This window comes from Leifsonia sp. 10N434, assembly GCF_056394405.1.
In genome coordinates this window covers 394,598-450,187 of the sequence record NZ_JBFTHV010000004.1, presented here as the reverse complement: position 1 = coordinate 450,187, position 55,590 = coordinate 394,598, and the positions used below count along the sequence as shown (strand labels likewise).

At 69.2% G+C, this 55,590-nt stretch carries 54 protein-coding genes and 1 tRNA gene (2 of these 55 only partly in view); 30 read left to right on the top strand and 25 right to left on the bottom strand.

Going from position 1 to position 55,590, the window contains the following annotated elements; genetic code table 11:
* Both AC1DB1_RS13480 and AC1DB1_RS13475 read left to right on the top strand, forming a co-directional pair.
* Positions 1-357, top strand: the 3' portion of a protein-coding gene (locus tag AC1DB1_RS13480) for a phosphoglyceromutase (protein ID WP_477201137.1). The gene continues 393 nt to the left of window position 1, outside the view; the window shows 357 of its 750 coding nt (coding positions 394-750); the start codon falls outside the window, past its left edge; its stop codon occupies positions 355-357.
* 62 nt (positions 358-419) lie between these two features.
* Positions 420-1,115 (top strand): 2'-5' RNA ligase family protein, encoded by a 696-nt coding sequence (locus AC1DB1_RS13475; RefSeq protein WP_477201136.1) that lies wholly within the window; start codon positions 420-422, stop codon positions 1,113-1,115.
* A gap of 335 nt (positions 1,116-1,450) precedes the next feature.
* Here the strand turns inward: AC1DB1_RS13475 and AC1DB1_RS13470 are convergent, their stop codons facing one another.
* Positions 1,451-2,389, bottom strand: coding sequence for an RNA polymerase sigma-70 factor (locus AC1DB1_RS13470; protein WP_477201135.1), 939 nt, complete (start codon positions 2,387-2,389; stop codon positions 1,451-1,453).
* A gap of 168 nt (positions 2,390-2,557) precedes the next feature.
* Between AC1DB1_RS13470 and AC1DB1_RS13465 the strand changes: the two genes are divergently transcribed.
* Positions 2,558-3,898 carry an FAD-binding oxidoreductase gene (locus tag AC1DB1_RS13465; protein WP_477201134.1) on the top strand — a complete coding sequence of 447 codons (1,341 nt, stop codon included), beginning with the start codon at positions 2,558-2,560 and terminating at the stop codon, positions 3,896-3,898.
* A gap of 60 nt (positions 3,899-3,958) precedes the next feature.
* On the opposite strand, the gene phoU is transcribed toward AC1DB1_RS13465, so the two are convergent.
* Positions 3,959-4,615 (bottom strand): phosphate signaling complex protein PhoU, encoded by a 657-nt coding sequence (gene phoU, locus AC1DB1_RS13460; RefSeq protein ID WP_271175543.1) that lies wholly within the window; start codon positions 4,613-4,615, stop codon positions 3,959-3,961.
* Between the two features lie 191 nt (positions 4,616-4,806).
* Between phoU and AC1DB1_RS13455 the strand changes: the two genes are divergently transcribed.
* Both AC1DB1_RS13455 and AC1DB1_RS13450 read left to right on the top strand, forming a co-directional pair.
* Positions 4,807-5,961 (top strand): sensor histidine kinase, encoded by a 1,155-nt coding sequence (locus tag AC1DB1_RS13455; RefSeq protein ID WP_477201133.1) that lies wholly within the window; start codon positions 4,807-4,809, stop codon positions 5,959-5,961.
* Positions 5,958-6,641 (top strand): response regulator, encoded by a 684-nt coding sequence (locus tag AC1DB1_RS13450; RefSeq protein WP_477201132.1) that lies wholly within the window; start codon positions 5,958-5,960, stop codon positions 6,639-6,641. The genes AC1DB1_RS13455 and AC1DB1_RS13450 overlap by 4 nt, the downstream gene beginning before the upstream one ends.
* A gap of 84 nt (positions 6,642-6,725) precedes the next feature.
* Here the strand turns inward: AC1DB1_RS13450 and AC1DB1_RS13445 are convergent, their stop codons facing one another.
* The gene (locus tag AC1DB1_RS13445) at positions 6,726-7,214 is read right to left on the bottom strand and encodes a hypothetical protein (protein WP_477201131.1); all 489 of its coding nucleotides are present in this window, start codon (positions 7,212-7,214) and stop codon (positions 6,726-6,728) included.
* 177 nt (positions 7,215-7,391) lie between these two features.
* Between AC1DB1_RS13445 and AC1DB1_RS13440 the strand changes: the two genes are divergently transcribed.
* From AC1DB1_RS13440 to rlmB, 4 genes are read left to right on the top strand one after another with little or no spacing between them, the layout of a single operon-like run.
* On the top strand, positions 7,392-7,874 hold the full coding sequence (locus AC1DB1_RS13440) for a CarD family transcriptional regulator (RefSeq protein WP_021763858.1): 483 nt from the start codon (positions 7,392-7,394) through the stop codon (positions 7,872-7,874).
* An 11-nt stretch (positions 7,875-7,885) separates the two neighbouring features.
* Positions 7,886-9,046 (top strand): 2-C-methyl-D-erythritol 4-phosphate cytidylyltransferase, encoded by a 1,161-nt coding sequence (gene ispD, locus AC1DB1_RS13435; RefSeq protein ID WP_477201130.1) that lies wholly within the window; start codon positions 7,886-7,888, stop codon positions 9,044-9,046.
* Between the two features lie 42 nt (positions 9,047-9,088).
* Positions 9,089-10,522, top strand: coding sequence for a cysteine--tRNA ligase (cysS, locus tag AC1DB1_RS13430; protein ID WP_271175538.1), 1,434 nt, complete (start codon positions 9,089-9,091; stop codon positions 10,520-10,522).
* Positions 10,519-11,568 (top strand): 23S rRNA (guanosine(2251)-2'-O)-methyltransferase RlmB, encoded by a 1,050-nt coding sequence (gene rlmB, locus AC1DB1_RS13425; RefSeq protein WP_271175537.1) that lies wholly within the window; start codon positions 10,519-10,521, stop codon positions 11,566-11,568. The genes cysS and rlmB overlap by 4 nt, the downstream gene beginning before the upstream one ends.
* 36 nt (positions 11,569-11,604) lie before the next feature.
* On the opposite strand, the gene AC1DB1_RS13420 is transcribed toward rlmB, so the two are convergent.
* Positions 11,605-12,912 (bottom strand): DUF4032 domain-containing protein, encoded by a 1,308-nt coding sequence (locus AC1DB1_RS13420; protein ID WP_271175536.1) that lies wholly within the window; start codon positions 12,910-12,912, stop codon positions 11,605-11,607.
* A 115-nt stretch (positions 12,913-13,027) separates the two neighbouring features.
* Positions 13,028-14,122, bottom strand: a complete 1,095-nt coding sequence (locus AC1DB1_RS13415; RefSeq protein WP_271175535.1) for an ABC transporter ATP-binding protein — start codon at positions 14,120-14,122, stop codon at positions 13,028-13,030.
* A 298-nt stretch (positions 14,123-14,420) separates the two neighbouring features.
* Between AC1DB1_RS13415 and AC1DB1_RS13410 the strand changes: the two genes are divergently transcribed.
* Positions 14,421-15,353 (top strand): DsbA family protein, encoded by a 933-nt coding sequence (locus AC1DB1_RS13410; RefSeq protein ID WP_477201129.1) that lies wholly within the window; start codon positions 14,421-14,423, stop codon positions 15,351-15,353.
* 84 nt (positions 15,354-15,437) lie between these two features.
* Positions 15,438-15,510, top strand: a tRNA-Thr gene (locus tag AC1DB1_RS13405).
* A 31-nt stretch (positions 15,511-15,541) separates the two neighbouring features.
* On the opposite strand, the gene AC1DB1_RS13400 is transcribed toward AC1DB1_RS13405, so the two are convergent.
* The gene (locus AC1DB1_RS13400) at positions 15,542-15,958 is read right to left on the bottom strand and encodes a hypothetical protein (RefSeq protein ID WP_477201128.1); all 417 of its coding nucleotides are present in this window, start codon (positions 15,956-15,958) and stop codon (positions 15,542-15,544) included.
* Between the two features lie 243 nt (positions 15,959-16,201).
* On the opposite strand from AC1DB1_RS13400, the gene AC1DB1_RS13395 reads away from it, so the two are divergent.
* Complete coding sequence (locus tag AC1DB1_RS13395; RefSeq protein WP_477201127.1) at positions 16,202-16,534, top strand: hypothetical protein; 333 nt, start codon at positions 16,202-16,204, stop codon at positions 16,532-16,534.
* 16 nt (positions 16,535-16,550) lie between these two features.
* On the opposite strand, the gene AC1DB1_RS13390 is transcribed toward AC1DB1_RS13395, so the two are convergent.
* Positions 16,551-18,017 (bottom strand): amidase, encoded by a 1,467-nt coding sequence (locus AC1DB1_RS13390; RefSeq protein WP_477201126.1) that lies wholly within the window; start codon positions 18,015-18,017, stop codon positions 16,551-16,553.
* Positions 18,018-18,162: 145 nt separating this feature from the next.
* Here AC1DB1_RS13390 and AC1DB1_RS13385 point away from each other — a divergent pair, with 145 nt between their 5' ends.
* Positions 18,163-19,419: an MFS transporter gene (locus tag AC1DB1_RS13385; protein ID WP_477201125.1), complete on the top strand. Its 1,257-nt coding sequence runs from the start codon at positions 18,163-18,165 to the stop codon at positions 19,417-19,419.
* Between the two features lie 25 nt (positions 19,420-19,444).
* Here the strand turns inward: AC1DB1_RS13385 and AC1DB1_RS13380 are convergent, their stop codons facing one another.
* Complete coding sequence (locus AC1DB1_RS13380) at positions 19,445-20,116, bottom strand: alpha/beta fold hydrolase (RefSeq protein ID WP_477201124.1); 672 nt, start codon at positions 20,114-20,116, stop codon at positions 19,445-19,447.
* Positions 20,117-20,194: 78 nt separating this feature from the next.
* Here AC1DB1_RS13380 and AC1DB1_RS13375 point away from each other — a divergent pair, with 78 nt between their 5' ends.
* Complete coding sequence (locus AC1DB1_RS13375; protein WP_477201123.1) at positions 20,195-21,046, top strand: AraC family transcriptional regulator; 852 nt, start codon at positions 20,195-20,197, stop codon at positions 21,044-21,046.
* On the opposite strand, the gene AC1DB1_RS13370 is transcribed toward AC1DB1_RS13375, so the two are convergent.
* Positions 21,043-21,906, bottom strand: a complete 864-nt coding sequence (locus AC1DB1_RS13370) for an AraC family transcriptional regulator (RefSeq protein WP_477201122.1) — start codon at positions 21,904-21,906, stop codon at positions 21,043-21,045. The two genes, AC1DB1_RS13375 and AC1DB1_RS13370, sit on opposite strands and share 4 nt — an antisense overlap.
* Positions 21,907-22,140: 234 nt before the next feature.
* Between AC1DB1_RS13370 and AC1DB1_RS13365 the strand changes: the two genes are divergently transcribed.
* Positions 22,141-23,133, top strand: a complete 993-nt coding sequence (locus tag AC1DB1_RS13365) for a helix-turn-helix transcriptional regulator (RefSeq protein WP_477201121.1) — start codon at positions 22,141-22,143, stop codon at positions 23,131-23,133.
* Between the two features lie 15 nt (positions 23,134-23,148).
* On the opposite strand, the gene AC1DB1_RS13360 is transcribed toward AC1DB1_RS13365, so the two are convergent.
* The 3 genes from AC1DB1_RS13360 to AC1DB1_RS13350 all read right to left on the bottom strand — a co-directional run bounded on the left by AC1DB1_RS13360 (position 23,149) and on the right by AC1DB1_RS13350 (position 26,202).
* Complete coding sequence (locus tag AC1DB1_RS13360) at positions 23,149-24,171, bottom strand: redoxin family protein (protein WP_477201120.1); 1,023 nt, start codon at positions 24,169-24,171, stop codon at positions 23,149-23,151.
* Positions 24,168-25,388, bottom strand: a complete 1,221-nt coding sequence (locus AC1DB1_RS13355; protein WP_477201119.1) for an epoxide hydrolase family protein — start codon at positions 25,386-25,388, stop codon at positions 24,168-24,170. Before AC1DB1_RS13355 ends, AC1DB1_RS13360 begins: the two co-directional genes overlap by 4 nt.
* A gap of 352 nt (positions 25,389-25,740) precedes the next feature.
* Entirely contained in the window at positions 25,741-26,202 is a 462-nt protein-coding gene (locus AC1DB1_RS13350; RefSeq protein WP_477201118.1) for a GNAT family N-acetyltransferase, read from the bottom strand.
* A gap of 84 nt (positions 26,203-26,286) precedes the next feature.
* On the opposite strand from AC1DB1_RS13350, the gene AC1DB1_RS13345 reads away from it, so the two are divergent.
* The 4 genes from AC1DB1_RS13345 (at position 26,287) to AC1DB1_RS13330 (ending at position 29,495) form a co-directional block, all read left to right on the top strand.
* Positions 26,287-26,907 (top strand): DUF3887 domain-containing protein, encoded by a 621-nt coding sequence (locus tag AC1DB1_RS13345; RefSeq protein WP_477201117.1) that lies wholly within the window; start codon positions 26,287-26,289, stop codon positions 26,905-26,907.
* Positions 26,904-27,971: a lysostaphin resistance A-like protein gene (locus AC1DB1_RS13340; protein WP_477201116.1), complete on the top strand. Its 1,068-nt coding sequence runs from the start codon at positions 26,904-26,906 to the stop codon at positions 27,969-27,971. The genes AC1DB1_RS13345 and AC1DB1_RS13340 overlap by 4 nt, the downstream gene beginning before the upstream one ends.
* A 46-nt stretch (positions 27,972-28,017) precedes the next feature.
* Positions 28,018-29,091 (top strand): glutaminase A, encoded by a 1,074-nt coding sequence (gene glsA, locus AC1DB1_RS13335; RefSeq protein ID WP_477201115.1) that lies wholly within the window; start codon positions 28,018-28,020, stop codon positions 29,089-29,091.
* Positions 29,092-29,207: 116 nt separating this feature from the next.
* Entirely contained in the window at positions 29,208-29,495 is a 288-nt protein-coding gene (locus AC1DB1_RS13330; RefSeq protein WP_271175520.1) for a hypothetical protein, read from the top strand.
* A gap of 43 nt (positions 29,496-29,538) precedes the next feature.
* On the opposite strand, the gene AC1DB1_RS13325 is transcribed toward AC1DB1_RS13330, so the two are convergent.
* Positions 29,539-30,387, bottom strand: a complete 849-nt coding sequence (locus tag AC1DB1_RS13325) for an MIP/aquaporin family protein (protein ID WP_271175519.1) — start codon at positions 30,385-30,387, stop codon at positions 29,539-29,541.
* Between the two features lie 161 nt (positions 30,388-30,548).
* Here AC1DB1_RS13325 and AC1DB1_RS13320 point away from each other — a divergent pair, with 161 nt between their 5' ends.
* Together AC1DB1_RS13320 and AC1DB1_RS13315 are read left to right on the top strand one after the other, a co-directional pair.
* Positions 30,549-31,535, top strand: a complete 987-nt coding sequence (locus AC1DB1_RS13320) for an NADP-dependent oxidoreductase (protein ID WP_477201114.1) — start codon at positions 30,549-30,551, stop codon at positions 31,533-31,535.
* Positions 31,536-31,641: 106 nt separating this feature from the next.
* On the top strand, positions 31,642-33,294 hold the full coding sequence (locus AC1DB1_RS13315) for a stealth family protein (protein ID WP_477201113.1): 1,653 nt from the start codon (positions 31,642-31,644) through the stop codon (positions 33,292-33,294).
* Positions 33,295-33,309: 15 nt separating this feature from the next.
* On the opposite strand, the gene AC1DB1_RS13310 is transcribed toward AC1DB1_RS13315, so the two are convergent.
* From AC1DB1_RS13310 to AC1DB1_RS13300, 3 genes are all read right to left on the bottom strand, one after another.
* Positions 33,310-34,287 carry a phosphodiesterase gene (locus AC1DB1_RS13310; RefSeq protein ID WP_477201112.1) on the bottom strand — a complete coding sequence of 326 codons (978 nt, stop codon included), beginning with the start codon at positions 34,285-34,287 and terminating at the stop codon, positions 33,310-33,312.
* A 107-nt stretch (positions 34,288-34,394) separates the two neighbouring features.
* Positions 34,395-34,943, bottom strand: a complete 549-nt coding sequence (locus tag AC1DB1_RS13305; protein WP_477201111.1) for a cysteine hydrolase family protein — start codon at positions 34,941-34,943, stop codon at positions 34,395-34,397.
* An 8-nt stretch (positions 34,944-34,951) separates the two neighbouring features.
* Positions 34,952-35,194 (bottom strand): hypothetical protein, encoded by a 243-nt coding sequence (locus tag AC1DB1_RS13300; RefSeq protein ID WP_271175514.1) that lies wholly within the window; start codon positions 35,192-35,194, stop codon positions 34,952-34,954.
* Between the two features lie 152 nt (positions 35,195-35,346).
* On the opposite strand from AC1DB1_RS13300, the gene AC1DB1_RS13295 reads away from it, so the two are divergent.
* The 5 genes from AC1DB1_RS13295 (at position 35,347) to arfA (ending at position 41,406) form a co-directional block, all read left to right on the top strand.
* Entirely contained in the window at positions 35,347-36,366 is a 1,020-nt protein-coding gene (locus AC1DB1_RS13295; RefSeq protein ID WP_477201110.1) for a LacI family DNA-binding transcriptional regulator, read from the top strand.
* Between the two features lie 216 nt (positions 36,367-36,582).
* Positions 36,583-37,902: an ABC transporter substrate-binding protein gene (locus AC1DB1_RS13290; protein ID WP_477201109.1), complete on the top strand. Its 1,320-nt coding sequence runs from the start codon at positions 36,583-36,585 to the stop codon at positions 37,900-37,902.
* An 85-nt stretch (positions 37,903-37,987) separates the two neighbouring features.
* Positions 37,988-38,932: a carbohydrate ABC transporter permease gene (locus AC1DB1_RS13285; RefSeq protein ID WP_271175511.1), complete on the top strand. Its 945-nt coding sequence runs from the start codon at positions 37,988-37,990 to the stop codon at positions 38,930-38,932.
* A complete protein-coding gene (locus tag AC1DB1_RS13280) occupies positions 38,929-39,843 on the top strand; it encodes a carbohydrate ABC transporter permease (protein WP_477201108.1) in 915 nt (304 codons plus the stop codon). The genes AC1DB1_RS13285 and AC1DB1_RS13280 overlap by 4 nt, the downstream gene beginning before the upstream one ends.
* Positions 39,844-39,897: 54 nt before the next feature.
* Positions 39,898-41,406, top strand: a complete 1,509-nt coding sequence (gene arfA / locus AC1DB1_RS13275) for an arabinosylfuranosidase ArfA (protein ID WP_477201107.1) — start codon at positions 39,898-39,900, stop codon at positions 41,404-41,406.
* A 102-nt stretch (positions 41,407-41,508) separates the two neighbouring features.
* Here arfA and AC1DB1_RS13270 read toward each other — a convergent pair whose 3' ends face one another.
* Complete coding sequence (locus AC1DB1_RS13270) at positions 41,509-42,564, bottom strand: LacI family DNA-binding transcriptional regulator (protein WP_477201106.1); 1,056 nt, start codon at positions 42,562-42,564, stop codon at positions 41,509-41,511.
* Between the two features lie 143 nt (positions 42,565-42,707).
* Here AC1DB1_RS13270 and AC1DB1_RS13265 point away from each other — a divergent pair, with 143 nt between their 5' ends.
* The 4 genes from AC1DB1_RS13265 to AC1DB1_RS13250 all read left to right on the top strand — a co-directional run bounded on the left by AC1DB1_RS13265 (position 42,708) and on the right by AC1DB1_RS13250 (position 47,868).
* A complete protein-coding gene (locus tag AC1DB1_RS13265) occupies positions 42,708-43,625 on the top strand; it encodes a carbohydrate ABC transporter permease (RefSeq protein WP_477201105.1) in 918 nt (305 codons plus the stop codon).
* 62 nt (positions 43,626-43,687) lie between these two features.
* On the top strand, positions 43,688-44,557 hold the full coding sequence (locus tag AC1DB1_RS13260) for a carbohydrate ABC transporter permease (protein WP_477201164.1): 870 nt from the start codon (positions 43,688-43,690) through the stop codon (positions 44,555-44,557).
* A gap of 81 nt (positions 44,558-44,638) precedes the next feature.
* A complete protein-coding gene (locus tag AC1DB1_RS13255; RefSeq protein ID WP_271175506.1) occupies positions 44,639-45,991 on the top strand; it encodes an ABC transporter substrate-binding protein in 1,353 nt (450 codons plus the stop codon).
* 122 nt (positions 45,992-46,113) lie between these two features.
* On the top strand, positions 46,114-47,868 hold the full coding sequence (locus AC1DB1_RS13250) for a glycoside hydrolase family 35 protein (RefSeq protein WP_477201104.1): 1,755 nt from the start codon (positions 46,114-46,116) through the stop codon (positions 47,866-47,868).
* Between the two features lie 97 nt (positions 47,869-47,965).
* Here the strand turns inward: AC1DB1_RS13250 and araA are convergent, their stop codons facing one another.
* The 8 genes from araA to AC1DB1_RS13210 all read right to left on the bottom strand — a co-directional run.
* A complete protein-coding gene (gene araA / locus AC1DB1_RS13245) occupies positions 47,966-49,498 on the bottom strand; it encodes an L-arabinose isomerase (RefSeq protein WP_477201103.1) in 1,533 nt (510 codons plus the stop codon).
* Entirely contained in the window at positions 49,498-50,211 is a 714-nt protein-coding gene (locus AC1DB1_RS13240; RefSeq protein ID WP_477201102.1) for an L-ribulose-5-phosphate 4-epimerase, read from the bottom strand. Before AC1DB1_RS13240 ends, araA begins: the two co-directional genes overlap by 1 nt.
* Positions 50,208-51,866, bottom strand: coding sequence for a xylulokinase (locus AC1DB1_RS13235; RefSeq protein ID WP_477201101.1), 1,659 nt, complete (start codon positions 51,864-51,866; stop codon positions 50,208-50,210). The genes AC1DB1_RS13240 and AC1DB1_RS13235 overlap by 4 nt, the downstream gene beginning before the upstream one ends.
* Before the next feature lie 74 nt (positions 51,867-51,940).
* The gene (locus tag AC1DB1_RS13230; RefSeq protein ID WP_477201100.1) at positions 51,941-52,960 is read right to left on the bottom strand and encodes a LacI family DNA-binding transcriptional regulator; all 1,020 of its coding nucleotides are present in this window, start codon (positions 52,958-52,960) and stop codon (positions 51,941-51,943) included.
* A gap of 93 nt (positions 52,961-53,053) precedes the next feature.
* Positions 53,054-54,049, bottom strand: a complete 996-nt coding sequence (gene dhaK, locus AC1DB1_RS13225) for a dihydroxyacetone kinase subunit DhaK (RefSeq protein WP_477201099.1) — start codon at positions 54,047-54,049, stop codon at positions 53,054-53,056.
* 67 nt (positions 54,050-54,116) lie between these two features.
* On the bottom strand, positions 54,117-54,770 hold the full coding sequence (gene dhaL / locus AC1DB1_RS13220; RefSeq protein ID WP_477201098.1) for a dihydroxyacetone kinase subunit DhaL: 654 nt from the start codon (positions 54,768-54,770) through the stop codon (positions 54,117-54,119).
* Between the two features lie 40 nt (positions 54,771-54,810).
* The gene (locus AC1DB1_RS13215; RefSeq protein WP_477201097.1) at positions 54,811-55,587 is read right to left on the bottom strand and encodes an HAD-IA family hydrolase; all 777 of its coding nucleotides are present in this window, start codon (positions 55,585-55,587) and stop codon (positions 54,811-54,813) included.
* A gap of 2 nt (positions 55,588-55,589) precedes the next feature.
* Position 55,590, bottom strand: partial view of a class II fructose-bisphosphate aldolase gene (locus AC1DB1_RS13210; protein WP_477201096.1) — a 1-nt sliver only. Its footprint extends 860 nt past the window's final position; a 1-nt sliver of its 861-nt coding sequence is all that appears in the window; the start codon falls outside the window, past its right edge; only part of the stop codon is in view: it crosses the right edge, with 1 base visible at position 55,590.

Below are 55,590 nucleotides of genomic sequence, written 5' to 3'. Positions count from 1 at the left end.
GAGTGGTCGCAGGCGCACGACCCGCGCTACGCGGGCCTGGGCGACGACCTGCCGCGCACCGAGTGCCTCAAAGACGTGATCGAGCGGATGCTCCCCTACTGGGAGTCCGACATCACGGGTGACCTGGCGGCCGGCAAGACGGTGCTCGTCACCGCTCACGGCAACTCGCTGCGCGCCCTGGTGAAGCACCTCGACGGCATCTCCGACGACGACATCGCCGAGCTGAACATCCCGACGGGCATCCCGCTGGTCTACCGGCTCGATGAGAACTTCGCGCCGATCGCCCCCGGTGAGTACCTCGACCCCGAGGCCGCTGCCGCCGGCGCCGCGGCCGTCGCCGCGCAGGGCAAGAAGTAGCGGCAGCAGCCACGAATCACAGCTTCGTCGTCGTCGCGTTCCTCTCGGAGCGCGGCGACGACGTGTTTCCGGCCTCGGACTGGCCGCCGCATGTGACCGTCGTCCCGCCGTTCGAGACCGAGCTGTCGGCGGATGCGGTGGCCGGCCTGTTCCCGCCGGCGCGCCCGATCGCGGTGCGGGTCGGGGAGCCGGAGCTCTTCGGATCCCGGCGCACGGTGCCCGTGCTGCTGGTCGAGCCGTCGGACGCGCTGGCGGCGCTGCACGTCGCGCTCGTCGACGCTCTGGAGGCGTCCGGCGCGCGCATCGGCGACGTGCGGCACGTGCGCGACGGGTACCGGCCGCACATCACGGTGCGGCGTGCGGCGGCGGTGCGTGGTGCGGCGGGTGAGTCGGGCGGCGCGGCGGGTGAGTCGGGTGCAGCGTGGGAGTCGGGTGCGGCGGGGCAGTCGGGCGCAGCGGCGGAGTCGGGTGCGGCGGGGCGGTCGGGCGCGGCGGGCGAGTCGGGCTCGGCAGAGCAATCGGGGACGGCGGGCGAGTCGGGCACGGCAGAGCAATCGGGCACGGCAGAGCAATCGGGCGCGACGGGTGCGGCGAGCGAGGCCGGTGGGGCGGATGCCGCGAGCGAGGCCGGTGGGGCGGATGCCGCAGCCGTGCATCCCGGAGCGCAGTTCGTGCTCGGCGCCCTCGCGCTCGTCGATCGCGCGCCCGAGGGCCAGCGCGGCTCCCGTCGCGTCGTCGCGCGCGTACCGCTCGCCTGACGCTGACGGCCCGAATCGCGGAACTCTCTCCGACCCAACCCGACCCGATGCGTTGAGTGAAGGCGGTCCGAATCGAGTCGGGGCTTAATCACGCTCCCGGCCGAAATCGCGGGACTTTTCCCCGACTCGACCCGAGCCGAGCCGAGCGGAGCCGATGCGCTGGGCGAAGGTGGTCAGAATCGAGTCGGGGCTTAATCGCGTTCTCGGGCGGAAACGCGGGACTTTTCCCCGACTCGATGAGCAGGGTCGTTGAGCGGGGTCGTTGAGCAGGGTCGGGCGAGCGCAGCGGGGCGGGCGAGCGCAGCGGGGCGGGCGAGCGCAGCACGGCGGCGCGGTCAGCGGCGCAGGGCGGTCTCCCGCTGCATGTGCGACAGCTTCTCCGGGTTGCGCACGGTGTAGAGGCCGGCGATGCGCCCGTTCTCGATCCGCACCGTCAACACGCCCTCGAGCCCGTCGCCTGAACGGAGCACGAGGGCCGGCCGGCCGTTCACCTCGACCGCCCGCACCGACGTCGCTGCGCCGCCGATCCGCGTCAGCAGTGTGACCACGGCGTCGACACCCTCGATCGGCACCAGGCTGGCCTGCACGACGCCGCCGCCGTCGCCGAGCAGCACGACATCCGGCGCCAGGATGTCGAACAACCCCTGCACATCACCGCCCGAGACCGCCCGCTGGAACGCGTCGAGCACCGCCCGCGTCTCGGCGGCCGACACTGCCACACGCGGACGCCGGGCCGCAACGTGCTCCCGAGCCCGATGCGCGATCTGGCGCACAGCCGCGGGGGACTTGTCGACGGCGTGCGCGATCTCGTCGTAGTCGACGTCGAACACTTCGCGTAGCACGAACACGGCGCGCTCGGCCGGGGTGAGCGTCTCGAGCACCAGCAGCATCGCCGTCGAGACGCTCTCGGCGAGCTCGACGTCGTCGGCGACGTCCGGGCTGGTGAGAAGCGGCTCGGGCAGCCACGGCCCGACATACAGCTCCTTGCGGCGATCGAGGGCCCGGATGCGGGTGAGCGCCAGGCGCGTCGCGATCCGCACCAGGTAGGCGCGCTGATTCTCCACGATGTCCTGGTCCACCCCCGACCAGCGCAGCCAGGTCTCCTGCAGCACATCCTCGGCGTCGGCGGCGGACCCGAGCATCTCGTAGACGACCGTGAACAGCAGATTCCGATGGGCGACGAACGCGTCGAGGGCCGCATCCGGTCCGCTGTTCATCGCACCGGTCTCCTGTGTGTGCGCGACGCTTTCGCGCTCGGACGGCGTCCCCGCCATGTGCCACCCCATTTCACTGACCAACTGTGTCACTCATCAGACGCCGAACGCACCCGTTCTGTGACACGCGGTCCGCGACAGGCGCAAAGGGTGCCGGATGTCACAGCACGGCGGCGCCCGGCGTCCTATGGATGACCCGGAAAATCCCGTCAGCAGAAGGAGACATCCATGAGCTCAGTGCTCGAAACCATCGGTCGTGACTTCGGTGGCGACATCATCGAACCGGATGCGGCAGCCTACGAGTCGGCGCGTCGCACCGTCCTGGCGTCCGGAAGCCCGGCGTACGTGTTCCGGCCGGAGAGCGTCGCCGACGTGCAGGCGGCCGTGCGCTTCACCGCGCAAGCCGGCCTTGCGCTGTCGGTGCGCGGCGGCGGCCACGCCTTCGCGGGATTCGGCACGAACGACGGCGGAGTGGTGATCGACCTGGGCCGGCTCGCGGCCGTGGAGGTCATCGACGGCGAGCGTCACGTCGTGCGGATCGGCGGGGGAGCGACCTGGGGCCAGGTCGCCGACGCGCTCGCCCCGCTCGGTCTCGCCATCTCCTCCGGCGACACGAAGAGCGTCGGGGTCGGCGGGCTGACGCTGTCGGGCGGCATCGGCTGGAAGGTCAGAAGATACGGACTGGCCCTGGACAACGTGGTCTCCGCCGAGTTGGTCACGGCAGCGGGCGAGCTCGTGCGGGCGAGCGCCGACGAGAACGCCGACCTGTTCTGGGCGATCCGTGGTGGCGGCGGAAACCTCGGGATCGTCACTGCGTTCGAGTTCGCCGCGCATCCGACGACCGCGGTGTTCTCGGGCATGATCGCCTTCCCCGCCGCCGAAGCAGATGGCGTGCTCCAGGGCTGGGCGGAATACCTCCGCACGGCCCCGGAGGAGCTCACGTCGACAGCGGATCTCGCCAATCCCTTCGCCGGCGGCCCGGATGCCCCGGTGACGATCCACGTCGTGTTCGACGGTGACGACCCGGAGCTCGCGGCGGCAGCCCTCGACCCGATCCGCCGGCTCGGCACGGTGATCGCCGACGATGTCGCCCTGAAGCCATACGCCGAGATACTCGTCGAGGGCGCGACGCCGCCCGCTGGCATCCTGTTCATCACCCGGAGCGCGTTCGCGGATCCGGGGTCGGTGCCCGAGGTGCTGCGGACCCTCGTCGACATCGGGTCGACGGCAGGGTCGCCCTTCATCGCGGTGCGCAGCCTCGGCGGCGCCGTGTCACGTGTGCCCGAGGACGCGACCGCCTACGCCCATCGCCGGGCGGAACTGATGGTCGTGACGACCATCGCGGGACCGGCGCCGGTCGTCGACGCGGCGCGAGCGGGCTTCGACGCGGCCTGGACGAGGCTCGCTCCGCTGGTCGACGGCGCCTACGCGAACTTCCTCAGCTCGGCCACCGACGAGGATGTGCACGCGATCTACCCGCCGGCGACCTACCGACGGCTCGCCGAGGTCAAGCGGAAATACGACCCCGAGAACCTGTTCGCCGGCAACCACAACGTGCGACCGGCGTAACAGGAGGGACGGGACCAGCGGGAGCGGCAGACACCGCAGGAGCAGCGCCGGGGCGGGCGCTCAGGACGCGAGTTCGGGCGCCCAGTCCCCGGTGCCGAGGTACTGGACCTTCTTGGCGATCGAGACCGCGTGGTCGGCGAAACGCTCGTGGTAGCGGGAGGCCAGGGTGGCGTCGACCGTGTCGACGGCCTCGCCCTTCCAGGTCTCGCCGAGCACCTTGTCGAAGACGCTCACGTGCAGCTCGTCGATCTCGTCGTCTTCGTTGCGGATCTCGTCGGCGAGGGCCAGGTCCTGCGTGCGCAGCAGCTCGGCGAGCTTGGTCGCGATCAGCACGTCGAGACGGCCCATCTCGGCGAAGGTGCTGCGGAGGCTCTTCGGAACGACCTTGTCCGGGAAGCGGTAGCGCGCGAGCTGGGCGATGTGCTCGGCCATGTCGCCCATCCGCTCGAGCGAGGCGCTGATGCGCAGCGCGCTGACGACGATGCGGAGGTCGCGGGCGACAGGCTGCTGCCGCGCGAGGATCTGGATGGAGAGCTCGTCGAGCAGCACCGTGAGCTCGTCGATCTTGTTGTCGTTCGCGATGACCTCTTCGGCCAGGCTGACGTCGGACTTGTTGAAGGCCTGCGTCGCATTCTGGATGGAGATGACGACGAGTTCGGCGATCTCCACCAGACGATCCTGAACTTCTCGCAGCTCCTGCTGGAATACTTCGCGCATGGGGTGTGGTCCTTCCTGGCGTGCGTGCGCACGCAGAATGCGGGGCCTTCTGGCCCTGCTCAGCATGTTCCCTTCGTCAGGTTAACGAACGGTGCCGTACGCCTGAACACTGTCTAAAGTACCCGCGAAACTGCGGGCTTCGGTGCGGGATGCGTCGTTCGCGCCCGTTCGGGATGCGTACTCTTGGATTCATGGACTCCGCCTGGTTGGTGCTGCTGTCTCTGGCACTCGGCCTCGCAGTGGGCGCCGGATTCGTCTGGCTGCTGCACATCGCCGCGCGCCGGGGCGACCACGCCGTTCAGGTGGCGAGTCCGACAGTGCCGGATGGCGTGGATCAGGTGCTCGACGCGCTCGAGTCCGCGGGCGTCGTGCTCGACCCGTCGAACAATGTCATCAAGGCGTCGCCCGGAGCGCACTCGATCGGTCTGGTGTGGAACGGCGCGCTCGTGCATCCGCATCTCGTCGAGCTCGTCGATCAGGTGCGGCGCAACGGGGAGCCGGTCACCGAGGACTGCGAGCTCGCCCGCGGACCGTTCGGCGACGCGAGCATCTACCTGAGCGTGCGCGTGGCACGGCTCGGGACCCGGTACGTGCTGCTGCTGGCCGAGGACCGCACGGAGTCGTTCCGGCTCGAGACGGTGCGCCGCGACTTCGTGGCGAACATCAGCCACGAGCTCAAGACGCCGATCGGCGCGGTCGGCCTGCTCGCCGAAGCGCTCAACGACGCGTCCGACGATCCCGACCAGGTGCGCCGGTTCGCCCACCGCCTCACGGAGGAGTCGCACCGCCTGGCCCGGATCACGCAGGACATCATCGAACTCAGCCGGCTGCAGGCGGCCGACGCCTTCACCAACGCCGAGCGGGTGTCGGCGAACAAGGTGGTCTCGGCCGCGCTCGACCAGAACCGGGTGGCGGCGGAGGCCCGCGGCATCGAGCTGGCGGTCAAGGGCGACAAATCCGCCCAGGTCATCGGCGAGGAGGCCCTGCTGGTGACCGCGGTGCACAACCTCGTATCGAACGCCATCCAGTACTCGCCGGACGACTCGCGTGTCGGCATCGGCGTGCGCACCATCGACGGTGTCGTCGAGATCGCCGTGACCGACCAGGGCGAGGGCATCCCCGAGGACGACCTGGACCGCGTCTTCGAGCGGTTCTTCCGGGTCGACCAGGCGCGTTCGCGCCACACCGGAGGCACCGGCCTCGGCCTCGCGATCGTCAAGCACGCCGTTCAGAACCACGGCGGCGAGGTGCGCGTCTGGTCCCAGCCCGGCCGCGGGTCGACTTTCACCATCCGGCTTCCCGAAGCATCCAGCGTCGCTCGTCCCCCGATAGGAGAACCCACGTGACATCGATCCTGCTCGTCGAGGATGAGGCATCCCTCAGCGAACCGCTCGCCTACCTGCTCAAGCGCGAAGGCTTCGAGGTGACGGTGGCCGAGGACGGACCGACCGCCATCGCCGAGTTCGACAAGGGCGGCACCGACCTCATCCTGCTCGACCTGATGCTCCCCGGCATCCCGGGAACCGAGGTGTGCCGCGAGATCCGCACCCGGTCGTCCGTGCCGATCATCATGCTGACGGCCAAGGACTCCGAGGTCGACATCGTGGTCGGCCTCGAGCTCGGCGCCGACGACTACGTGACCAAGCCGTACTCGTCGCGCGAGCTGCTGGCGCGCATCCGGGCCGTGATGCGGCGCCGGGTGGAGTCGGAGGAGATGGAGGACGACAGCGTCCTCGAGGCCGGGTCCGTCAAGATGGACGTCGACCGCCACACGGTGGCCGTGAACGGCGCCGAGATCTCCATGCCGCTCAAGGAATTCGAGTTGCTCGAGCTGCTGCTGCGCAACGCCGGGCGCGTGCTGACCCGCGGTCAACTCATCGACCGGGTGTGGGGGAGCGACTACTTCGGCGACACCAAGACGCTCGATGTGCACATCAAGCGCATCCGCTCGCGCATCGAGGAGAGCCCGTCGGACCCGAGCATGCTGGTCACGGTACGTGGACTGGGGTACCGCTTCAACGCGTGACCTCCGGAACGCGTTACGAGTGACGCGGAACGCGAAAGGGCCGGGACCCCGCGGGGTACCGGCCCTTTCTGCTGTCTGTGGGGCTCAGCCCTGAGCGGGCAGGATCGCCGGGGGGACGAGAGCGGTGTACTCGGGGAGCTGCCCGTCGAGCACGGGCACCTTGAGCTGGACCCCGGTCTCGTCGGCGTACTGGAAGTACACCGGGTACAAGCTGCCCGGAATCGAGGTGAAGTTGCTGAGGAAGACGTTTCCGGTGGCGGCTTCCGGCTTGCTGCCCACCTGCTTGACCTCGCCCGGCTGCACGGTGACGTACACGGAGGCAGCGGAGGAGTCGCCGGCCTGGACGGCCACACGGTGGCTCTTGGTGTCGTTGTTGACCAGGGTCATGACGAGGTTGCCCACGTCGCCGCCCTTGGTGTCGGTGACGATGATGGCGTTGCGCACGTCGATCTGGCCGACGTTGCCGCTCACTCCGTCGCTGGCGTCGTAGTGCTTCGTGGTGGCCTGCGGAGCGATGAAACCACAACCTGCGGTTCCGAAGGCGACCGCCAGAGCGAGGACGACGGATGCCACGACACGAGCTTTCACTGATGACCCTCCAGATCGTTTCCGCCGGCCATGAGAAGGCCGTGAGAGAAGCGGAATGCGATTCGAGTTTACCGTATGCGTGCGGGCGCTCAGGCGCGTGAGGGCGAACATTAGCACGTGCCTCGTGTGGTATCCTAGTAGTTGCTGAAGGGACATCAATCTATGCTTTTCGAGGTTGGCGAAACCGTCGTTTACCCGCATCACGGGGCCGCAACGATCACCGAAGTCAAGAAACGAATCATCAAGGGTGAAGAGAAGCTCTACCTCAAGCTCAATGTGACGCAGGGAGACCTCACGATCGAGGTCCCTGCAGAGAACGTCGACCTGGTCGGCGTTCGCGATGTGATCGGCAAGGAGGGCCTCGACCGCGTGTTCGAGGTGCTGCGAGCTCCGTTCACCGAGGAACCCACCAACTGGTCGCGCCGCTACAAGGCGAACCTCGAGAAGCTCGCCTCCGGCGATGTGATCAAGGTCTCCGAGGTCGTCCGCGACCTCTGGCGCCGTGATCAGGACCGCGGGCTGTCGGCCGGCGAGAAGCGCATGCTCGCCAAGGCACGTCAGATCCTAATCTCCGAGCTCGCCCTGGCTGAGAAGACCGACGACGAGAAGGCCTCCAGCCTGCTCGACGAGGTTCTCGCCTCCTAGGCGTCGCGTCCGTGGCCCGGGTCGCGGTGGTGGTCGTCGCCGCCGGTAATGGAACGCGCCTCGGCGCGGAACTTCCGAAGGCGTTCGTCACCCTCGCCGGGTCCACGCTGCTCGAGCGCTCGCTGCATGCCGTCGCCGGTATGCGCGAGCGCCCCGAGGTGATCGTCGTCGCGCCCGCCGAACTGGTCGCCGAGGCGCGCAGTCTCGCCGACGCGTCGTTCGGCGCTGCGGTGACGGTCGTGCCCGGCGGTGCGACCCGCCAGCGCTCCGTCGCGGCGGGGCTCGCCGCGCTCAGCGCCACCGTCGAGGTGGTGCTCGTGCACGATGCGGCCCGCGCCCTCACGCCGTCGTCGCTGTTCGATGCGGTGGTGCGCGACGTCGACCATCACGGGCACGGGGTGATCCCCGGCCTGCCGGTGAGCGACACGATCAAGCGCGTCGGCTCCGACGGCGAGATCCACGAGACGGTTGACCGCTCGGTGCTCTCCGCGGTGCAGACCCCGCAGGCCTTCCCCCGCGCCGACCTCGACGCCGCGTATGCCGCCGCGACCTCCGACGAGACCGATGACGCTGCGCTGGTTGCCGCGGCCGGGCATCCGGTGTCGGTGGTACCGGGCGACGCCCTCGCCTTCAAGATCACTACCCCGTGGGACCTGCGGCGTGCGCAGGAGCTCCTCGACGCGCCATCGACCCCGCTACCGCGCATCGGCCTGGGGACCGACACGCACGGCTTCGACCCCTCCGCCGAGCTCTGGCTCGCCGGGCTGCACTGGCCGGGTGAGGTCGGGCTTGCGGGCCACAGCGACGGGGATGCCGTTTCGCACGCGATCACGGACGCCCTGCTCTCGGCCGCCGCGCTCGGCGACATCGGTGGCGTCTTCGGCACGAGCGATCCGCGGTTCGACGGGGCGCGGGGAGAAGTGTTCCTGAGCGAGACACGACGGCTCGTCGAGTCGGCCGGGTTCCGGATCGGGAACGTCTCCGTACAGCTGATCGGCAACAGCCCCCGGTTCTCGCCGCGTCGCGCGGAGGCGGAGGCCGTGCTCTCCGGTGTGCTCGGTGCGCCGGTGACGGTGAGCGCGACGACGACGGACGGCCTCGGCTTCACCGGCCGCGGCGAAGGCGTGACGGCCATCGCGACGGCCCTGCTGCTGCAGAGCCCCCGCGGCTGACCCGCCGTAACCGGCGGGTGGCGGTCCCGTAGGCTATGGGGCGTGACTGTGCGACTCTACGACACGAAGGCCGGCGCCCTTCGCGACTTCATCCCGATTCGCGACGGTGAAGTAGGCATCTACGTCTGCGGCCCGACCGTGCAGTCGTCCCCGCACATCGGGCACCTGCGTTCCGCACTGGTCTACGACCAGCTGAGGCGCTGGCTGAACTACCGCGGCTACGCCGTCACCCTCGTGCGCAACGTCACCGACATCGACGACAAAATTCTCGTGAACGCCGCGGCCGCCCAGGCCGAGGGCGGCTCCGAGGAGTGGTGGGCCCTCGCCTACCGGTTCGAACTCGAATTCACGGCCGGGTACACGGCACTCGGCGTGCAGCCGCCGACCTACGAGCCCCGCGCGACCGCGAGCATCCCGCAGATGCAGGAGATCATCGCGCGCCTCATCGACCGCGGGCACGCCTATGCCGCCGCCGACGGCTCCGGCGACGTGTACTTCGACGTGAAGAGCTGGCCGGCGTACGGTGAACTCACGCGTCAGAGCATCGACAATATGGAAGCGGCGGCCGACGCCGATCCACGCGACAAGCGCGACCCGCGCGACTTCGCCCTCTGGAAGGGCCGCAAGAACGACGAGCCGGCGTCCGCGTCGTTCCCGTCGCCCTGGGGCGACGGTCGTCCCGGCTGGCACATCGAGTGCTCCGCGATGTCGCGCCGTTATCTCGGCGCCGAGTTCGACATCCACGGCGGCGGGCTCGACCTGCGCTTCCCGCATCACGAGAACGAGATCGCCCAGTCGACCGCTGCCGGCGACGCGTTCGCGCGCTACTGGGTGCACAACGGACTCGTGAACGTCAACGGTCAGAAGATGAGCAAGTCGCTCGGCAACTCCGTGTACGCCGCCGACCTGCTCGGCGCCGCCCGGCCGCTCGTAGTGCGGTACTACCTGGGCTCTGCGCACTACCGGTCGACGATCGACTTCCACGACGGCTCGCTCCTCGAGGCCGAGGCGGCCCTCGACCGGATCGCCGGATTCTTCGAGCGCGTCGACCGGCGCCTCGCGTCGACCCGGTTCGCCGGGAGCGGTGTCGAGGTCGTGCCCGCCGCGTTCGCCGAGGCGATGGACGACGATCTGGCCATCCCGCAGGCCCTCGCGGTGCTGCACGACACCGTACGCACAGGAAACGCGGCGCTGGATGCGGAAGACTTGGAGGCTGCGGCCACGGCACGCGGGCAGGCGCTCGCGATGACGGAGGTCCTCGGCATCAATCCATTGTCACCGCAATGGAGTTCGGCGGGATCGTCCGCAGCCGACGCAGCCCTGGCACAATTGGTCGATCGGCTCCTCGCCGACCGGCAGGCCGCGAGGGCGAATCGCGACTTCGCCGCAGCAGACCGTATCCGCGACGAACTGACGAGCGCGGGAATCACCATCGAAGACACCCCCACGGGGTCGCATTGGAGCATTGAACAATGAAGAACTCGGGTGGAAAGCCCCGCGCCGGAGCGGTGCGCAAGAGCAGGAAGGGCCCGCAGGTCGGGTCCGGCGGTCAAGGTCGTCAGGCGCTGGAAGGCAAGAAGCCGACCCCGAAGGCCGAGGACCGCCCGTACCACCCCGCCGGCAAGGCGAAGGCGGCGCGCGAGCGCTACGCAGCGGCCGGCGGCCGGGGCAAGCCGGGTCAGTCCGGTCAGTCGCAGCGCGGCGGCCGCGGTGACACCGCTCCCCGTGGTGCGTCGGGTGCTGCCCGCCGGTCGAAGAGCGGCGACGAGAGCGAGATCGTGACCGGTCGCAACTCGGTGGTCGAGGCCCTGCGCGCGAACATCCCGAGCACGAACCTCTACATCGCGGCGCGCATCGAGACGGACGACCGGGTCAAGGAGATCCTGTCGATCGCGACCGGCAAGGGTATCCCGATCCTCGAGGTGATGCGGCCGGAACTCGACCGCCTCGCCGGCCGCGACGCGGTGCACCAGGGCGTGGCGTTGAAGGTGCCGCCGTACGAGTACGCGCACCCGACCGACCTGCTCGAGAAGACCCTGCGATCCGGCCAGACGCCGCTGTTCGTCGCGCTGGACGGCATCACCGACCCGCGCAACCTCGGGGCGATCATCCGGTCGACGGCGGCGTTCGGCGGTCAGGGTGTCATCGTGCCGCAGCGTCGCTCGGTCGGCATGACCGCATCGGCGTGGAAGACCTCCGCCGGTGCGGCTGCCCGCACCCCCGTAGCGATGGCGTCGAACCTCACTCAGACGCTCAAGGCGTTCAAGGAGGCCGGCGTCTTCGTGCTCGGTCTCGACGGCGGCGGCGACGTGTCGCTGCCGGGGCTCTCGTTCGCCGACCGGCCCGTGGTGGTCGTCGTCGGGAGCGAGGGCAAAGGCCTGTCTCGCCTGGTCACCGAGACCTGCGACGCCATCGTGTCGATCCCGATCACCGCGACCACCGAGTCGCTGAACGCCGGCATCGCCACGAGCGTCACGCTCTACGAGATCGCGAAACTGCGCGCGGAGGCGGCGCAGAAGTAGCGGGAAACGTCTGACCTGTCGCCCGCCGGCGGCGGGTCAGACCTTGGAGCGCCAGTCGTCGTCGTCTTCGTCGGTCGCGCCGGTGCCCGGCTCCGAGGCGAGCACCGGGATGCTGATGGTCTCGGTCGGGGGCTCGATCACCGTCGCCTCGTCGCGACGGTGGCGCAGGATGTCGTTGATGTACGAGGTGAGGGCCTCCGCGAGCGGCACGTCGCGACCCTCGGCCTGCGACATGAACCAGCGGTGCTCGAGCAGCTGGTGGAAGACCTCGGCCGGCTCGAGCTTTCCCTTGAGGTCGGTCGGGATGGCACGCACGACCGGCTCGAACACGCGCATCAGCCACTCGTGGGCGGCGGCTTCTTCGTCGAGACCCTGCTTGCCGAGGGTCGCCGAGTAGGAGTCGAGGTCGTTGAGCAGGCGTCTTGCCTGGTTCTCGCCGGTGTCCAGCCCCGTGAGACGCAGGAGGCGACGCTGGTGGTGACCCGCGTCCACGACCTTCGGCTGGATGCGCACCGTCGTGCCCTGGTCCGAGGTCTTGATCGCCAGTTCCTCGATGTCGAAGCCCAGGTCGTTGAGCCGGTCGACGCGCTGGCTGATCCGCCACCGCTCGGACGACGAGAAGGACTCGCTGCCGGTGAGCTCCTTCCAGAGCGAACGATAGGCGGCGACGATGCCGTTCGAGACCTTGATCGGGTCGAGCGCCTCATCGACGCGGCCGCCGGCCTCGAGGTCCATCAGCTCGCCGGCGATGTTGACGCGGGCGATCTCGAGGTCGTTCTCGCGCTGGCCGTTCGAGAGGCCGCCGTCGTAGAGCTGACCCGTCTCGGCATCCACGAGGTAGGCCGCGAAGGCGCCGGCGTCGCGGCGGAAGAGCGTGTTCGAGAGCGAGACGTCGCCCCAGAAGAAGCCGACGATGTGCAGCCGGACGAGCAGCACGGCCAGCGCGTCGACGAGGCGGGTCGCGGTGTCCGGTCGCAGGGTCTGTGAGAAGAGCGCGCGATAAGGGAGCGAGAATTTGAGGTGGCGCGTGACGAGGGCGGCCTTCAGCGGCGTGCCCTCTTCGTCTTCGCGGTTGTTGATGATCGCGACGGGGTCGACGCACGGGATGTCCATCCGCTGCAGGGTGCGCAGCATCTCGTACTCGCGTTTGGCCATCTCGGCCGTGGTCTCTTTGATGGCGATGACGTAGCCGGACATGTTGGCGAACCGCACCAGGTGGCGGGAGATGCCCTTGGGCAGGATCGCGATGTGCTCGTTCGACCACTCGTCGAGCGGGATGTTCCAGGGGAGGTCGAGGAGGGCGGGATCGACGGTCGCCGCGGTGATGTTCAGGGAGCCGGCCATGAGGAAAACCTATCGGATGCGGCGGCCGCCGGAATGAACGGGAGAACCGCCGGGGAGAAGCACAGTGCCGCAGCCCGGAAGGACTGCGGCACTGTGATGGAACGGATGTGCGACCTTAGTCGACGACGGCACCGCCGAGGCGCTCGCCGGACTCGGCGTGGAAAGCGTGGACGTGTCCCGGCTTCGGGGTGATGTACACCGTGTCGCCCGCGTTCGGGTGGATGCGACCGTCGACGCGGCCGACGATGTCGGTGCGCTTTCCGTCGATCTCCGAGTGGCCGTACAGGTAGCCGTCGGCGCCGAGCTCCTCGACGAGGTCGACCGTGACCTTGAGCCCGGTGTTCTCGGTGGCGGAGACCACGACGTCTTCCGGACGGACACCGATGGTGACCGACGGGCCGGCGTTCGCGATGATCTCGCGCTCGATCGGGACGATCGAGGTGCCGAACTTGACGCCGCCCTCGGTGACGTCGGCCGAGAACAGGTTCATGGCCGGGCTGCCGATGAAGCCGGCGACGAACACGTTGTTCGGCTGCGCGTACAGGTCGCGCGGGGTGCCGACCTGCTGCAGGACGCCGTCCTTGAGCACCGCGATGCGGTCGCCCATGGTGAGCGCCTCGGTCTGGTCGTGGGTGACGTAGACCGTGGTGACACCGAGACGACGCGTCAGCGACGCGATCTGGGTGCGGGTCTGGACGCGGAGCTTGGCGTCGAGGTTCGACAGCGGCTCGTCCATGAGGAACACCTGAGGGCTGCGGACGATCGCACGGCCCATCGCGACGCGCTGACGCTGACCACCCGAGAGGGCCTTCGGCTTGCGGCCGAGGTACGGCTCGAGGTCGAGGAGCTTGGCTGCCTCGAGAACGCGGGTGGCGCGCTCGTCCTTGTTGACGCCGGCGATCTTGAGCGCGAAGCCCATGTTCTCGGCGACGGTCATGTGCGGGTAGAGAGCGTAGTTCTGGAAGACCATCGCGATGTCGCGGTCCTTCGGCGGGACGTCGGTGACGTTGCGCTCGCCGATGAAGATGTTGCCGTCGTTGACCTCTTCGAGGCCGGCGAGCATGCGGAGCGACGTGGACTTACCGCAGCCGGAGGGGCCGACGAGGACGAGGAACTCGCCATCTGCGATGTCGAGGTCGAGCTGATCGACCGCGGGACGGTTGGAACCCGGGTACAGACGGGTTGCCTTGTCATAGGTGACTGACGCCATTGTTTTTCTTACTCCTTCACCGGCAGGTACGTGCCGGACGATCCGTTGTGAATGGGTAGGTGGAACTGTCGCCCTGGGGCGACGGTGCCACGACCCCATAGTATGTCATCGGCGAAGACGCCGTGACCAGTACGCGGGTCACGGCTCGGTAACCGCCCGGTGGCGTTCAGCCACCGTCTGGGTGATTCCCAGACTGCCGAAATACGATCGTCCGGTTGCGCCTGCACGAAGCTCCGTGCGCGACCACCGAGCCGCTTCCCCCCGCGGCGCCCACGAAATGACCCCCGGAGTGACATCCATGACCGACGGCCCCGAAGACAGCCGCCCAGCGAACGAACGGCGTGAAGCTGCGCGGGAGAAGGCTCTCCAGCTGCGCACGACGCAGCAGCGCAAAGACCGCAGGAACAGGGTCTTCGTGACCGGCGGCATCGTCGTCGGCGTGCTCGCCGTCGTCGCTGTCGTCGCGGTGATCATCGTGACCGCCATCCGGCCGTCGGTGCCCGGCCCCGCCAACATGGCGAGCGACGGCGTCGTCATCGGCTCCGGCCTCAAGGTGAAGCAGACCCCCTCCCTGGCCGCCGACGCGTCGCCGATCGCGTCGACGCCCGACCCCAGCGGCAGTGTCGTGAGCATCCGGGTGTACTCCGACTACCTCTGCGCCCTCTGCGGCGACTTCCAGCGCACGAACGGCGAGCAGCTCGAGCCGCTGATCAAGAACGGCGCGGTGACTGTCGAGCTCCACCCGATCGCCATCCTCACGAGCCACTCGGCCGGAACCAAGTACTCGCTCCGAGCGGCCAACGCCGCCGCGTGCGTGGCGAACTACGCGCCCGACAGTTTCTGGGCGTTCAACAACGCCCTCTTCGTCAAGCAGCCGGAGGAGGGGAGCGCCGGTCTGACCGACGCTCAGCTGAAGAAGCGCGTCGCCGACTCGGGAGCGACCTCGCTCTCGTCGATCGACAGCTGCATCGACGACGGCACGTACAAGAACTGGGTGACCTCGGCCAGCGACCGGGCTCTCACCGGGCCCATCCCGAACTCGTCGGTGAAGCAGCTCACGGTGGCGCCGCTGGTGCTGGTGAACGGCAAGCAGTACACCGGCTCGCTGAAGAGTTCGGACGACTTCCAGGCCTTCGTGCTGCAGGCGCAGGGCGACCAGTACTCGTCGACGCCGACGCCGTCGCCGGTGCCCGGAAAGACCTCGACGCCCACGCCGACGGTGAAGAAGTAGGCACCGTCCCGCGCGCGTCTTCGCGGATGTCGCGGCCCCGGCCGTCCTCTAGGATGGTCTCGCGAGTGGGCCGCGCCCGCTCCGGCCGGCCTGGCGCAATTGGTAGCGCACCGCTCTTGTAAAGCGGGGGTTACGGGTTCGAGTCCCGTGGCCGGCTCTCTGTGGGACCGCCCGCTCCGGCGTATCGCTCACTCCGGGGGTGCGTTGATCGTGCCGTCGCTGATGGTGCAGCGGGGCGTGTCTCCCTCGAATCGTGGATTCTTGAAGGTGACGTGCATTTCGGGCTCGTCCTCGGTCGGCGTCCAGTCGGTGGAGCAGCCGTCGACGATCGTGATCCGGGTCTTCACGTGCATCGGGACGGTGAAGGTCCTGTAGAAGCCGGCGCGCAGGGTGACCCGGATGGCCTTGTGATGCGCTGGCGCGATGATGAATTCGTTGGTGGCGGTGGAGTGCACGTCGGAGAAGCCCACCATCACCGCTCCGCTTGATGGCGACGGAGCACAGCCGGCCAAGGCGCCGAGAAGGACAGTACCGGCCAACGCCGCGACGATGCGTCGACGGACACCGGCGCCGTACCGGACTCGGGCCGCTGTTCGGGAGGTCATGGTCGCCACTCTCCCTCGCAGTCCACGATGCCGCCACCAGCCCTGGATGACGAACGGCGACGGTCCGGATCTGATCGTGCCAGTCGACGCGCGGCGGCGTCAATCCGGATCGCGGACCGATGCGGCACGTGCCCCCCGCGCGGCGAGCAGGTCGACCCATCTGGAGCCCGCCGTTGGTGCTTCCGCCGACGACTCCGCGGGCTGTACCCTTCGGAAAAAGGGGGTGTCGTGATGAGTGTTCACATGGCAGAGCTGGAGCGCGTGGCCGGTATCAGGAGGCGTGTGGGAACGCTGGTGACGCTGGCCGTGATCGCCGGTGTCGGCGCGTGGCTGGCCGGGCCGTTCGGGGTCGTGCTCCTGGTGGCCGGTGACGATGCCGGATGGCTGTTGGTGGGCGCGGGGACGCTGCTGCTCGCGGCGTGCGTGACCGCGATCGTGTTCGCGGCGCGCATCCGGCGCGCGATCGCCCAGCAGAGTCTCCCCGGCAAGGAGAACCCGCACTTCGACGAGCCGGTTCCCTCGCAGGACCCGCGACCCGGAATCGCATGGGCCGGATCGCAGCTCGGCTCGAGCTGACGGCCTACCCCGCTTCCTACTGAGGCCGCTGGAACTGCGGCCGCTCGAAGCCGCCGATCGTCTGCTCCAGCAGCTCCGCGAGCCGCAGCGTGGTGCGGTCCTCGAACATCGGGCCGATGAGCTGCACACCGACGGGCAGTCCTTCGGGGGACCGGCCGGCGGGGATCGCGGTGGCGGGCAGTCCGGGCATGGTGGAGAGGCCCGCCCACACGGACTGATCCGAGTAGGGGTGCTCGACGCCGTCGATGAGGATCTGCCTGTCCCCGCGGTCGGAGGTGTGGTCGTGCGGGAACGCGGGCGTCGACGTGACCGGGCAGACGACGGCGTCGAACTCCGCGAAGAACTCTCGCCAGCTCTGGCGGTGCAGTTCGCGGCGGCCATCCGCCTCGATGAAGTCGCGATGGCTGAGGACCATGCCGCGGACCCGGGCGGCACTGAGGCTCGTGTCCTCAGCTCTGAGGCTGCCGGCGAGGGTTCGCAGCTGCTCGTATCCCCTGGGCGGGATGCGTGCTCCGGTGTTCGAGAACATCAGCAGCGCGTAGAGCGTGGCGGCCTCGGCCAGATCGGGCAGGAGCGGGCTGTGACGCTCGACGCGGGCTCCGGCGTCCGCGAGCGCGGCAGCGACCCGGTTCACCCCGTCCCGCACCGCGGAACCGGTCGCAACGAGCGGATGCTCGTCGAGAACCAGAACGCGGAAGTCGGAGAGTCTCTCGTGGCGAGCGGGAGGCAGGTTCAGGTCGTAGGCAACGCCGAGCGTGAGCGGGTCCGGTCCCGCCATCACATCCAGCAGAAGGGTGAGGTCGCGGGCGGTGCGGGCCATCGGTCCGCAGACGCCGAGGTCCCCCTCGACCGGGAGTGCGGGGGCCGGCGGGGGCACCATCCCACGGGTCGCGACGAGTCCGAAGGTCGGCTTGTGCGCGTAGACGCCGCAGAAGTGGGCCGGGTTGCGCAGCGAGCCGGCGAGGTCGGAGCCGACCGAGAGCGCGCCGAATCCCGACGCCAGCGCTGCCGCCGAGCCGCCGGAGGATCCGCCCGGGGTGCGGCCGAGATCCCACGGGTTGTTGGTGGTGCCGTAGAGCTCATTGAAGCTCTGCCAGTCCTGCAGCATGTACGGCACATTCGTCTTGCCGAGGATCACGGCGCCCGCCGCCTTCAGGCGCGACACCACGACCGCGTCCTCGGTCGGCACATAGTCTGCGAAACGCGGCATCCCCCAGGTCGTCGGGAGGCCGGTGACGTTGTACGACTCTTTGACCGTCACCGGGAGGCCGAGCAGCGGTCGGTCCTCGCCGCGGGCCAGAGCTTCGTCGGCCCGGCGCGCGGCCGCACGTGCGCGGTCGAAGTCCGGCACGCAGATCGCGTTGATGGCTGTGTCATCCCGCTCGATACGGGAGATCGCGTCGTCGGTCAGCTCCACCGACGTCACCTCGCCGGCACGCAAGGCGGCCGTGAGTTCGTGCGCCGAAAGGAAACCCCACTCCACGGACCAATGCTAGCGATCGGCGGCATGCGCTGGCCGCACAGCCGACGTCCGGCGACCCGCACGCACCGCCGCATCCAGGACGCTCGATCAAGCGCGCGGGACGCTCGGTCAGGCGCACGCGTCGCGCGTGCGCGAGGCTGAGGTCATGTCCGTCGATACCGCCTCCCTGCACGCACTCGAGCGCGCGCCTGCGCGACGCTCCTCCTGGCTGGGCGTCGTCGCGCTCATGTTCGGGATCTTCGCCCTCGTTACGAGCGAGTTCCTGCCCGCGAGCCTGCTCTCGCCGATCGCGGCCGAGCTCGGCGTGTCCGACGGCACGGCCGGGCAGGCGGTGACCGCGACCGCGATCATCGGGATCGTCGCCGGACCCGGCGTCGGACTGCTCTTCCCTCGGCTGAACCGGCGCTACCTGATGGTGGGTCTGGCGCTGCTCGCCGCGGTGTCCAACCTGCTCGTGGCCGTCGCTCCGGAGTTCTGGATGCTCCTCGCGGCCCGGGTGCTGCTGGGCGTGGCGATCTCGGGGTACTGGTCGATGGCGCTCGCCGTGACGGCACGGCTGGTGCCGGCGGCGCACCTCGGACGGGCGATGATGATCGTGAACACCGGGGTCTCGATGGCGACGGTCGTCGCGGTGCCGCTCGGCGCCTTCCTGGGTGCGGTGTGGGGATGGCGCGCGGTGTTCCTGTCGGTGGCGATCGTTGCGCTGGTCGCCGCGGTGATCCTGTTCGTCTGCCTACCGCCGGTGGCAGCGGCGAAGGAGGCGGGATTCCGGTCGCTGGTCGACACGCTCCGGTCGCCGGTGATGATCGTGGGGCTGGTCGCCGTCATCCTCCTCGCGGGTGGACACTTCGCCGGCTTCACGTACATCCGGCTCGGTTCGGCGGAGATCCCGGACCTCACGGCGGGCGGACTCGCCCTGCTGCTGGCGATCTACGGGGCCGGCGGTTTCGTGGGCAACCTCGTGGCGGGAATCCTGGCCGATCGCCGGCTGAGGCTGGCGCTCGTGCTGATGCCGGCCATCCTCGGAGTGGCGGTCGCGACGTTCGCGATCCTGCCCGGGATCGTGCCGCTCGCGTTCGTCGCGGTCGGGCTCTGGGGCTTCGCGTTCGGCGGCGTGCCCACGCTGGTGCAGACCTGGTCGGCCCGCGTCGAGCCCGATCGGATGGAGGCAGCCGGCGGACTGGTGGTGGCGGGCTTCCAGACCGCGATCACGCTCGGCGCCGCCCTCGGCGGTCTGCTGGTGGACGGCGCGGGGGTGGAGGCGACGCTCGTCTCCGGGGCGGTCTCCGCGGTGCTCGGCGGGGTGCTGCTCGGCACGGTCAGCCGCGGTCGTGTGGGAACGGCGGCCGACCAGGCGAACGGCGCGACGAACAGCGCGGCGACCGGCACGGCGCAGGCGTAGCCGCCGCGGTCGCCCGCCCGCCCGGTCAGCTCCCGAGCAACAGGTCGGCGACCGCTCCCGGAGCCTCGCGCATGGCGTCGTGGGCGGTCGGGAGGTCGTGGACGCGCCAGTCCGGATCCGCAGCGAGTCGGGCCCGGAGGCCGGTGAAGGGCGTGCCCTCCCATCCGGAGCAGTACACGAATTCGCGGCGAGGGACGCGGTCGACCGCGCCGGTGAGCCGCACCGCCTGCAGGAGCGAGGCGATGGGATGCGGGCGGCGGCGTGGGTCGCGGCCAGGACGGTCGGGCGGACGCACCGCGTATCCGGTGCCGGCAGCGCCGGCTGCGAACGCCTGCCGGTACGCCTCGGTGGTCGACGACCAGCACGAGTCGCCGTCGCTGGGCACGTACGCGTCGAGGTGCACCAGCCGTGACACCCGACCGCCCGCGCGGTCGGCGGCGGCGGCGATGACCATCCCGCCGTAGCTGTGGCCGACCAGCGTCACCCCGGTGAGGTGCTCACGATCCAGGAGTGCCAGCACGTCGTCGGCGTGCGTGTCGAGGGTGGCGGTCGCGACCGTTGTTTCGTCGTCATCCGGCCGCAGCCCGGTCAGCGTCAGCGCGTGCACGGCGTGACCGGCGCGCTCCAGCAAGGGGATGACCCCCTCGAAGGCCCAGCCTCCATGCCACGCCCCAGGTATGAGTACGAACGTCTCCATCGGTTTCTCCCTGCTTTCGATCCGTGGATCCAGCCCATCAGATCGGCCGCTGGCGTGCTACCGATAAACTGCCACATCATGATCGCTCGCCGCCAAAGCAACCTCAGCAGCCGAAGCAGCCGAACCAGCCGAACTCCCGCGGCACAGCCGGAGTCGTCGCACATCTGGCCGTCGGGCGGACGCCATCTGTGGCCGTCCGGCGGCGTGAGTGCGCGGCAGTCGCACGACCGCGGCCACCTGGTCTACGCGGCCTCCGGCGTGCTGGCGGTTCACACCGATCGCGGCACGTCGATCGTCCCGGCGAACCGGGTGGCGTGGACCCCCGCCGGGTACAGCCACCGGCACGAGGCCCACGGCGACACCGATATGCGGATCGTGTTCCTCGAGCCGGCACTCGCGCGGCACCTGCCCGACCGTCCCGCCGTGTTCCTCGCCTCCGGCATCGCGCGCGAGATCCTGCTCGCTCTGACCGGGCCCGAGAACGACGACCGCTCCACCCCGGCGCACCCCAGCGCCGCGGGCTCGCGCCTCCTCCGGGTGCTCGTGGACGAGCTCTGGGAGGCGCAGGAGCAGCCGCTGCACTTTCCCGAACCGCAGGATGACCGGCTGCAGGCGATGGCGCGGCTGCTGTCCGAACGTCCGGCGGACAACGCGTCGCTGGCCGAACTCGGCCGCACGATCGGTGCGAGTTCCCGCACGCTCAGCCGGCTGCTGCACGACGAGCTCGGCATGACCTTCTACGAGTGGCGCACCCAGCTACGCATCTACCACGCGCTCGTGCTGCTGGCCGAGGGTCACGACACCACCCAGACCGCTCACGCCTGCGGATGGGCCAATCCGAGCACGTTCATCGCGGCCTTCGCCGCCATCATCGGCACCACCCCCGGCCGCTATCGGGCCGGTCGGCAGAGCGCTGCTCCAGGGGACTAGGCGTTGGGCTGCAGAGCCCGGCGCCGCCACGTCGCCGGGCTCTCGCCGGCGTGACGGCGGAAGGCGCGGCTGAACGCGGCGTCGGAGCCGTAGCCGAGACGTTGCGCTGCCTCGCCGATGGTCAGGCGTTCGCTCCGGAGGAGCCGCTCGGCCTGCTCCATCCGCAGGGCGGTGAGGTAGCGGGTCGGCGACTCTCCGACGAGTTCGCGGAACCGGCCGGCGAAGACGGACCGCGAGGAGCGGGCGACCCGCGCGAGGCTCTCGAGGGTCCAGGCATTGCCGGGGTCACCCCGCATCGCCTCGATCGCGCGCGCGATGTGCGGGTCGCGCTGTCCCACGAGCCACGACTCGAGCGCACCGCCGTTCTCGGCCCACGACCGCACCGCGGCCGAAGCGATGAGGGTCGCGAACCGATCGGCGATGACACTCGACCCCGGCCGCCCGTCGCTGCCGGCGACCTCGCGCACGAGGATCTCGACGAGCTGGGCCATGTCGGGATCGCGGGTGCTGAAGCCGCAGGCGACGAGCACGTCGGGCAGCACGCCGACCAGCCGGGTGGTGTCGCATCCGGCGCATTGGAGGGCGCCCGTGACGACGGCGGCCGGTTCGGCGGCCGTCACCTCATGCGGCGCGACGCCGCTGAGCAGCACGAAGTCGCCCGCTCGGAGGGTCAGACTCTCGCCGGGCGTGCGCAGGTCGAGCGATCCGGTGACCACGTAGTGGAAGCGCATCGTGCCGCCGGGAAGGGTCGTTCGCCGCAGCTCGGGGAGCTCGACGCGGCTCGCCTCGAGCAGGCGCCATTCGAGCGTCGCGAGGGCGCGCTCGAGGCTCGTGTCCTCCGTGACCGCCGCGAGTGTCATGAAGGAACGAACCACCGACGGGATGCGCGCATTCCCGCACGACGACGGTGCGCGGGCGGTCACCGGATGCAGGCCCGTCGGGCGTCTCGCGAGCGTTGTGCGCGGCAACCGCCCTGCGCTAACCTGCAGACCTCGGAGCTTCACCTCAGCCGGTCGGCGTTTCGTCGGTGAATCGACTCAGGCCGCGGGCTCTGCGCACGGGACGACCCGACCTCGTGAATCGAGATGGCGACCATGGCAGTTGACGAGCGCGTGCCCGCCGCGGGGCCCCCGGAGGCGGTCACGGACCGAGCGACGGATCGAGCGACCGACCGAGCCGCGCCTGACGACTCCGCGGCGGACACGCAGCGGTGGCTGCGCGAGATGGGAGCGCTCCTCGCGCTGCCCGCATTGTGGGTGGATCACGAACCCCCGGAGATCGCCACCGGCCTCCTGAGCGTGCTGTTCGGCATGCTGCGCCTCGAGGGCGCGTACGTGCGCTTCGACGACCCCAGGGCCGAGCATCCACTCGAGCTCTGGCGCCCGTCGGGGGAGCAGCCCCCGGCCGAGCTGGTGGGCGCGTTCGACGAGGACGACGTGCCGGCGTCCGGCGTCACGACCTGCGTCGTCCGACTGCCGGCGCGGGGGGTGCTCTCGGTCGTGAGCGTGCGACTCGCGCTTCCCTGGGAGAGCGCCCGCGTGTCGGTGTCGGCCCGACGGGACGGATTCCCGACCGAGATGGAGACCCACCTGCTGCGGGTCGCCGTGAGCCAGGCGGCGATCGCCATCCACACGGCTCGGCGGCTCGCCACGGAGCACGGCGCACGGGCAGAGGCCGAGGAGCTGCTGCTGCGGCAGAACGAGGTGCTCCGCACCCTGGTGGACGACGTGGAACCGTCGCTCGCCGCGATGACCAGACGGGTTCGGGAGGCATCCCGGCTCGTCGCCGAGCTCGATGCAGCCTCCGGATCGCGGCACTCCGGTCGCGTGGCCGGCGCTGTCGCCACCGCGGCACCCGGAGATCCGGCGGGACGCGCCCCGGCGCGCACCGCCCTGCTGCGCCTGACGCCTCGGGAGCTCGAAGTGCTCGGCCTCCTCGCGCAGGGCCTCAGCAACAAAGAGATCGCCGGCGTGATGTGGCTGAGCGACCGCACGGTCGAGCGCCACATCACGAGCCTGTACCGCAAGATCGGGGTGGCACGCCGCAGCGAGGCGACCGCCTTCGCACTCCGGCACGGCGTGGGGTGAACCGCTCGGGCCCCGTCAGCCGAAGGTCATGCAGTACGCCGCCGCCCCGGCTTCGGGGAACTCGATCTCGACCACGCGCTCGGCGACGGCATCCGGCTGGCGGATGAGCTGGTACGTGCCCGGGCTGTCGATCACGCCGCGGCCGTCGTCATCGACGTCGGTCCCGTGCGCGCGGCCGGGAGGCCGCCCGTCGAGGGTCACGCGCACCGGGATCGCTGAGCCGGAGGCCGACGGCGCGACCACCAGGTTCACGTCGCGCGCCTGGAACGCGAACGAGATCCGGCCGCCGCCCTCGTTCACCACAGCTGCGTGCCGTGACACGGTCCAGTCGCCGGTGAGGTCCCACTCGTTGAGCCGAAGCCGCTCGTGCCCGGCGTACACGTGGGCGCGGTCGTAGAGGTCGGCGTCCTCCGAAACGAAGCCGCTGCTCTGCCCGTACCCGAGATACGACTCGGGCGAACGCAGCGTCGACCAGTCGGCGGCGACCTCCAAGCCGCGCGGTTCGACCGCGACGAGGTCGGGTCCGGTATCCGGTGCACCCGCCTCGGCGAGCAACTGCTGGATCACCATCTCGGTCATCGCGTACTCGCCCTCGCCGAAGTGGTGGTACCGGATGCGCCCCGCCGCATCGGCGAGGTAGAGCGCCGGCCAGTAGCGGTTCGCGAAGTCGTCCCACACCCCGTAGTCGGCGTCGAGGGCGACCGGGTACTCGACGCCGAGCGCGCGTGCGTGGGCCGTGACATTCGCCACGTCGTGCTCGAAGCCGAACTCCGGGGTGTGCACGCCGACGATGGTCAGCCCGGCATCCGCGTACTTCGCGTTCCACGCGCGGAGGTAGGGCAGCGTGCGCAGCCAGTTGACGCAGGTGTAGGTCCAGAAGTCGACCAGCACCACCCGCCCGCGCAGCGCCTCCGGTGTCAGCGGTGCGGAGCCGATCCAGCCGGTCGCCCGGTCGAACGGTGCGAGCCGCCCCTCATCGGGGAGCGTTCTTCCGCCATCCGCCGGCCGATGCGCGATGGAACGGAACAGGCCGCTCACCGCAGTGACCGGAAGGCGGCGCGCAGCTCCTGCGAGAACAGCTCGGGCTGCTCCCAGGCCGCGAAGTGGCCGCCGCGGTCGAGCCGGTTGAAGTGGATCAGGTTCGGGTACGCCTGCGTCGCCCAGCTGCGCGGCGCCGCGTAGATCTCGTCGGGGAACACGCTGACGGCGACCGGTAGCGTCACACCCTTCGGCGCGAAGAAGGGGAGCTTGCTCTCCCAGTACAGCCGTGCGGAGGAGACCGCCGTGTTGGTGAGCCAGTAGAGCGTCACGTTGTCGAGGATGTCGTCGCGCGTCAGCCCCTCCGACCCGCCGGCGAACACGCGTGCGATCAGGTCGTAGCTGCGGGCGTCGTGGTCGAGCATCCACGCCGCGAGCCCCACCGGCGAGTCCGCGATCCCGTACAGCGTCTGGGGCCGGTTGCTCATCTCCTGGGCGTACGAGAGCCCGTGCGCGTAGAAGAACTCCAGTTGATCCCACGCCCCGCGCTCCTCGTCGGAGAGATCGGCCGGGGCCGGTTCGTGGTTGTCGAGTGCCGCCTGGATGGCGTCGGGCACGGTGGCCGCCATGTTCGTGTGGATGCCGATCAGGCCGGGAGGCGTCAGCAGCGCCAGCTGCTCCGTGACGGCGTTGCCCCAGTCCCCGCCCTGAGCGACGTAGCGGTCGTAGCCGAGACGCTGCATCAGCTCGCTCCAGGCGCGGGCGATCCGGATGGGGTCCCAGCCGAGCTCCCGCGGAATGCCGGAGAAGCCGTGACCCGGGAGCGAGGGGATGACGAGGTCGAACGCGTCCTCCGCACTGGCGCCGTACGACGTCGGATCGGTGAGCGGACCGACGATCTTCAGCTGCTCGATGATCGACCCGGGCCAGCCATGGGTGACGATCAACGGGAGCGCGTTCTCGTGCTGCGACCGCGCGTGGATGAAGTGGATGTCGACCCCGTCGATCTCAGTGACGAACTGCGGGAGCGCGTTGAGGCGGGCTTCGACCGCGCGCCAGTCGTGCCCGTCCGTCCAGTGCTGTGCGAGCTGCTGCACGACCTGGAGCTGAACGCCTTGCGACGCGTCGTCGACGAGCTCCTTGTCGGGCCAGCGCGTCTCGCGCACGCGTCGGTGCAGGTCGTCGAGGTCGGCCTGGGGGATCGAGACGCTGAAGGGGCGGATGGCGGAGCGGTCGTCGCTCTGGCCCGCGTCGGAACGCGGGGTGGTGATGGTCATGGTCGTCTCCTCGGGATTCGGGGCGACGGATCGGGATGCGCTCGCCGCCGTGACCGACTCTTCCGCTGCACGGTGCGGGGCTGCATCCGGGGCACCCCTCACAATCCGGGGCGGGATGGCGGTCGCGCTGGGGAGAACCCCTCACCCTCTTTCGGTCATGCGCGGCTCGGGTGACGCCAGAGCCGTCGAGGAGCACAATGGGGCGAGGAGGACACGATGACGAACAAGACCCCGCGTGAAGAAGAGATCCAGAAGGAGCAGGAGCGCCGCGACGAGGAGAAGCGCCGCGAGGAGGAGGCCGAGGAGCGCCGACTGAGCTGACCTGCGCCGCGCGCCGTGCCGTGCCGTGCCGCTACGGCCGGTATCGCTGCAGCAGGCGCTCGCTGGGCGCGAAGCCAGCACGCTCATACACGGTGAGGGCTTCTTCGCTCGAGTGCACGGTCACGCGCTCGGCGCCGAGGGTCCAGGCCCGATCGAGCACCGCGGCGAGCAGCCGGCCGCCGACGCCCGCATTGCGCTCCGCCGGGATCACGTAGACCGACTGCACGTCCGCCGACAGCCGGTCGACCGAGCGCGGGGTGGGAACGCGTGCGATGACGGCCAGCCACGCCATCCCGACGATCGCGCCGTCACGCACGACCACCGTGCAGTGATGGCTGGACGCGTTACTGCGGTACCAGCGCTCGGCGGAGTCCAGGAACTCGTCGCGGGAGATCGGGGGCTCCACGCCGTTCTCGAGGTCCCAGCGCCAGCGCAGTTCCGCCGCTGCCCGCACCTCGTCGTCGTGCAACTCCCGGATCAGCACCCCAGCCATTCGTCCATCCTGGCAGGGCGGTGTTCGGACGGCGACGCAAGCTGGGGTTGACAAACAGGGTATCTGTCAAGCAATACTTGACAGATGACGATGAGTTCTGCGGCGGTCTCGGCGTTTCTCGCGTCGGCGCAAGCCCTAGCGGCCGGGGTCGGTCGCGCGCCGGACCGCGAACATGCGCTCGAGAGCGTGAGACGCGCGTCCGCGCTCACAAGCGAACTGGATGCGCTGCTGCAGGTGATCGTCGACGACGCGCGTGCAGCGGGTGTCACCTGGCAGAGCATCGGGGAGATCCTCGGGGTCTCGCGACAGGCGGCATTCCAGCGTTTCGGACATCCCATCGACCCCAGAACAGGAGAACCGATGAACACCACCCCGCTCGACGGCGCCGAGGAGATCGCGATCGCCGTCTTCGCCGACCTCGCGGCAGCGCGCTGGTCCGCGGTGACCGATCGCTTCGACGCGACAATGGCCGAGGCCCTCGCCGCGGAGGACCTCGCGGCGGTCTGGGCCCAGCTGATCGGCACCGTCGGCGTGTTCGAACGAAGCACTGCCCCGACGGCGCGGCGCACGGCCGATGTCACCGTCGTCGACGTTCCGCTGGAGTTCGAGGCGGGGGACATGGTCGGCCGCGTGAGCGTGCGCGACGACCGCGCGATCGCCGGGCTGTTCGTGCTCACCCCGGCAGCGGCGGCTTCGGGCTCATGACCGGGATGGCGCACGCGGGAGGCGAGCCGGCGGTGGGCGGCCCGACGGCCGAGGAGCCGACGGTGGGCGAGCCCACGGTGGGCGAGCCTGCTCGAACGGCCGCGCAGCCCGCCTCGGGACCGAGCAACCGACCGCAGCGCGTCCCGTGGCCGGCGGTCGCCGCCTTCGTCGTGATCTCGTTCGGACTGGCCTGGCTCGCTGTCCTTCCCCTGTGGATGAACGGCGGGCTGCGGAACCCGCTGGCGGGCATCCTGTTGCCGGTCATGATGTTCACGCCGCTGATCGCCGCGCTGCTCGTCGTGTTCTTCGTGCAGAAGCCCCGGCCGCACCGCATTCCGGAGTACCTCGGGCTGTGGCCGCTCCGCCCGGTGTGGCGCGTGGTCGGTCTGAGCCTGGCCGGACTCTTCGGCAGCGTGCTGCTCGTCTTCGCCGGGGTGTTCCTGGCGGCGGCACTCGGGATCGTGCGCCTCGACCTGGTGCACTTCTCCGGCTTCGCGGCTCTGATCGACGAGCAGCTCGCCGCGCAGGGGGCCGGATCGCTGCCGCTGCCGATCGGCGTGCTCGTGCTCGTGCAACTCGCCGCGATCCCGGTCGGCGCCATCGTGAACGGGTTCGTCACCGTGGGCGAGGAGCTCGGCTGGCGCGGCTGGCTGCTGCCCAGCCTGCGTCCGCTCGGCACCTGGCCCGCTCTGGTGATCACGGGAGTGATCTGGGGGCTGTGGCACAGCCCGGTCATCCTGCTCGGCTACAACTTCGGTCAGCCGGACCTGCTCGGCGTCGCGCTGATGGTCGGCGGCTGCACGCTCTACGGGATCCTGATCGGCTGGCTGCGACTGCGGTCGGGGTCGGTGTGGCCGGCCGTGTTCGCGCACGGTGCCTTCAACGCGGCAGCGGGCGTAGCCGTGCTGCTCACCGCCGCCGGGTCGACCGCACCCGCGTCCGCTCTGAACCCGCTCGGCTGGGTGACCTGGATCGTGATGGCCCTCGTGATCCTGGTGCTCGCGCTCAGCGGTCAGTTCGCGAAGCAGCCGGCGCTGGAACGCCGGACCCGGCGTACGTCGTAGCCATTGCGCCCCACCCCGGGAATCCCTATGGTCGGGACTATCGACGATGACGGAGGCCACGATGGCGTATCCGGAGCGGCAGGCAGCGCTGCCCGACTTCTCGACTCCCGACGATCAGGCGCACGGGGTCCCTGCTGAGCCCGCCGCCGTATCGACGGGAAGTCTTCCCAGCCCCGAGCGTGTGAAGGCGTTGCTCGAGGAGGCCCACGATCGGTACCGCGACCTCGACGATGGGGCGGTAGCCGACTACATCCCGTCGCTGGGGCGGGCAGACCCCGGTCTGTTCGGGTTGAGCATCTGCGGGGTCCGCGGGCAGTCCGCCAGCACGGGCGACGCCGCACTGCGCATCTCGATCCAGTCGATCTCCAAGGTGTTCGTGTTCGCGCTGGTCTGCCATGCGCTGGGACACGCGGAGGTCTCGCGGCGGGTCGGCGTCAACAACACGGGTCTCCCGTTCAACTCGGTGATGGCGATCGAGCTGAGCGACGGCGACCCGAGGAATCCGCTGGTCAACGCGGGCGCGATCACGACGACGGGGCTCGCGCCGGGGGCGACCGCCGCGGAGAAGTGGACGTTCATCCAGGACGGCCTCTCGCGCTTCGCGGGGCATCCGCTCGAGCTCGACGACGAGGTCTACGCGTCGGAGGCCGCGACGAATCAGCGCAACATGGCCATCGCCCGGCTGCTGCAGAGCTACGGGCGGATCGACGTCGACCCGATCGAGACAACGGACGTGTACACGAAGCAGTGCTCGCTCCTCGTCTCGACGGAGGACCTCGCTGTGATGGCGGCCACGCTCGCGAACGGCGGGACCAACCCCGTCACCCGCGAGCAGGTGATCGACGCGGCGGTCTGTCGGGACACCCTCGCGGTGATGGCCACCTCGGGGCTCTACGAGTTCTCGGGCGACTGGCTGTTCGAGGTGGGGGTGCCGGGCAAGAGCGGCGTCTCGGGCGGCATCATCACCGTCGCGCCGGGCAAGGGCGGGCTCGGCACGTTCTCGCCGCGGCTCGACCCGGCTGGGAACAGCGTGCGCGGCCAGCGCGCCGCGCGCTTCCTCTCCCATGCGCTCGGGCTCGACGTGTTCGCCTCGAAACCGTTCGATCCCGCCGGCGCCTGACGTACGCGCATCCGGCTCGGAAATCAACGGGAGCGTGCCGAACTTGCTAGTTCCGTGAACTAGTTGTTCGATGGGTCAGGCCGCAGATCCGCCGCGGCACCCGACAGAAGGCAGCCATGACCGACGCGAGCGCAGAGACCCAGGAGCCGGTGGAATTCCCGGACGACGAATACGCCTACGGCGGCTACACCGTGCGCCTGGTCCCGGTGCCGGATGCGCGCGGGACGTGGCGCGTGGAGAACGACGAGCGGTACTTCGGTCTCGTCACCCTGGCGGACCCGGTGAACGGCGATCCCGGCGTGCACTTCGCCAGCCGCTTCCCGGGCGAGGAGGACATCCCGCCGACCACGGTCGACAGCGACTGGACGAAAGCGGTGCAGTTCCTGATCGACGCCAAGGACTGACCGGGGCTGCGTGACCGGCCGGGCGCGCGCATCCGGCCTGTCGTCACGGCTGGTCGGGTGACGACACCCTCGTCTTGATCGCGCCCTGTGCCGCGCCGGAGCCGGCGATCCCACCGCCGCGCCCCCGCAGCACGAACGCGACCCCGACGGCGACGACGGCGCCGGCGATGGGCCCGGCCACGTACACCCAGTACGCCGTGAAGTCCCCGGCGACGAGGTCGGGGCCGAAGGTGCGGGCCGGGTTCATCGACGCCCCCGAGATCGGGCTGCCCCACAGCCCTGCCAGGATGATGTACGCGCCGACTCCGAACGCGCCGACGATGCCCACGTTCTGCGCTCCGGAGGCGGTGCCCAGGATGACGCTGACCAGCCCGAACGTCAGCACGAGCTCCATGACGAAGGCGATGCCGTCGGCGTAGCCTTTCGCCGGGTAGTTCGAGCCGGCCGACGCCGAGACGGGGAGCACCGCCGTCAGGAACCAGGCGGCGAGCGAGGCTCCGGCGAGCTGGACGATGATGTAGCCGGGCACGCGCGCCCAGGGGAAGTCGCCGCGCAGCGCGAACGCGATGCTCACCGCCGGGTTGAGGTGCGCGCCCGAGACCTTGCCCATGAACAGGATGATGGCGAACACCATCAGTCCGGGAGCGACGACGGCATCGGTGCGCGTGATGGTGTTCGCAAAGGCTTGCCCCATCATCCCGCCGCCCGCGGCGACGAGCACGAGGAAGAACGTCCCCAGCAGCTCGGAGAACAGCCGCCGCCATTCCTGGGACGAATCGTGGAAATCCTCGATGGACTGATCGATGCTGACCGGGAGGTGCAGGATCCGGCCATGCACCAGGTCCGACAGCACCGTGCCCGCCGGCTTGTCCAGCTCGCGTTCCTCTGTCATCCCGTCACGGTAGCGGCCGCTGAGCGATCTGCGATCACCCGGAAAGGATGATGTCTGCCGGCCGCCGCGCGGCGGGGTGGCTGGGAATCGCGGCCCGGCCGTAGCGCCTCGAGAATTTGCTAGCTAAGCTAGTTATATGCCGTCCTAGGAGGCGCAGCTCGATGAAGAAACCGCAGAACATCCGGGTCGTGGAGTACGACCGAACCGGTGGAGTCGAGGTGCTCGAACTCCGCGAGCATCCGGTGCCGGAGCCAGGTGACGGGCAGGTGCTCGTCGAGGTGATCGCCGCCGGGATCAACCACATCGAGGCGTTCATCCGCGCCGGCCGCGAGCCCGAGGTGCGCACGCCCTTCCCGCGACGGCAGGGCAGCGACTTCGCCGGGATCGTCGTCGCGATCGGGCCGGGCGTCGCGGGATTCCGGCCGGGCGCCGACGTCGTCGGGCACGTGTCGGCGGGAGCCCATGCGACGCACGTGCTCGTCGCCGCCGATGCCCTCGTCGCCAAGCCGAAGGCGCTCGCCTGGGAGGTCGCGGGCAGCCTGTATCTGGCCGGCGTCTGCGCCCTCGACACCCTCGACGAGCTCCGGATCGGCGCCGGAGACACGCTCGTCGTCTCGGCGGCCGCCGGCGGGGTCGGCAGCATCGAGACGCAGCTCGCGAAGCGCGCGGGTGCGACCGTGATCGGCACGTGCGGCGAGCGCAACTTCGACTACCTGCGCCAGCTCGGGATCAAGCCGGTGCTGTACGGCCCGGGAATCGCCGACCGCATCCGCGCCGTCGCGCCCGGGGGCGTGACAGCCTTCATCGACAACTTCGGCCAGGACGGCCGAGCGCTCGCCGACGAGCTCGGCGTCCCGTCGGCGCGGTACCGGTCGAGCGAAGACCGGAGGCAGCGCGAACTGGCCGCGCTCGACGACGATCCGGAGGCGCGCGAGCGGTCGACGCGCCAGCTTGCGCGCATCGTGACGCTCGCCGCCGAACACGCGATCACGGTGCTGATCTCCGGCTTCTATCCGCTGGACGACATCCGTGGCGCGTTCGACGACCTCGAGAAGCTGCACGCCCGCGGCAAGATCGTGCTCGGCACCCGGCCGGTGTCGCCCTTCCGGGTACTCAAGGCGCGTGACGTCGCCGACGCGCGCGCGTGAGCGGGGCCGCTCCGGCCCTGGCTGGGAGGGTGAACACGCAGATGAGTGCCGTATTCTTCTGGAGACGGCACCGGGCCGTCCTGACTGAGCCGAATGATCGGAGAACATGACCGCTGGTAGCGCCGCGACCCACAACTTCTCGCTGGAGCCGACAACTGAACCCGACGGAGAATTCGGGCCGTCGAGCGGAGCGGGGACCGTCTCGAGATCGTGGCCGACCACGCACAATCGAGCCGACGTCGTGGTGCGCAAGGGCGTGGCCCGCCTGGTCAATACGACGCTCACGCCGCATCAGGCCCTCGTCGAAGACCTCCTCTTCATCGGTGACGTGCTGACCGCCGCCGGCATCGACTTCCTCTTGGTGCGCGGCAACGACGAGCGCCCGGTCATCGCGCTCGACCAGTCCCTCAAGGGTCGGCTCACCGAGGTCCTGGCCGACGCGTGCGTCGACGAACCGCTCTACTCCAAGACGATCGACGGCAAAGACGCCCGGCCGGTACTGGTGAGCTCGGGTTCCCTCTCTCCCAAGCGCAAGGCCCGCATCTTCCGTCTCTACCGCCCGCGGATCGAACCGGTCGGCGGACTCAGCTACGGCGCGTCCACCGGCATCGAGGTGCAGTTGTGGCGATTCGGCGACGACGTGATCGACTGCCCGGTGGAGAACTCGCTCACCCGGCGCCTGCTGCCGAAGGCGGAGGCCGTGCGCGCGACCGTCGACCTGTACGGCCGCACCTGGAACACACTGCGCGGGATGTTCGACCCGCACGCCTCCGACGTGCGCTTCGACATCGACATCGTGTTCTCGTGGGTCGACGGAACGGACCTCGAGTTCCAGCGGGCACGCGCGAAGCGGATGCAGAACTACGTGGTCGGCGAAGGCGACGACTCGGAGGCGCGGTTCCGGCAGATCAACGAGCTGAAGTTCGCGCTGCGATCGATCTACCTGTTCGCCCCCTGGATCCGGCAGATCTTCATCGTGACGGACTCGCCGCGTCCGGCGTGGCTCGACGAGCATCCGTCGGTGCGCATCGTGCGGAGCGAGGAGTTCTTCGACGACCCGGAGGCGCTGCCGACCCACAATTCGCACGCCATCGAGAGTCGCCTGCACCACATCGAGGGGCTCAGCGAGCACTTCCTGTACTCGAACGACGACATGTTCTTCGGGCGGCCGGTGCAGCCGAGCATGTTCTTCTCGCCGGGTGGCGTCACCAAGTTCATCGAGGCGCAGACCCGCATCGGGCTCGGGGAGAACGACCCCGCGCGCAGCGGGTTCGAGAACTCCGCCCGCGTGAACCGCCGCCTGCTCTGGGAGCGGTTCGGCCGCGTCATCACGCGTCACCTCGAGCACACGGCGGCGCCGTTGCGCACGAGCGTGCTGTACGAGCTGGAGCGGGCGTTCCCGGAGGACTTCGAACGCACGCAGCGCAGCCAGTTCCGCGCGAGCACCGACATCTCGGTCACCAACTCGCTTTACCACTACTACGCGCTGATGACCGGCCGCGCCGTTCAGCAGGACAGCGCAGAGGTGCTCTACGTCGACACGACATCGCGTGCGGGGCTGGGGATGCTGCCGGGGATGCTCAAGAAGCGCGACGTCGACCTGTTCTGTCTCAACGACGGGAGCTTCCCGGAGGTGTCGGCCGATGAGCGCACGGCCGTCGTCACGGAGTTCCTCGAGCGCTACTATCCGATCGCGGCGCCGTGGGAGAAACCGGCAGAGGTCGGGGCGGCCGAACCCGAGGTCTCCGCTCTGGCGTGACGTCCGGCCGGATGCTCAGGCGGGCGTCGCCGCAAGCGTCGCGAGCGCCGGGTCGTCCACGAGGGCGAGCGCGGGTTCGACGGCATGCGTCGTCGCGGCCGCAGGCGGGATGACGATGCCCGAGCGTTCGAGCCGGCCGGCCGACTCCTCCGGCGTCACGTAGCTCACGGTCGGGTAGTGCCCGATCGGGACGACCGAGTGCAGCACGGTCGAGCCGAACACGTGCACGAGATTGAAGGCCTGGGCGCCGTCGCGGCCGCGGGTGCCGCCGGCCGCGACGTTGAGATCCTGGGTGTAGCAGGTCGCGGAGGCGACGGAGACCGGGATCCCCGCGAAGGTCGCGTTCGTCGAGTAGTGCAGGTGCCCGGCGATGATGCTGCGGACATCCGAGCCCTCGAGCACCTCGGCGAGCGACCACTGGTCGCGCAGCTCGACGGAGACGGCCAGGTCGAGCACACTCGGCACGGGCGGGTGGTGCATGGCCAGGATGGTGCCGTGCGGCGCGGGGCTCGCGAGCTCTTCGGCGAGCCAGTCGAGCTGGGCCTCCGTAACCTCGCCGTGGTGGGCGCCGGGGACGGTCGAGTCGAGGGTGATCACACGCAGGCCGGCGAGGTCGGTGACGCGATCGACGGGCGCCATCGAGGGGGCGAGCCCGAGCAGTTCGGAACGGAAGGCGGCGCGGTTGTCGTGGTTGCCCATCACCCAGATGACCTGGGTGCCCATGCGGGCGGCGGCTGGCTCGACGATGCTGCGGAGCTTCGCGTAGGCGGCCGGATCGCCCTTGTCGGCCAGATCTCCGGTGAAGACGATCGCGTCGGGGCGGGCGCCCGCCTCCTCGAACTCTTCGAAGAGCCGGCGGAGGTGCGCGTCCGCGTCGACCTTGTCGTAGAGCAGGCGGTCCCCGGTGATGAGGTGGGTGTCGCTCAGGTGGAGGAGGAAATGGCTGGGCCGGGGGTACTCCGCGATTCGCGTGGCCTGCGCCTGCGTGCTCATGGCGACATCCCATCAGGTGTTTCTGAACGGGAAGTGGACAAACGCCCGCGAGTTGCAAGGCCGATCGGTGAATCGGCGGGGTGCGGGAGGGGGTTACGGCTCGTCGGTCAGCGCGCCGAGACGAGCTCGGATGCCGAGACGGCGGTGGCGTAGCTGCCGGCGAGAGCGGCCATGAAGGCCGCGTGCACGCTCGCGCCGGGAACGACCGTGTCGCCGAATTCCAGGTCGGGCGCCGCGCAGGCGTCGTGCACGACCGTCACGGAGAAACCGAGATCGGACGCGGCACGCACGGTGGCGTCGACGCACATGCTCGACATCATGCCGAGCACGACGACATCATCGATGCCGGCGCCACGCAGCGTGGACTCGAGGGGCGTGCCGAGGAACGCATTCGGCTCGGCCTTCCGGATGATCGTCTCGCCCGCGAGCGGCGTGACCGATGGGTGGATCTCGACGCCGGCGGTGCCCGGGCGCATGAACGTCGCATCCGGCGCGTCCCAGACGTGCTGGATGTGCACCACGGCGTCGCCGGCCGCTCGGAAGGCGTCGAGCACGGTCGCGGCGTTGGCCGCCGCTGCCTCCGGCTCGACGAGCGGGAAGGCGCCACCGGGGAAGTAGTCGTTCTGGATGTCGACGATCACGAGTGCGCGGGACATGGAGCCTTTCAGTCGAGATCGTCGATCGTCAGCGGGATCGTGGCGATGTAGGGGTACGACGGCATGGGGGAGCCGTCGGTGTCGTCGTCGAGTTCGTAGATGTCGTACGCGAGCGCGCCGCCGAACGTGGTGGCCACCCTGATCTGGCCGGGCGGGCATCCGCCGATCAGGGGCACGACCACGACGCTGTCCAGCGTCTGGCCGTCTTCGTAGAAGAGGGCTGCTTCGATGGTTCGCTGCGAGGCGTCCATGCGGCGGAGCCTACGCCCGCGCGGGCGCACCGCCGCGGATGCGCGCCGCGCGTCGTTCTTCGGCACATCTCGGCCCGACGCTCTGGCCGTGTCGTGCTCGCGGGAAAGGCTTGTACATCGTTGTAGGGTTCCAACTGAACTGAGGAGGGCTCGTGGCGGTCACGCTGCACGACGTCGCGCGGGCGGCGGGGGTGTCGATCAAGACGGTTTCGAACGTCATCAACGATTACCCGCACATCCGCGAATCCACGCGCGCACGGGTGCTCGAGGCCATCGCCGAGCTCGGGTACCAGCCGAACCTCTCGGCCAGGGGGCTGCGGTCGGGGCGCACGGGAGCGATCAGCCTGATCATCCCGGATCTCAAGAACGCCTACTTCGCAGAGCTGGCCGACGCGGTCATGCGGGCGGCCGGCGAGCACGATCTGGTCGTGATGATCCAGCAGAGCGGCGGGATGCGCGAGCGCGAGCTGGAGGTGCTCCACGGTCCCCGGATGCGCATGGTCGACGGCGTGCTGTTCAGCGTTCTCGCCCTCGGCCAGGACGACGCCCACCTGCTCGACATCCCCACGCCCCTGGTGATGCTCGGCGAGCGGATCTTCAACGGACCCGCCGACCATGTGACGATGAAGAACGTCGAGGCATCGCGCGCGGCGACCGAGCACCTGATCGGGCTGGGCCGCCGCCGCATCCTGGCCTTCGGGGCCCACGAGAACGAGGTCATCGGATCGGCCGGCCTCCGGCTGACCGGCTACAAGCAGGCGATCGAGGCGGCGGACCGCCCCCTCGACGAGTCGCTGATCGTCAACGTGGGCAACTGGCACCGCTCCGACGGTGCGGAGGCGATGCGTGCGGCGCTCGCGCGCGGGCTGCAGTTCGACGGTCTCGTGGCGTTCAACGACTCGATCGCGCTCGGTGCGATGCGCGTGCTGCAGGAGGCGGGCATCCGGATCCCCGAGGACGTCGCGGTGATCGGCTTCGACGACATCGACGAGACGCGGTACTCCCTGCCGTCGCTGTCGACGATCGATCCGGGGCGCGAGGAGATCGCCAGGACGGCCGTATCGGTGCTGATGGAACGCATAGCCGACCCCGCCTCTGAGCGCCCACCGCGCGAATACGAGGCTGACTTCCGGGTCGTCGTCCGCGAGTCGACGATGGGCCGCGCGAGCTGACGTATTCGTTCTGCGGCGATTCTTGACATCGGCGGCGGCGACTCGCCATGATGTATCTACAACGTTTACCTACAACGTTGTAGATCGCCTCTCGCAGGCGAGCAACCCCATGCACACAACGGCGTCAGCAGGTGGCATCCACCGGTACAGGAGACGTCGGCTCCACCGTGGAGCGAAGCAGACAAAGGTGTCTTGCACACCGCGAAAGGAACTGAAATGAAACGGCTCCTCGCAGCGGGCGTCGCGCTCGCAGCCGTCGCCATCGGGCTGACCGGATGCTCGGGCAGTGACGCATCCAGTTGCCAGAACAAGATCGTCAAGCCCGACGCCACCCAGGTCACCATGTGGGCCTGGTACCCGGAGTTCGAACCGGTCGTCGACCTCTTCAACAACAGCCACGACGACGTGCAGATCTGCTGGACGAACGCGGGCGCCGGCAACGACGAGTACACGAAGTTCTCGACGGCCACAGAGGCGGGTTCCGGTGCACCCGACGTCGTCATGCTCGAGACGGAGGTCGTTCCGAGCTACATCGCGCAGGGGGCGATCGAGAACCTCAGCAAGCTCGGCGCCGACAAGGTCAAGGACAACTACTCGGAGGGCGCCTGGTCCGACGAGTCGAGCAACGGCTCCGCCTATGCGATCCCGGTCGACGGTGGTCCCGTCGGCATGCTCTACCGCCAGGACATCCTCGACAAGTACGGCATCGCCGTTCCCACGACGTGGGAGGAGTACGCCGCGGCGGCGCAGAAGCTCAAGGACGCCGGTTCGACGTCGAAGCTGACCAACTTCCCCGGCAACGGCCGCTCGTACCAGCAGGCACTGTTCGCCCAGGCCGGTTCCGCCCCGTACACCGTCTCGAGCAAGACCGATGTCTCGGTCAAGCTGAACGACGAGCCCAGCAACAAGGTGCTCAGCTACTGGAACGACCTCGTGCAGAAGAAGCTCGTCGGAACCGAGGACGCCTCGACCACCGACTACAACACCCACCTGGTCGACGGGACCTACGCCAGCGTCATCGCGGCGGCGTGGCTGCCCGGCTATCTCAAGGGCTTCACCGGCGCCGACAAGAACGCCGTCTGGCGTGCGGCACCGCTTCCGCAGTGGAAGGGCGCCGCCGCGACACAGGTCAACATCGGCGGTTCGGCCTTCGCCGTGAGCAGCCAGGCCAAGGACAAGAAAGCGGCAGCCGAGGTCGCCATGGGCATCTTCGGCACCGAAGCGGCGTGGAAGCTCGGAATCGAGAAGGCGGCACTGTTCCCGCTGTGGAAACCGATCCTCACGTCGGACTACTTCCAGAATCTCCAGTACCCGTTCTTCGGCGGCCAGGAGATCAACAAGGATGTCTTTCTCACCGCGGCGACGGACTACAAGGGCTTCCAGTTCAGCCCGTTCCAGAACCTCGCGTACGACAAGCTCACCGAGGCGATCAACGCGACCAACAAGGGCAAGAAGTCGCCGTCTGAGGCGCTCGACACCTATCAGAAGGCCGTCGTCGACTATGCCAAGGGCCAGGGCTACACGGTCGCACAGTGACCGGATGCGCGGTGGGGCCGGACGATCGCTCGGCCCCACCGCGCACCAGCCCTTGGCAGCCCCTGGCACTCAGAAAGGATTGACCATGGCCGATACGGCCCTCGCTCCCTCGCTCGTCGACGCGCGACCGCGCCGACGTCGGCGTGATCCCGTCGCAACGCGGCGCGCCCGCTGGGGATGGTACTTCGTCGCACCGTTCGCGGTGTTCCTCACGCTCTTCCTCATCATCCCGCTGGTCTACGCCTTCGTGCTCAGCATGCAGAACAAGACCGTCGCGACGGGCAACCAGTGGGTGTGGTTCGACAACTACGCGAAGGCGTTCAGCGACCCGCTGTTCCTGCAGGGCGTCGGGCTCGTCGTCGGCTTCTCGCTGGTGCTGATCCCGATCCAGATGCTGGTCTCGCTCGTCGCCGCCCTGCTCCTGGATTCGCTCGCTTCACGGTTCTCGCGCTTCTCGCGGTTGATGATCTTCGTGCCGTACGCGGTACCGGCGGTCATCGGCGCACTGATGTGGGGCTTCCTCTACAGCCCGAGTTTCGGGCCGGCGGCCGAGATCTTCGGCTGGTTCGGGTTGGACGCGCCGAACTTCTTCTCCGACGGCAACATCTTCGGCAGCCTGGTGAACATCGTCACCTGGCAGTGGGCCGGCTACTACATGATCATCCTGTACGCGGCGTTGCAGGGCGTCGACCCGTCGATCTACGAAGCGGCGCGCGTCGACGGTGCGAATGCGTGGCAGACCGCCGTGCGCATCAAGATCCCGATGATCTCGTCGGCGCTGGTGCTGATCCTCGTGTTCGCGCTGATCGGTACGCTGCAGTTCTTCACGGAGCCGCAGATCCTCCGCGGCCTCGCGTCCGGGTCGATCACCGCCAGCTACACCCCGAACATCTATGCGTACACGCTGGCGTTCTCCTACCACCAGTTCAACTACGCGTCGGCGATCTCGTTCGCGCTCGGTCTCGTCGTCTTCATCGGGTCGTACATCTTCATGTTCGCCACCCGCAAGAGAAGTGGATTCATGTCATGACAACCGCAACCGCACCCGCGCGAACGCGACGACGCGCACAGCCGGGGCACACCCGCGAACTCCGCACGGGGCGGCGTCTCGTTCCCCACCTGATCCTCGCCGCCTTCATCATCTATTTCGCCCTGCCGTTCTGGTGGCTCATCGTCGCCAGCACCAAGAGCCAGCAGAACCTGTTCGACGGCTCGACCAGCCCGCTGTGGTTCGCCGGCGACTTCGACCTCTTCTCGAACATCGGGTCACTCTTCAGCTACTCGGGTGGTCTCTACCTGCGTTGGCTCGGCAACTCCTTCCTGTATGCGCTCGCCGGCGGCATCGGTGCCACGGTCATCTCGGTGCTGGCCGGGTACGGATTCGCGCAGTACGCGTTCCGGGGGCGCACCGCGTTCTTCGCCATCGTGCTGGGCTCCGTGATGGTGCCCGCGACCGCACTCGTCATCCCCCTCTTCGTGCTGATGAGCGGGGCGCATCTGACGAACACCGTCTGGGCCGTCATCCTGCCGTCGATGCTCAACCCCTTCGCGGTGTACCTGATGAAGGTGTACGCGCAGGATGCGATCCCGAGCGAGATGCTCGACGCGGCCAGGGTGGACGGCGCAGGGGAGATCCGCATCTTCGCGACCGTCGCGCTCCCGCTGCTGCGCCCCGCGCTCGTCACGGTGCTGCTGCTGTCGATCGTCGGCACCTGGAACAACTTCTTCCTGCCCCTGGTGATGTTCTCCAATCCGCAGCTGTTCCCCGTGACGGTCGGACTCGGCGCATTGCAGGCACAGGCTCAGGTGAACACGGGTGGACAATCCTTGTGGAACCTCGTGATCACGGGAGCACTCATCTCGATCATCCCGCTGGTGGTGTCTTTCCTCACCCTGCAGCGCTACTGGCAGGGCGGCCTCTCCATCGGCAGCGTCAAGTAGCCGCCGGCTCCTCCGATCCATCGATCCCACCCAGAAAGTAAGGAAACAGAACCCATGCCAAACGCCTCCGTGGCCCTCGATCGCGGTGCCGTGGTCGCTCCCGTCAACCGCCGGCTCTTCGGCTCGTTCGTCGAGCACCTCGGCCGCTGCGTGTACGACGGGATCTACGAACCAGGGCACCCGACGGCCGACGAAGACGGTTTCCGCCGCGACGTGGTCGACCTCGTGCGCGAGCTCGGCTCGTCGACCATCCGCTACCCCGGCGGCAACTTCGTCTCGGGGTACAAGTGGGAGGACGGCATCGGCCCGCGCGAGGACCGCCCGGTGCGCCGCGATCTCGCCTGGCACTCGCTCGAGTCGAACCAGGTCGGCGTCGACGAGTTCGCCCGCTGGTGCGCGCTCACCGGCTCCGAGCTCATGATGGCCGTCAACCTCGGAACGCGCGGCATCGCAGAGGCGTTGGACCTGCTCGAGTACACCAACCACCCGTCGGGAACCGCGCTCAGCGATCTGCGCATCGCCAACGGCGCGACGGAACCGTACGACATCCGGATGTGGTGCCTCGGCAACGAGATGGACGGCCCCTGGCAGCTGGGCCACATGAACGCAGAGGACTACGGAAAGCTCGCCGCGCGCACCGCCTCCGCGATGAAGATGGTCGACAAAGACCTGGAGCTCGTGGTCTGCGGATCGTCGGGCTCCGGGATGCCGACCTTCGGCGAGTGGGAGCGCGTGGTGCTCGAGCACAGTTACGAGAACGTCGACTTCGTCAGCTGCCACGCCTACTACCAGGAGCGCAAGGGCGACCTCGGCTCGTACCTCGCGTCGTCGCTCGACATGCAGTACTTCATCGAGACGGTCGTCGCGACGGCCGACCACGTGAAGCACAAGCTGAAGAGCAAGAAGACCATCAACCTCTCGTTCGACGAGTGGAACATCTGGTACCTCGACGAGCACCAGGCCTCCGACGAGGTCAACGACGAGTGGCGGTTCGCCCCGCGTCAGCTCGAGGACGTGTACTCGGTGGCGGATGCCGTGGTGCTGGGCAACCTGCTGATCACGCTGCTCAAGAACAGCGATCGCGTGACCTCGGCGAGCCTCGCCCAGCTGGTCAACGTCATCGCGCCGATCATGACCGAGCCGGGCGGCGACGCGTGGCGGCAGACGACGTTCTTCCCGTTCTCCGTGACCAGCCGGCTGGCGGAGGGCGTCGTGGTTCGCCCGTCGATCTCGGCAGGAACGTACGAGACCGAGGTCTACGGCACCGCTTCGTTGCTGGACTCGGTCGCCACCTTCGATGAGGAGTCGGGTCGCAGCGCCGTCTTCCTGGTGAACCGCAGCCAGACCGAATCGCTCACCGTGACGGTGGATGCGCGGAGTTTCGACGCGGCTCGGATCGCCGAGGCGGTCTCGCTCCACGACGACGACGTGTACGCGAAGAACACGCACGAGGACCAGAACCGCGTGGGACTGACGGCCAACGAGTCGGCCGCGCTCGCCGACGGCGTTCTCACGGTCACGCTGCCGCCGGTCTCCTGGACGGCCGTCGCGCTGACGCGCTGAGCAGTTTCCGTCGTTTCGTTCCGTTTCGCTCCGTTCTAGTTTCGTTGAGGGGCGGCGAACGCAGCCAAAACCGCCGTTTTGGCTGCGTTAGCCGCCCCTCAACTAGTTAAGAGTTGGGGCGGGGCCCGTGCTGCTGCGCACGACGAGGCGCGTCGGCATGCTCGAGAGCGCTGCCGGCTCCGGGTGCGACTCGATCTCGGCGATGAGCAGCTCGACGGCGCGACGTCCGGTGGCCTCGAACTCCTGGTGGATGGTCGTCAGGGGCGGCCAGAACGAGTCCGACTCCGCCATGTCGTCGAAGCCGACGACGCTCACGTCTTCGGGAACGCGGCGTCCGTTCTCGTGCAGGGCGCGCAGCACGCCGAGCGCCATCTGATCGTTCGCCGCGAACACGGCGGTGATCTCCAGATGCGCGGCGATCGTCAGCCCGTGCTCGTAGCCGGCCGTCGTCGACCAGTCGCCCTGCATGAGCTCGGGCACGACGCGGCCGTTCTCTTCCAGCACCGCGCGCCAGGTCTGCGCGCGGCGGGTGGCTGAATAGGAGTCGGCGGGCCCGGCGATGTGCCACACAGTCGAGTGGCCGAGGGAGAGCAGATGCTCGGTCGCGAGGCGGGCGCCCTGGGCCTGGTCGGTGTCGACCTGCGGGTAGTCGCTGCGCTCGGTGGAGTCGATGACGACCACGGAGAGTCCCGGCGGCAGCTCCACATCCGCTCGATCGATGATGTGCGCCTCGATGACGATGATGATGCCGTCGACGGCGAGCCCGAGCAGTCGCGAGAACGCGACGCTGACGTCTTTCTGCGTCGGCTTCTCGACGGGCACGACGTTGATCGAATAGCCGGCGGTCGCGGCGGAGACCGCGATGGCGTCGAGCGTGCGCATATTGCCGTAGGAGGAGAGCGTGAACATGATCACGCCGAGGCTGCGGAAGTGTCCCGACCGCAGAGCGCGCGCCGCGCGGTTGGGGCGGTAGCCGAGCTCCTGCATCGAGCGGAGCACGCGATCACGGGTGGCGGCCTCGACATTGGTGAGGCCGTTGGCCACCCGCGAGACGGTCTGGGTGGAGACCCCAGCGAGTCCGGCGACATCGGCGAGTGATGGTCCGCGGCGCGCCCGCGCCGACTGCGGCAACGGTGCGCCGATCACGGGTTCGGTCATGCCGGTGGCTCTTCTCTCCATTGTGCGGGCCAGGTTTCATACTCTCGCAGATCCGCGTTCGGGTTGCGTCATGTTGACGTCAACATGCTATGGTACCCGAAGCGATGTTGACGTGAACATCGAGGTTCGACAAGGAAGCTGCCATGACAACGACGTCCGTCCCCACGGCATCGCCCACCCTGGTCAAGCGCAGGCGTGAACGCCGCGATTGGCGCGGCTGGGCGTTCGTGGCCCCGTTCATGATCGTGTTCGTGCTGATGATCATCGTGCCGGTGGTCTACGCGATCTATCTCAGCTTCTTCCGCGAGCAGCTGATCGGCGGCAACGTCTTCGCCGGGCTGCAGAACTACGTGAAGGTCTTCACCGACGAGAAGTTCTGGAACGGCTTCTTCCGGGTCACGGTCTTCCTCGTGGTGCAGGTGCCGATCATGCTGGCCCTGTCGCTCACCGCGGCACTCGCGATCGACAGCGCACGGCTGCACGGCGCGGGCTTCTTCCGCATCGCGATCTTCCTGCCGTACGCCGTTCCCGGTGTCGTGGCCGCGCTCATCTGGGGCTTCATCTACGGGGACCAGTTCGGTCTGACCGCCAGCGTGAACAGCCTGCTCGGCACCCACCTCGCACCGCTCAGCGGCGGCTGGATCCTCGCCTCGATCGGCAACATCGTCACCTGGGAGTTCATGGGCTACAACATGCTCATCTTCTACGCGGCCCTCCGCACCATCCCCACCGAGCTCTACGAGGCGGCGGAGATCGACGGCGCGGGCGCCTTCCGCACCGTGTTCAGCATCAAGATCCCGGCTCTGCGCGGTGCGATCGTGATCGCCACGATCTTCTCGATCATCGGCAGCTTCCAGCTCTTCAACGAGCCCAACCTGCTCAAGGTGCTCGCACCGAACGCGATCACCAGCTTCTTCACACCCAACATGTACGCCTACAACCTGTCGTTCGCCGGCCAGCAGTTCAACTACGCGGCCACGGTGGCGATCGTCATGGGTGTGATCACCGCGGTCATCGCCTACATCGTCCAGCTCCGCGGCACCAGACAGGAGAACCGCTGATGGCCACCATCGCCCCCATCGCCCCGAGCGCCGACAAGCCCCGCCGGGCGAACCGCTCCCCGATGCCGCGCGGCAACCGGCGCGCCCCGCGTGCGCGCAAGTCGATCGTGCTCACGATCGTCATGGTCATCTTCGTGATCTACTCGCTCGTTCCGCTCGCCTGGCTCATCATCAACGCGACCAAGGACCAGCCGAGCCTGTTCTCGTCGTTCGGTCTCTGGTTCGGCGACGGCTTCTCGCTGTTCAAGAACATCGGCGACACCCTCACCTACCGCGACGGCATCTTCGTCAAGTGGCTCGGCAACACGCTGCTCTACGTGATCGTGGGCGCCGGCGGCGCCACCCTGTTGGCGACGGTCGCCGGCTACGGGCTCGCGAAGTACAAGTTCCCCGGCAAGCGCGCGGTGTTCGCCGTGGTGCTCGGAGCGGTCGCGGTGCCGGGTACGGCGCTCGCGGTGCCGACCTTCCTGCTCTTCAGCCAGGTCGGCCTGACCAACACCCCGTGGGCGGTCATCCTGCCCTCGCTGATCAGCCCGTTCGGGCTCTACCTCATCTGGACCTACACGGTCGACGCCGTTCCCACCGAGCTCCTCGAGGCGGCGCGGATGGACGGGGCCGGCGAGTTCCGCACCTTCTTCACGATCTCGCTGCGGCTGCTCACACCCGGCATCGTGACCGTGCTCCTGTTCGCCATCGTGGCGACCTGGAACAACTACTTCCTGCCGTTGATCATGCTGAGCGACCCGCAGTGGTACCCGCTCACCGTCGGCCTCAGCCAGTGGAGCGCCCAGGCCACCGGCGTCTCCGCCCAGCCGATCTACAACCTGGTCATCACCGGGTCCCTCCTGACGATCGTCCCGATCGTCGTCGCCTTCCTCTTCCTGCAGCGGTACTGGCAGTCGGGGTTGAGCGCCGGAAGCGTCAAGCAGTGACGGGAGAACACTGCTCGATCTGCACACCTCCCTCCCTGGGCGTCCTGCCCGTCCTCATCCCGAAGAAGTGAAAGGAACACCATGAACAGCAAGTCACGCTCGGCGAGCGTGCTGCGCAGGGTCGCGACCGCGATCGCCGCGAGTGCCGTGCTCGGCGCCACCCTGGTCGCCTGCTCCAGCGGCGGCGGCTCCACCGCGAGCGGCAGCGCCTCCGACATCGAGGCGGCCCTCAAAAAGGGCGGCACGATCACGTACTGGTCGTGGACCCCGTCGGCCGAGGCGCAGGTCGCCGCGTTCGAGAAGGAGTACCCGAAGGTCAAGGTCAACCTGGTCAACGCCGGCACCAACACCACCGAGTACACCAAGCTGCAGAACGCCATCAAGGCCGGCTCCGGTGCACCCGACGTCGCGCAGGTCGAGTACTACGCCATCCCGCAGTTCGCGCTCGGCGACGCCCTGGTCGACCTCAAGTCGTACGGCTTCGACTCGCTCAAGTCAGACTACAGCACCGGCCCGTGGAACTCGGTCAACATCAACGGCGGCCTCTACGGCCTTCCGCAGGACTCGGGTCCCATGGCGCTGTTCTACAACAAGACGGTGTTCGACAAGTACGGCCTGACGGTCCCGAAGACCTGGGACGAGTACGTCGCCGACGCGAAGAAGCTGCACGCGGCCGACCCGACGAAGTACATCACCAGCGACTCCGGCGACTCGGGCTTCACGACCAGCATGATCTGGCAGGCCGGCGGCCGCCCGTTCTCGTCCGACGGCACGAACGTGTCGATCAACCTGCAGGACGAGGGCACCAAGAAGTGGACCTCCACCTGGAACCAGTTGGTCGAGGGCAAGCTCCTGTCGACCATCCCGGGCTGGAGCGACGACTGGTACAAGGCGCTCGGCAACGGCACCATCGCGACCCTCGTGACCGGCGCCTGGATGCCCGGCGTGCTCGAGTCCTCGGTGAAGGACGCCTCCGGCGCCTGGCGCGTCGCCCCGATGCCCACCTATGACGGCACCGCGGCGAACGCCGAGAACGGCGGCGGAGGCCAGGTCGTGCTCAAGCAGAGCAAGAACCCGGCGCTCGCGGCCGGCTTCCTCAAGTGGCTGAACAACAGCTCGAGCTCCGTCAAGGTGTTCCTGGCGTCGGGCGGATTCCCCTCCACCACGGCCGACCTGAACTCCAAGGACTTCCTCGCGACCGCTCCCGAGTACTTCGGCGGCCAGAAGATCAACGAGGTGCTGGTCGACGGTGCGAAGAACGTGTCGAGCGGCTTCCAGTACCTGCCGTTCCAGGTCTACGCCAACAGCATCTACGGTGACACCGTCGGGCAGGCGTACGCCTCGAACAGCGACCTCAACGCCGGCCTGACGGCGTGGCAGAAGTCGCTCGTGGACTACGGAAACCAGCAGGGCTTCAAAGTCACCAGCAAGTAGAACCGTGCACTGGGCGTGGCCGGCCGGAACCGATCCGGCCGGCCACGTTCGCTCTGCATCCAGGCAGCAGTATCAGCGCCATCACCAGCGGCAGCAGCATCAGCACTGAGGAGATCCACCGCATGTCCACGTTCGAGATCGCCGGCGACGACTTCGTTCTCGACGGAGAGCCCTTCCGCATCCTGTCGGGGGCCATCCACTACTTCCGCGTCCACCCCGACGACTGGGCGGACCGCATCCGCAAGGCGCGCCTGATGGGACTCAACACCATCGAGACGTACGTGCCGTGGAACGCGCACGAACCGCATCCGGGCGAGTGGGATGTGTCGGGTCGCCTGGATCTCGCCCGCTTCCTGCGAGTTGTCGCCGACGAGGGCATGTACGCGATCGTGCGCCCGGGCCCGTACATCTGCGCGGAGTGGGACAACGGCGGACTGCCCGCGTGGCTGTTCACGGACCCGGAGGTGGGCATCCGGCGCGGTGAGCCGAAGTTCGTCGCGGCCGTCAGTGCGTACCTCGAGCGCGTGCTCGCGATCGTCGCGCCGCTGCAGCTCGGGGAGGGCGGCCCGGTCATCCTGGTGCAGGTGGAGAACGAGTACGGCGCCTACGGCGACGACAAGGAGTACCTCCGCATCCTCACCGACCTCACCCGCGCATCCGGCATCGTGGTGCCGCTCACCACCGTCGACCAGCCGCAGGACGACATGCTCGAGAACGGCTCGCTCCCCGACCTGCACAAGACGGCATCGTTCGGTTCGCGCTCGGTCGAGCGCCTCGCGACGCTTCGCCGCCATCAGCCGACCGGTCCGCTGATGTGCTCGGAGTTCTGGGACGGCTGGTTCGACAACTGGGGCGCCCACCACCACACGACGCCCTTCGACCAGACGGCGGCCGACCTCGAGGCCCTGCTCGACGCCGGAGCCTCGGTCAATCTGTACATGTTCCACGGCGGCACCAACTTCGGGTTCACCAACGGGGCCAACGACAAGGGCGTGTACCAGCCGATCGTCACCAGCTACGACTACGACGCCCCGCTGGACGAGGCGGGGAACCCCACGGCCAAGTACTGGGCGTTCCGCGAGGTGCTCGCGAAGTTCGTCGAGCTGCCGGATGAGGTCCCGCCCGCCGCGACGCCGGCGCCGTCGTTCACCGCGCCGCTCACGGACGCCGTGCCGCTGCTCTCCGTGGCCGACCGGCTGGGGGAGTGGACGTGGACCGACGACCTGCCGACGATGGATGCGCTCGGCCACTACACGGGGTTCGCGATCTACCAGACGGAGATCGACGTCGCCGAGCCCGCCGTGCTCTCGATCGGGGAGGTGCGTGACCGCGCGCACGTACTCGTGGGGTCCGCGCACGTCGGCACGCTCGACAGAGACCACCACGATCACGCCATCACGCTCGCGCCCAGCCGCGGAACGCTCACCCTGCTGGTCGAAGACCAGGGCCGGGTGGACTACGGGCCCCGGATCGGCGAGCCGAAAGGGCTGATCGGCCCGGCGACCCTGGACGGCGAGGAGCTCAGCCGGTGGGCGGTGCTTCCCGTCCGCCTCGAGTCGCTCGAATCGGTGCGCGAGGCGTTCGCGCCGCTCGGAAAGCCCGGCCTCGCCGGCCCCGTCTTCGCCCGTGGCACGTTCGACCTCGCCGAAGCCGCCGATCTCTTTCTCGACACGTCGGCCTGGGGCAAGGGCGTGGTGTGGATCAACGGCTTCAACCTCGGCCGGTACTGGACGCGCGGTCCCCAGCGCACGCTGTTCGTCCCGGCGGCGGTCGTCGCCGCCGGTGCCAACGAGCTGATCGTGCTCGAGCTGGACGCGTCGCCGTCGACCACGATCAGCTTCGTCGAAGCGCCCTCCCTCGGTCACACCGACTTCTAGCCGGCCCGACCCGGCCCTGTCAGACGTTGAGGGGCGGCAAACGCATCCAAAACCGCGGTTTTGGATGCGTTCGCCGCCCCTCAACGAAAGCCGGTGGCTAGATGCCGCGGGCGAGGCGGTAGTAGGCCGCGTTCCAGCGCAGCTCGTTCGTGAAGGCGCGCAGCTCGGTCGCGTCGTCGATCACGACGAGCTCCGTCTCGGCCATCCGGGCGTAGTCCTCGAACGCCTCGAGACCGACCGCGGTCGACATGACGGTGTGGTGCGCGGCGCCGGCTTCGAGCCAGGCGGTGGCCGACGTGCGGAAGTCGGGCTCCGGCTTCCAGACGGCCCGGCCGACCGGGAGCTTCGGCAGCGGAGCGGTCGGCTCGACCACCTCGACGACGTTCGCGACGAGCCGGAACCGGTCGCGCATGTCGCTGAGTGCGACGACGACACCGGGCCCGGGATCGGCCGTGAAGACCAGCCGTACCGGGTCGTCCTTGCCGCCGATGCCGAGCGGGTGCACCTCGAGCGTCGGACGCGCCGACGTGAGGGCCGGGCTGACCTCGAGCATGTGCGCTCCGAGGATGCGCTCGTCGCCGGGGGTCAGATCGTAGGTGTAGTCCTCCATCAGCGACGCGCCGCCGGGGAGCCCGGTACCCATCACGTTGGCGGCCCGCACCAGGATGGCCGTCTTCCAGTCGCCCTCAGCGCCGAAGCCGTAGCCGTCGGCCATCAGGCGCTGCACCGCGAGCCCGGGGAGCTGCTTGAGCGCGCCGAGGTCTTCGAAGCTGGTGGTGAAGGCGCCGAAGCCGCCGGCCTCGAGGAAGGAGCGCAGGCCCAGCTCGATCGCCGCGCCATCGCGCAGCGAGCTGTGGCGCTCGCCGCCCGCGCGGAGTTCGGGGACGACGTCGTAGAGTTCCTCGTACTCGGCCACCAGGTCGTCGATGTCGGACTCGGAGGCCGCCGCCACGGCATCCGCCAGATCGTTGACGCCCCAGGTGTTCACCTGCACGCCGAACCGCAGCTCGGCCTCGGTCTTGTCACCCTCGGTGACGGCGACGAACCGCATGTTGTCGCCGAAGCGGGCGAGCTTGAGCGATCGCGTCGCCGCCCAGCCCGCTGCGGCGCGCATCCAGGTGCCGACCCGGGCGGTGACCGCCGCGTCGGAGACGTGGCCGACGACCGTCGTGCGCGCGACGCCGAGCCGTGTCTGGATGTAGCCGAACTCGCGGTCGCCGTGCGCGGCCTGGTTGAGGTTCATGAAGTCGAAGTCGATCTCGGCCCAGGGCAGCTCGACGTTCGCCTGCGTGTGGAAGTGCAGCAGCGGCTTCTGCAGGGCGTCGAGGCCGGAGATCCACATCTTGGCCGGGCTGAACGTGTGCATCCACGCGATGAGGCCGATCACGGAGTCGTCGGCGTTCGCCTCGAGCGCGGTGCGCCGGATGGCGTCGGAGTCGGTGAGCACCGGCTTCCAGACCACGCGCACCGGGACATCCGGGGCGGCGCCGAGCTGCTCGGCGATCGCGCGCGACTGATCGGCGACCTGGGCCAGCGTCTCGGGACCGTAGAGGTGCTGGCTGCCGGTGAGGAACCAGACCTCGTAGTGGTCGAGGCTGGTGGATGCCAGGGGAGAGGTGGTACGGGGCATCAGCTGAGTGCTCCTTCTGGATTCTGTCCGTAGACGTTCTGATAGCGGTGGAAGAGGGCGTCGATGGCGTCCTGCGGGATCGGGACGAGCGGACCGCCCTGGCGGGCGATGTGCACGGTGCGGGCGACGTCCTCGGTCATCACGGCGGCCTTCACCGCGTCGCGAGCGTCGCGGCCGATCGTGAACACGCCGTGGTTCTGCATGAGGACCGCCCGCGAGCGGTGGCCGGAGAGGGTGGCCACGATCCCGCGGCCGATCGAGTCGTCGCCGATGATCGCGAACGGGCCGACCGGGATGTCGCCGCCGAACTCGTCGGCCATGGCGGTGATGACGCAGGGGATGGGCTCCGCACGAGCCGCCCAGGCGGTGGCATAGGTGGAGTGGGTGTGCACGACGCCGCCGACCTCCGGCATGTTGCGGTAGACATACGCGTGGGCCGCGGTGTCGCTCGACGGCGCGCGGTCCGACCCGGGGGAGCCGGGCACGACCGCGCCGTCGAGCGTGCAGACGATCATGTTCTCGGGGGCGAGGTCGTCGTAGTCGACGCCGCTCGGCTTGATGACGAACAGGTCGGCGCCGGGGACCCGCCCCGAGATGTTGCCGCCGGTCCAGACGACCAGTCCGTTGCGGGTCAGCTCGGCGTGCAGGGCGCTGACCTGTGCGCGCACCGCCTCGACGGCCGCTGTCTCTGCGCTGGGGGGAGCGTCGTTCACGGGGTGTTTCCTTCCGATGTGGGTTCGGGTCGGCTCGCGGGGGAGACGGCCGCGACGGCGGCCTGTTCGATGGCCAGGCCCACGCCGTACTGCTCGAGGTAGGCGGCGAAGCCGGCGACGTCGTCCGGATGCGGGGTCGTCGTCTCGAACTCGAAGCCGCCGAACACGCGTCGGCGCAGGTAGTCGTCGAGTGCGACACCGGAGCGGTGCGGCGCGACGTAGGCGGCGAGCACCGCGATGCCCCAGGCTCCGCCCTCCGACGCGGTCTGAGCGACAGAGACCGGGGCATCGAGCGCACCGGCCAGGAAACGCTGAGCGACACCCGCGGTGCGGAACATGCCGCCGTGGGCGAACATCCGGTCGAGCGCGACGCCCTCCTCGGTGAGGGCGCGCATCCCGAGGGCGAGGGTTCCGAAGACGCCGTAGAGCTGGGCGCGCATGAAGTTGCCGAGCGTGAACCGGCTCTCCGGTGTGCGCACGACGAGCGGCCGGCCCTCGGTGAGACCGGTGATGGGCTCACCCGCCAGATAGTTGTACGCCAGGAGGCCGCCGGCGTCACTGTCGCCGTCGAGGGCCTCGTGGAACAGCGTCTCGTAGACGGCATCGGAGTCGATGGCGAGCCCGGCGGCGGCGGTGAAGCGGCTGAACAGTCCCGCCCACGCCGCGAGCTCGCTCGCCCCGTTGTTGCAGTGCACCATTGCCACGGGGTCGCCGGCGGGCGTCGTGACCAGGTCGAGTTCGTGGTGCAGGCGCCGGAGCGGACGCTCGAGCACGACCATCGCGAAGATGCTCGTGCCGGCGCTGACGTTTCCGGTGCGCGGCGCGACGGAACTGGTCGCGACCATTCCCGTCCCGGCGTCGCCTTCCGGCGGGCAGAGCACGATGCCCGGTCGCAGGGTGCCGCTCGGGTCGAGGAGGGCGGCGCCCTCGGGCGTGAGCGTTCCCGCGTCCTCGCCGGCGACGAGCACTTCGGGCAGCACCGCGCTGAGCGAGAGACCCGGAGCACGCTCCGCCACGAGGCTGTCGTAGCGCGCCACGAGGTCGGCGTCGTAGCTCGTGGTCTGCGGGTCGATCGGGAACATGCCGGAGGCGTCGCCGACGCCCAGCACACGTCTTCCGGTGAGGCGCCAGTGCACGTAGCCGGCCAGCGTGGTGAGGAAGCTCAGCCGTGCGATGTGGGGCTCGGAGTCGATCACGGCCTGGTGGAGGTGCGCGATCGACCAGCGCAGCGGGATGTTCACGCCGAACAGGTCGGTGAGCTCGGCCGCTGCGGGCCCGGTGCTGGTGTTGCGCCACGTGCGGAACGGCACGAGCAGCTCGTCCTGAGCGTCGAACGCCAGGTAGCCGTGCATCATCGCCGAGACGCCGATGGCTCCGAAGGTCTCCGGGCGCACGCCGTAGCGTGCGTCCACGTCGGCGATCAGCTCGGAGTACGCCGCCTGCAGGCCCGACCACACGGCGTCGAGAGAGTAGGTCCACACCCGGTCGACGAACTCGTTCTCCCACTCGTGGCCGCCGACCGCCAGCACTGTCGACGGGTCGTCCGCGTCGACCAGGCACGCCTTGATGCGCGTCGAACCCAGCTCGATGCCGAGCGACGTGCGGCCGCCGATGATGGCCTCGCGATATCGCGCGGCGGTGTCGTCTGCAGGCATGTTGTCTTTCCCTCACCACATTGTGACCGGTCACATTCGTACGCGTCCAGTATCGCCGCCTCCGTGGCAGCCTGTCAATCCGAGCGGCGCGCCGTCGATTCCCGAACGACGAGCACGGGGGAGACGGCCGGCTCTCCCGACGCCGGCTCGCCGTCGATCGCCGCGAGCAGCCGCGCGACGCACCGCCGCCCCAGCTCTCCGAACTCCTGGCGCACGGTGGTCAGTGGCGGGGCGAAATACGCCGCCTCCGGGATGTCGTCGAACCCCACCACGCTCAGGTCGTCCGGCACCCGGCGGCCGCCCTCGCGCGCCGCGTGAAGGAGGCCGAGGGCCATCTGGTCGTTCGACGAGAACACGGCGGTCACGGCGGGATCGCGCAGCAGGCGACGGCCCACCTCGTAGCCGGACCGCGACGTCCAGTCGCCCGGACCGGTCACGATCCCGGTCACGCCGGAGACCTCCGCCTCGGCCAGGAAGCCGCGCTCTCTCGCGGTGGCCTCCGCCCAGTCCCGCGGGCCGGAGAGGTGGGCGACGGTGGTGTGCCCGAGTTCGATCAGGTGCCGCGTCGCGAGACGGGCGCCGGCGACCTGGTCGACGAAGACGCCGTCGCCTCCCGGCTCCTGGGCGCCGTGCAGCGTGATCGACGGAACCGAGATCTGCACGGAGCGCATCGCCTCCAGCACCGGTTCCTGGGGCGCGACCACGACGATGCCCTCGACCGCCTGTGCCACGAGGTGGTCGAGCGCGGCTTCGATCTCGGCCGGGGTCACCTCGGCGACGTGCGCGATCGTCACGTAGTAGCCGGCCTCGCGGGCGGCGTTCTCGACCGCGTCGACGCTGCTGGCCGGACCGAACATCGACGACGCCGAGGCCGCGAGGATGCCGATCGTGTTCGAGCGGCTGGTCGAGAGCATCCTGGCCGCCCGGTTGGGCCGGAACTGGAGCTCCTCCATGGCGGCCAGCACACGTAGCCGCGTGCTCTCCCGGATGCTCGGGTGATGGTTCATCACCCGCGACACGGTCTGCCGGGAGACGCCGGCCACCGCGGCGACCTCGCGCACGCCGGGTGCGCGGAGGGGAGAGTTCGAGTCCACGGGATCAGCGTATGGCCTCCCCGGAAGGACGAGCCCGGGCGCGCCACGCCTATCGGGCGTGAACGCGGCGCACCCGGGCCCGTCGCACGGGACTCAGAAGATGCGCAGCCCGATCTCGGCGGGGGCGGCGAGCAGCTGCTCGATCTCGTCGTCGAGTCGCACTAGGGTGATCGAGGCTCCGGCCATGTCGAGCGAGGTGCAGTACTCGCCGACGTAGCTGCGCCCGACGGTGATTCCGCGGGAGGCCAGAACCTCGTGAGCGTGGCCGTAGGCGATGTAGAGCTCGCTGATCGGCGTTCCGCCGAGGCCGTTGATCATCAGTGCGACCCGGTCGCCGCTCTCGTACGGCAGGTCGGCGAGCACCGGTTCGAGCAATTCGTCGACCAGTGCGTCGGACGGCTTGATCGTGTCGCGGCGACGGCCGGGCTCGCCGTGGATGCCCACGCCGATCTCGATCTCGTCGTCGCCGAGCTCGAACAAGGGCGCACCCTTCGCGGGCGGGGTGCAGGCGGTGAGAGCGAGGCCCATCGTGCGGGTGACGGAGTTGACCTTCTCGCCGATCCTCACCACCTCGTCGAGGTCGGCGCCCGCCTCCGAGGCCGCACCCACGGCCTTCATCACGAAGAAGTTCCCGGCGACGCCGCGGCGCCCGACGGTGTAGGTGGAGTCCTGCACCGAGACGTCATCGTCGATGAACAGCGTCTTCACGTTCACGCCGTCGGCGAGGCTCATCTCCTGCGCCATGTCGAACGCCATCTTGTCGCCGGTGTAGTTGTTGACGAGCAGCAGCACGCCCTTCGGGGAGGCGAGCAGCTTGGTGGTCTCGTAGACGTAGTCCATCGGGGGAGCGGCGAACACGTCTCCCGGGCAGGCTCCGTCGAGCATCCCCTTGCCGACGGTGAGCACGTGGGCAGGCTCGTGGCCGGAGCCGGAGCCCTGGATGATCGACACCTTGCCGTCGTTAGGGGCGTCCGAGCGCATGATCAGGTTGTACTCGGGCACGTAGCGGAGCGTGTCCGGGTTGGCGAGGGCGATGCCTTTCAGCATGTCCGGGACGTACTGCAGCGGGTCGTTGACGAACTTCTTCATTTTTCTCTCCACATCGAGGGGTGTTCTGGGGTTCGGGTGTTCTGGGGTTCGGTCGTGCGGGATCGGGTCACTGCGGCTGGACGGGGCGGCTCGGCCAGTCGGCGGCGAGCCGTTCGAGGATGACGGCGACGGCGACAGCGCCCGGGTCCGGCGAGCCGATGCTGCGCTCGCCGGTGTAGGACGCGCGTCCACGCCGCGCCTGCATCCCGACCGTCGCGTCGGCTGCCGTCCGGGCGGCGGTCGCCGCCGCCGTCACGATCTCTTCGGAGCCGGCGCCATCGGCGAGCCGTGCCTCGATGGTGTCGGTCATGGGGGCGATCGCGTCGAGCAGGGTCTTGTCGCCGAGTTCGGCGCTTCCCCGCGCCTTGATGCCGTCCATGGCCGAGCGGAGCATCGTGACGACGTCGTCACCGCTGAGCTCATCCCGTCCCTTGGCCACGGTCGCGGCCCGCAGGAACGCGGTTCCCCAGATCGGGCCGGATGTCCCGCCGATCCTGCTCGTGATGGCCACGGCGATCTTCTGCAGGAACGTACCGATGTCGGCGCGATCGTAGCCGTCCCAGTCGGCGAGCACGATTTCGAACCCTCGGGCCAGAGAGAAGCCGAAGTCCCCGTCGCCGACCACGGAGTCGAGGTCGCCGAAGTACTTCTCGTTGTCCACGGCCGTCTGGGCGATGGTGCGCACCACGAATTCGGTGTCGCTGAAGCTCTGGGTCGTCATCGGTGCTCCTCTGGCTGTCGGGCGGTTGCGGGGATGGGGGTCATGGCCGCGGCGCCGCCAGCACGGCGGCCAGATCGTCGAGCGTCACGAGCGGCCCAGGTCGAACGCCTGCCGGCGCATCGATGACGCGCGCGGGCTCATCCGGATCGCCGAGGGAGGAGACGACGAGCGACGCTCCCGTGAAGTCCTCGTCGGCGGTGTATGCGCTGACCGTGACGACGGTGCGCAGTCCGGCGCCGACGGCGGCCCGCACGCCGTTGCCGCTGTCCTCGATCACGACGCCGTCGTCCGCGGAGATATCCAGCTGATCGAGGGCGAGCAGGTAGATGTCGGGCGCCGGCTTCTTGTGCGCCACGATGTCGCCGGCGAACACGGCGAACCGGCCGGCGAGCTCGCTGCCGACGACGTGCTCGAGCACCGCCAGCACCGATGGTTCCGCCGAGGTCGACGCGACGGCCAGTCCCCAGCCCGACGCGTCGGCCTCGGCAACGATCCGGCGGATGCCTGGCCGGCCCGGCAGTGCACCGGATGCGACCAGCGCGGTGTAGATCGTCGTCTTGCGTCTGTGCCAGTCCGCCAGCATCGCCCGCCGGCCGTCCTCGTCCTCCGGCAGTCCGTTCGCCGCCACGAACTCGGGCGTCAGCAGGCTCGCCATCCGCTCCTTGCCGCCGCCGATGAGCACCTTCTCCCGGTAGTCGTCATCGCTCCACCAAACGGGCAGGCCGAGCTCCTCGAAGGTCTGGTTGAAGGCAGGCAGGTGACCGTACCGCTCGGTGTCGGCGAGCACGCCGTCGCAGTCGAAGATGAGGGTCGGCACGGT

Coding starts and splice junctions, on each gene's coding strand:
- AC1DB1_RS13330 (WP_271175520.1), top strand. CDS start 29,208: ATGACCGACGCGAGCGCAGAGACCCAGGAGCCGGTGGAATTCCCGGAC.
- AC1DB1_RS13255 (WP_271175506.1), top strand. CDS start 44,639: ATGAACAGCAAGTCACGCTCGGCGAGCGTGCTGCGCAGGGTCGCGACC.
- AC1DB1_RS13315 (WP_477201113.1), top strand. CDS start 31,642: ATGACCGCTGGTAGCGCCGCGACCCACAACTTCTCGCTGGAGCCGACA.
- AC1DB1_RS13350 (WP_477201118.1), bottom strand. CDS start 26,202: ATGGCTGGGGTGCTGATCCGGGAGTTGCACGACGACGAGGTGCGGGCA.
- AC1DB1_RS13290 (WP_477201109.1), top strand. CDS start 36,583: ATGAAACGGCTCCTCGCAGCGGGCGTCGCGCTCGCAGCCGTCGCCATC.
- AC1DB1_RS13395 (WP_477201127.1), top strand. CDS start 16,202: ATGGCAGAGCTGGAGCGCGTGGCCGGTATCAGGAGGCGTGTGGGAACG.
- AC1DB1_RS13320 (WP_477201114.1), top strand. CDS start 30,549: ATGAAGAAACCGCAGAACATCCGGGTCGTGGAGTACGACCGAACCGGT.
- AC1DB1_RS13400 (WP_477201128.1), bottom strand. CDS start 15,958: ATGACCTCCCGAACAGCGGCCCGAGTCCGGTACGGCGCCGGTGTCCGT.
- phoU (WP_271175543.1), bottom strand. CDS start 4,615: ATGCGCGAAGTATTCCAGCAGGAGCTGCGAGAAGTTCAGGATCGTCTG.
- glsA (WP_477201115.1), top strand. CDS start 28,018: ATGACGGAGGCCACGATGGCGTATCCGGAGCGGCAGGCAGCGCTGCCC.
- AC1DB1_RS13420 (WP_271175536.1), bottom strand. CDS start 12,912: ATGGCCGGCTCCCTGAACATCACCGCGGCGACCGTCGATCCCGCCCTC.
- AC1DB1_RS13380 (WP_477201124.1), bottom strand. CDS start 20,116: ATGGAGACGTTCGTACTCATACCTGGGGCGTGGCATGGAGGCTGGGCC.
- AC1DB1_RS13280 (WP_477201108.1), top strand. CDS start 38,929: ATGACAACCGCAACCGCACCCGCGCGAACGCGACGACGCGCACAGCCG.
- AC1DB1_RS13300 (WP_271175514.1), bottom strand. CDS start 35,194: ATGGACGCCTCGCAGCGAACCATCGAAGCAGCCCTCTTCTACGAAGAC.
- araA (WP_477201103.1), bottom strand. CDS start 49,498: ATGCCCCGTACCACCTCTCCCCTGGCATCCACCAGCCTCGACCACTAC.
- AC1DB1_RS13375 (WP_477201123.1), top strand. CDS start 20,195: ATGATCGCTCGCCGCCAAAGCAACCTCAGCAGCCGAAGCAGCCGAACC.
- AC1DB1_RS13385 (WP_477201125.1), top strand. CDS start 18,163: ATGTCCGTCGATACCGCCTCCCTGCACGCACTCGAGCGCGCGCCTGCG.
- AC1DB1_RS13285 (WP_271175511.1), top strand. CDS start 37,988: ATGGCCGATACGGCCCTCGCTCCCTCGCTCGTCGACGCGCGACCGCGC.
- AC1DB1_RS13370 (WP_477201122.1), bottom strand. CDS start 21,906: ATGACACTCGCGGCGGTCACGGAGGACACGAGCCTCGAGCGCGCCCTC.
- AC1DB1_RS13340 (WP_477201116.1), top strand. CDS start 26,904: ATGACCGGGATGGCGCACGCGGGAGGCGAGCCGGCGGTGGGCGGCCCG.
- AC1DB1_RS13235 (WP_477201101.1), bottom strand. CDS start 51,866: ATGCCTGCAGACGACACCGCCGCGCGATATCGCGAGGCCATCATCGGC.
- AC1DB1_RS13265 (WP_477201105.1), top strand. CDS start 42,708: ATGACAACGACGTCCGTCCCCACGGCATCGCCCACCCTGGTCAAGCGC.
- AC1DB1_RS13345 (WP_477201117.1), top strand. CDS start 26,287: ATGACGATGAGTTCTGCGGCGGTCTCGGCGTTTCTCGCGTCGGCGCAA.
- AC1DB1_RS13250 (WP_477201104.1), top strand. CDS start 46,114: ATGTCCACGTTCGAGATCGCCGGCGACGACTTCGTTCTCGACGGAGAG.
- AC1DB1_RS13325 (WP_271175519.1), bottom strand. CDS start 30,387: ATGACAGAGGAACGCGAGCTGGACAAGCCGGCGGGCACGGTGCTGTCG.
- dhaL (WP_477201098.1), bottom strand. CDS start 54,770: ATGACGACCCAGAGCTTCAGCGACACCGAATTCGTGGTGCGCACCATC.
- AC1DB1_RS13455 (WP_477201133.1), top strand. CDS start 4,807: ATGGACTCCGCCTGGTTGGTGCTGCTGTCTCTGGCACTCGGCCTCGCA.
- AC1DB1_RS13410 (WP_477201129.1), top strand. CDS start 14,421: ATGACCGACGGCCCCGAAGACAGCCGCCCAGCGAACGAACGGCGTGAA.
- arfA (WP_477201107.1), top strand. CDS start 39,898: ATGCCAAACGCCTCCGTGGCCCTCGATCGCGGTGCCGTGGTCGCTCCC.
- AC1DB1_RS13415 (WP_271175535.1), bottom strand. CDS start 14,122: ATGGCGTCAGTCACCTATGACAAGGCAACCCGTCTGTACCCGGGTTCC.
- AC1DB1_RS13310 (WP_477201112.1), bottom strand. CDS start 34,287: ATGAGCACGCAGGCGCAGGCCACGCGAATCGCGGAGTACCCCCGGCCC.
- AC1DB1_RS13260 (WP_477201164.1), top strand. CDS start 43,688: ATGCCGCGCGGCAACCGGCGCGCCCCGCGTGCGCGCAAGTCGATCGTG.
- AC1DB1_RS13470 (WP_477201135.1), bottom strand. CDS start 2,389: ATGGCGGGGACGCCGTCCGAGCGCGAAAGCGTCGCGCACACACAGGAG.
- AC1DB1_RS13270 (WP_477201106.1), bottom strand. CDS start 42,564: ATGACCGAACCCGTGATCGGCGCACCGTTGCCGCAGTCGGCGCGGGCG.
- AC1DB1_RS13440 (WP_021763858.1), top strand. CDS start 7,392: ATGCTTTTCGAGGTTGGCGAAACCGTCGTTTACCCGCATCACGGGGCC.
- AC1DB1_RS13305 (WP_477201111.1), bottom strand. CDS start 34,943: ATGTCCCGCGCACTCGTGATCGTCGACATCCAGAACGACTACTTCCCC.
- AC1DB1_RS13365 (WP_477201121.1), top strand. CDS start 22,141: ATGGCAGTTGACGAGCGCGTGCCCGCCGCGGGGCCCCCGGAGGCGGTC.
- AC1DB1_RS13355 (WP_477201119.1), bottom strand. CDS start 25,388: ATGACCATCACCACCCCGCGTTCCGACGCGGGCCAGAGCGACGACCGC.
- rlmB (WP_271175537.1), top strand. CDS start 10,519: ATGAAGAACTCGGGTGGAAAGCCCCGCGCCGGAGCGGTGCGCAAGAGC.
- AC1DB1_RS13465 (WP_477201134.1), top strand. CDS start 2,558: ATGAGCTCAGTGCTCGAAACCATCGGTCGTGACTTCGGTGGCGACATC.
- dhaK (WP_477201099.1), bottom strand. CDS start 54,049: ATGAAGAAGTTCGTCAACGACCCGCTGCAGTACGTCCCGGACATGCTG.